Annotated in this window: 54 protein-coding genes and 1 tRNA gene (2 of these 55 cut by a window edge); 19 read left to right on the top strand and 36 right to left on the bottom strand. The window is 60.7% G+C overall.

Annotated features, from left to right (window positions below; translation table 11 throughout):
• The 3 genes from glcF to VWY34_RS19000 all read right to left on the bottom strand — a co-directional run.
• Window positions 1-1,051: the 5' portion of a glycolate oxidase subunit GlcF gene (gene glcF / locus VWY34_RS19010; RefSeq protein WP_416543250.1), read on the bottom strand. It extends 284 nt beyond the left edge of the window; only the first 1,051 of its 1,335 coding nucleotides appear in the window; its start codon is at window positions 1,049-1,051; its stop codon lies beyond the left edge, outside the window.
• Window positions 1,052-1,054: 3 nt separating this feature from the next.
• Window positions 1,055-2,155: an FAD-binding protein gene (locus VWY34_RS19005; RefSeq protein ID WP_416543249.1), complete on the bottom strand. Its 1,101-nt coding sequence runs from the start codon at window positions 2,153-2,155 to the stop codon at window positions 1,055-1,057.
• Window positions 2,156-2,241: 86 nt separating this feature from the next.
• On the bottom strand, window positions 2,242-3,690 hold the full coding sequence (locus VWY34_RS19000; protein WP_340546754.1) for an FAD-linked oxidase C-terminal domain-containing protein: 1,449 nt from the start codon (window positions 3,688-3,690) through the stop codon (window positions 2,242-2,244).
• A gap of 91 nt (window positions 3,691-3,781) precedes the next feature.
• On the opposite strand from VWY34_RS19000, the gene VWY34_RS18995 reads away from it, so the two are divergent.
• A complete protein-coding gene (locus VWY34_RS18995; RefSeq protein WP_416541176.1) occupies window positions 3,782-4,534 on the top strand; it encodes a DUF599 domain-containing protein in 753 nt (250 codons plus the stop codon).
• A gap of 36 nt (window positions 4,535-4,570) precedes the next feature.
• Window positions 4,571-4,939 carry a hypothetical protein gene (locus VWY34_RS18990; protein WP_416545230.1) on the top strand — a complete coding sequence of 123 codons (369 nt, stop codon included), beginning with the start codon at window positions 4,571-4,573 and terminating at the stop codon, window positions 4,937-4,939.
• Between the two features lie 46 nt (window positions 4,940-4,985).
• Here VWY34_RS18990 and rlmH read toward each other — a convergent pair whose 3' ends face one another.
• From rlmH to VWY34_RS18975, 3 genes are all read right to left on the bottom strand, one after another.
• The gene (gene rlmH, locus VWY34_RS18985) at window positions 4,986-5,456 is read right to left on the bottom strand and encodes a 23S rRNA (pseudouridine(1915)-N(3))-methyltransferase RlmH (protein WP_416545228.1); all 471 of its coding nucleotides are present in this window, start codon (window positions 5,454-5,456) and stop codon (window positions 4,986-4,988) included.
• A gap of 84 nt (window positions 5,457-5,540) precedes the next feature.
• The gene (rsfS, locus tag VWY34_RS18980) at window positions 5,541-5,909 is read right to left on the bottom strand and encodes a ribosome silencing factor (protein WP_340546750.1); all 369 of its coding nucleotides are present in this window, start codon (window positions 5,907-5,909) and stop codon (window positions 5,541-5,543) included.
• A gap of 214 nt (window positions 5,910-6,123) precedes the next feature.
• Window positions 6,124-7,524, bottom strand: a complete 1,401-nt coding sequence (locus tag VWY34_RS18975; protein WP_340546749.1) for a mechanosensitive ion channel family protein — start codon at window positions 7,522-7,524, stop codon at window positions 6,124-6,126.
• Between the two features lie 236 nt (window positions 7,525-7,760).
• Here VWY34_RS18975 and VWY34_RS18970 point away from each other — a divergent pair, with 236 nt between their 5' ends.
• The 3 genes from VWY34_RS18970 to leuD are packed head-to-tail and all read left to right on the top strand — an operon-like array spanning window position 7,761 to window position 9,936.
• Complete coding sequence (locus tag VWY34_RS18970; RefSeq protein WP_241770621.1) at window positions 7,761-7,859, top strand: isopropylmalate isomerase; 99 nt, start codon at window positions 7,761-7,763, stop codon at window positions 7,857-7,859.
• Between the two features lie 55 nt (window positions 7,860-7,914).
• Window positions 7,915-9,318 (top strand): 3-isopropylmalate dehydratase large subunit, encoded by a 1,404-nt coding sequence (gene leuC / locus VWY34_RS18965; RefSeq protein WP_416534593.1) that lies wholly within the window; start codon window positions 7,915-7,917, stop codon window positions 9,316-9,318.
• 12 nt (window positions 9,319-9,330) lie between these two features.
• On the top strand, window positions 9,331-9,936 hold the full coding sequence (leuD, locus tag VWY34_RS18960) for a 3-isopropylmalate dehydratase small subunit (protein WP_340546747.1): 606 nt from the start codon (window positions 9,331-9,333) through the stop codon (window positions 9,934-9,936).
• Between the two features lie 98 nt (window positions 9,937-10,034).
• Here the strand turns inward: leuD and VWY34_RS18955 are convergent, their stop codons facing one another.
• A complete protein-coding gene (locus VWY34_RS18955) occupies window positions 10,035-11,009 on the bottom strand; it encodes a DUF2332 domain-containing protein (protein ID WP_416545226.1) in 975 nt (324 codons plus the stop codon).
• A 381-nt stretch (window positions 11,010-11,390) separates the two neighbouring features.
• On the opposite strand from VWY34_RS18955, the gene VWY34_RS18950 reads away from it, so the two are divergent.
• From VWY34_RS18950 to VWY34_RS18930, 5 genes are all read left to right on the top strand, one after another.
• Window positions 11,391-12,224: a hypothetical protein gene (locus tag VWY34_RS18950; RefSeq protein ID WP_340546745.1), complete on the top strand. Its 834-nt coding sequence runs from the start codon at window positions 11,391-11,393 to the stop codon at window positions 12,222-12,224.
• Window positions 12,221-13,288 carry an endonuclease/exonuclease/phosphatase family protein gene (locus tag VWY34_RS18945; RefSeq protein ID WP_416545224.1) on the top strand — a complete coding sequence of 356 codons (1,068 nt, stop codon included), beginning with the start codon at window positions 12,221-12,223 and terminating at the stop codon, window positions 13,286-13,288. The genes VWY34_RS18950 and VWY34_RS18945 overlap by 4 nt, the downstream gene beginning before the upstream one ends.
• A 138-nt stretch (window positions 13,289-13,426) precedes the next feature.
• On the top strand, window positions 13,427-14,530 hold the full coding sequence (leuB, locus tag VWY34_RS18940; protein ID WP_416545222.1) for a 3-isopropylmalate dehydrogenase: 1,104 nt from the start codon (window positions 13,427-13,429) through the stop codon (window positions 14,528-14,530).
• A 212-nt stretch (window positions 14,531-14,742) separates the two neighbouring features.
• Window positions 14,743-15,699, top strand: coding sequence for a DMT family transporter (locus tag VWY34_RS18935; RefSeq protein ID WP_416538229.1), 957 nt, complete (start codon window positions 14,743-14,745; stop codon window positions 15,697-15,699).
• A gap of 43 nt (window positions 15,700-15,742) precedes the next feature.
• Window positions 15,743-15,819 (top strand) — tRNA-Pro (locus VWY34_RS18930).
• A 55-nt stretch (window positions 15,820-15,874) separates the two neighbouring features.
• Here the strand turns inward: VWY34_RS18930 and VWY34_RS18925 are convergent.
• The 4 genes from VWY34_RS18925 to hisS all read right to left on the bottom strand — a co-directional run bounded on the left by VWY34_RS18925 (window position 15,875) and on the right by hisS (window position 20,140).
• A complete protein-coding gene (locus tag VWY34_RS18925) occupies window positions 15,875-16,537 on the bottom strand; it encodes a hypothetical protein (protein WP_416534599.1) in 663 nt (220 codons plus the stop codon).
• Window positions 16,538-16,871: 334 nt separating this feature from the next.
• Window positions 16,872-17,564 (bottom strand): ATP phosphoribosyltransferase, encoded by a 693-nt coding sequence (hisG, locus tag VWY34_RS18920; RefSeq protein WP_340546740.1) that lies wholly within the window; start codon window positions 17,562-17,564, stop codon window positions 16,872-16,874.
• The gene (locus tag VWY34_RS18915) at window positions 17,561-18,649 is read right to left on the bottom strand and encodes an ATP phosphoribosyltransferase regulatory subunit (protein WP_416545220.1); all 1,089 of its coding nucleotides are present in this window, start codon (window positions 18,647-18,649) and stop codon (window positions 17,561-17,563) included. Before VWY34_RS18915 ends, hisG begins: the two co-directional genes overlap by 4 nt.
• 3 nt (window positions 18,650-18,652) lie before the next feature.
• Window positions 18,653-20,140, bottom strand: a complete 1,488-nt coding sequence (hisS, locus tag VWY34_RS18910; RefSeq protein WP_416545218.1) for a histidine--tRNA ligase — start codon at window positions 20,138-20,140, stop codon at window positions 18,653-18,655.
• Window positions 20,141-20,355: 215 nt separating this feature from the next.
• Between hisS and VWY34_RS18905 the strand changes: the two genes are divergently transcribed.
• Window positions 20,356-20,550 (top strand): SlyX family protein, encoded by a 195-nt coding sequence (locus VWY34_RS18905; protein WP_340546737.1) that lies wholly within the window; start codon window positions 20,356-20,358, stop codon window positions 20,548-20,550.
• A gap of 38 nt (window positions 20,551-20,588) precedes the next feature.
• Here VWY34_RS18905 and VWY34_RS18900 read toward each other — a convergent pair whose 3' ends face one another.
• Window positions 20,589-22,769: a heavy metal translocating P-type ATPase gene (locus tag VWY34_RS18900; RefSeq protein WP_416545216.1), complete on the bottom strand. Its 2,181-nt coding sequence runs from the start codon at window positions 22,767-22,769 to the stop codon at window positions 20,589-20,591.
• 213 nt (window positions 22,770-22,982) lie between these two features.
• Here VWY34_RS18900 and VWY34_RS18895 point away from each other — a divergent pair, with 213 nt between their 5' ends.
• Window positions 22,983-24,083 (top strand): CaiB/BaiF CoA transferase family protein, encoded by a 1,101-nt coding sequence (locus VWY34_RS18895; RefSeq protein ID WP_416545214.1) that lies wholly within the window; start codon window positions 22,983-22,985, stop codon window positions 24,081-24,083.
• A gap of 2 nt (window positions 24,084-24,085) precedes the next feature.
• Here VWY34_RS18895 and VWY34_RS18890 read toward each other — a convergent pair whose 3' ends face one another.
• Both VWY34_RS18890 and hemE read right to left on the bottom strand, forming a co-directional pair.
• The gene (locus tag VWY34_RS18890) at window positions 24,086-24,223 is read right to left on the bottom strand and encodes a hypothetical protein (protein ID WP_340546850.1); all 138 of its coding nucleotides are present in this window, start codon (window positions 24,221-24,223) and stop codon (window positions 24,086-24,088) included.
• Window positions 24,224-24,352: 129 nt separating this feature from the next.
• Window positions 24,353-25,387: a uroporphyrinogen decarboxylase gene (gene hemE / locus VWY34_RS18885; RefSeq protein ID WP_416545335.1), complete on the bottom strand. Its 1,035-nt coding sequence runs from the start codon at window positions 25,385-25,387 to the stop codon at window positions 24,353-24,355.
• A gap of 110 nt (window positions 25,388-25,497) precedes the next feature.
• On the opposite strand from hemE, the gene hemC reads away from it, so the two are divergent.
• Window positions 25,498-26,472: a hydroxymethylbilane synthase gene (gene hemC, locus VWY34_RS18880; RefSeq protein WP_340546733.1), complete on the top strand. Its 975-nt coding sequence runs from the start codon at window positions 25,498-25,500 to the stop codon at window positions 26,470-26,472.
• 64 nt (window positions 26,473-26,536) lie between these two features.
• Here hemC and VWY34_RS18875 read toward each other — a convergent pair whose 3' ends face one another.
• The 5 genes from VWY34_RS18875 to clpS form a co-directional block, all read right to left on the bottom strand.
• Window positions 26,537-27,376, bottom strand: coding sequence for a GH25 family lysozyme (locus VWY34_RS18875; RefSeq protein ID WP_416545212.1), 840 nt, complete (start codon window positions 27,374-27,376; stop codon window positions 26,537-26,539).
• Between the two features lie 116 nt (window positions 27,377-27,492).
• Window positions 27,493-28,386 carry an oxygen-dependent coproporphyrinogen oxidase gene (hemF, locus tag VWY34_RS18870; RefSeq protein WP_416541121.1) on the bottom strand — a complete coding sequence of 298 codons (894 nt, stop codon included), beginning with the start codon at window positions 28,384-28,386 and terminating at the stop codon, window positions 27,493-27,495.
• Window positions 28,387-28,419: 33 nt separating this feature from the next.
• Window positions 28,420-29,223, bottom strand: coding sequence for an SDR family NAD(P)-dependent oxidoreductase (locus VWY34_RS18865; protein ID WP_340546730.1), 804 nt, complete (start codon window positions 29,221-29,223; stop codon window positions 28,420-28,422).
• Between the two features lie 106 nt (window positions 29,224-29,329).
• Entirely contained in the window at window positions 29,330-30,322 is a 993-nt protein-coding gene (locus VWY34_RS18860; RefSeq protein ID WP_416545210.1) for a class I SAM-dependent methyltransferase, read from the bottom strand.
• Window positions 30,323-30,336: 14 nt separating this feature from the next.
• Window positions 30,337-30,678 (bottom strand): ATP-dependent Clp protease adapter ClpS, encoded by a 342-nt coding sequence (gene clpS, locus VWY34_RS18855; RefSeq protein WP_416545208.1) that lies wholly within the window; start codon window positions 30,676-30,678, stop codon window positions 30,337-30,339.
• A gap of 88 nt (window positions 30,679-30,766) precedes the next feature.
• On the opposite strand from clpS, the gene VWY34_RS18850 reads away from it, so the two are divergent.
• The 3 genes from VWY34_RS18850 to VWY34_RS18840 all read left to right on the top strand — a co-directional run bounded on the left by VWY34_RS18850 (window position 30,767) and on the right by VWY34_RS18840 (window position 33,760).
• On the top strand, window positions 30,767-31,480 hold the full coding sequence (locus VWY34_RS18850; RefSeq protein ID WP_416534605.1) for an HAD family hydrolase: 714 nt from the start codon (window positions 30,767-30,769) through the stop codon (window positions 31,478-31,480).
• 50 nt (window positions 31,481-31,530) lie between these two features.
• The gene (locus VWY34_RS18845) at window positions 31,531-31,857 is read left to right on the top strand and encodes a hypothetical protein (protein WP_416534606.1); all 327 of its coding nucleotides are present in this window, start codon (window positions 31,531-31,533) and stop codon (window positions 31,855-31,857) included.
• A 322-nt stretch (window positions 31,858-32,179) separates the two neighbouring features.
• Window positions 32,180-33,760: a D-alanyl-D-alanine carboxypeptidase family protein gene (locus VWY34_RS18840; RefSeq protein ID WP_416545206.1), complete on the top strand. Its 1,581-nt coding sequence runs from the start codon at window positions 32,180-32,182 to the stop codon at window positions 33,758-33,760.
• Between the two features lie 81 nt (window positions 33,761-33,841).
• On the opposite strand, the gene ccoS is transcribed toward VWY34_RS18840, so the two are convergent.
• The 9 genes from ccoS to ccoN all read right to left on the bottom strand — a co-directional run bounded on the left by ccoS (window position 33,842) and on the right by ccoN (window position 43,075).
• Window positions 33,842-34,000 (bottom strand): cbb3-type cytochrome oxidase assembly protein CcoS, encoded by a 159-nt coding sequence (gene ccoS, locus VWY34_RS18835; protein ID WP_024095921.1) that lies wholly within the window; start codon window positions 33,998-34,000, stop codon window positions 33,842-33,844.
• Window positions 34,001-34,043: 43 nt separating this feature from the next.
• Window positions 34,044-36,224 (bottom strand): heavy metal translocating P-type ATPase, encoded by a 2,181-nt coding sequence (locus tag VWY34_RS18830; RefSeq protein WP_416545204.1) that lies wholly within the window; start codon window positions 36,222-36,224, stop codon window positions 34,044-34,046.
• Window positions 36,225-36,230: 6 nt separating this feature from the next.
• Complete coding sequence (locus VWY34_RS18825; RefSeq protein WP_340546723.1) at window positions 36,231-36,701, bottom strand: FixH family protein; 471 nt, start codon at window positions 36,699-36,701, stop codon at window positions 36,231-36,233.
• Window positions 36,698-38,137, bottom strand: a complete 1,440-nt coding sequence (ccoG, locus tag VWY34_RS18820; RefSeq protein ID WP_340546722.1) for a cytochrome c oxidase accessory protein CcoG — start codon at window positions 38,135-38,137, stop codon at window positions 36,698-36,700. Before ccoG ends, VWY34_RS18825 begins: the two co-directional genes overlap by 4 nt.
• 555 nt (window positions 38,138-38,692) lie before the next feature.
• The gene (locus VWY34_RS18815) at window positions 38,693-39,493 is read right to left on the bottom strand and encodes a transglutaminase-like domain-containing protein (protein WP_416545202.1); all 801 of its coding nucleotides are present in this window, start codon (window positions 39,491-39,493) and stop codon (window positions 38,693-38,695) included.
• A 153-nt stretch (window positions 39,494-39,646) separates the two neighbouring features.
• Entirely contained in the window at window positions 39,647-40,516 is an 870-nt protein-coding gene (ccoP, locus tag VWY34_RS18810; RefSeq protein ID WP_416545200.1) for a cytochrome-c oxidase, cbb3-type subunit III, read from the bottom strand.
• Window positions 40,513-40,710, bottom strand: a complete 198-nt coding sequence (locus VWY34_RS18805) for a cbb3-type cytochrome c oxidase subunit 3 (protein ID WP_340546719.1) — start codon at window positions 40,708-40,710, stop codon at window positions 40,513-40,515. The genes ccoP and VWY34_RS18805 overlap by 4 nt, the downstream gene beginning before the upstream one ends.
• Before the next feature lie 12 nt (window positions 40,711-40,722).
• Window positions 40,723-41,451 (bottom strand): cytochrome-c oxidase, cbb3-type subunit II, encoded by a 729-nt coding sequence (gene ccoO, locus VWY34_RS18800; RefSeq protein WP_340546718.1) that lies wholly within the window; start codon window positions 41,449-41,451, stop codon window positions 40,723-40,725.
• A gap of 13 nt (window positions 41,452-41,464) precedes the next feature.
• Window positions 41,465-43,075: a cytochrome-c oxidase, cbb3-type subunit I gene (gene ccoN, locus VWY34_RS18795; RefSeq protein WP_340546717.1), complete on the bottom strand. Its 1,611-nt coding sequence runs from the start codon at window positions 43,073-43,075 to the stop codon at window positions 41,465-41,467.
• Between the two features lie 207 nt (window positions 43,076-43,282).
• On the opposite strand from ccoN, the gene VWY34_RS18790 reads away from it, so the two are divergent.
• Window positions 43,283-44,122 carry a universal stress protein gene (locus VWY34_RS18790; RefSeq protein ID WP_340546716.1) on the top strand — a complete coding sequence of 280 codons (840 nt, stop codon included), beginning with the start codon at window positions 43,283-43,285 and terminating at the stop codon, window positions 44,120-44,122.
• A gap of 63 nt (window positions 44,123-44,185) precedes the next feature.
• On the opposite strand, the gene fnrL is transcribed toward VWY34_RS18790, so the two are convergent.
• From fnrL to VWY34_RS18760, 6 genes are all read right to left on the bottom strand, one after another.
• Window positions 44,186-44,926 carry a transcriptional regulator FnrL gene (fnrL, locus tag VWY34_RS18785; RefSeq protein ID WP_340546715.1) on the bottom strand — a complete coding sequence of 247 codons (741 nt, stop codon included), beginning with the start codon at window positions 44,924-44,926 and terminating at the stop codon, window positions 44,186-44,188.
• Window positions 44,927-45,219: 293 nt separating this feature from the next.
• Window positions 45,220-46,830, bottom strand: coding sequence for an ABC transporter ATP-binding protein (locus VWY34_RS18780; protein ID WP_416545333.1), 1,611 nt, complete (start codon window positions 46,828-46,830; stop codon window positions 45,220-45,222).
• 88 nt (window positions 46,831-46,918) lie between these two features.
• Window positions 46,919-48,025 carry an ABC transporter permease gene (locus VWY34_RS18775; RefSeq protein WP_340546714.1) on the bottom strand — a complete coding sequence of 369 codons (1,107 nt, stop codon included), beginning with the start codon at window positions 48,023-48,025 and terminating at the stop codon, window positions 46,919-46,921.
• A 3-nt stretch (window positions 48,026-48,028) separates the two neighbouring features.
• A complete protein-coding gene (locus VWY34_RS18770; RefSeq protein ID WP_340546713.1) occupies window positions 48,029-49,114 on the bottom strand; it encodes a microcin C ABC transporter permease YejB in 1,086 nt (361 codons plus the stop codon).
• 9 nt (window positions 49,115-49,123) lie between these two features.
• Window positions 49,124-51,046 carry an extracellular solute-binding protein gene (locus tag VWY34_RS18765; protein ID WP_416545198.1) on the bottom strand — a complete coding sequence of 641 codons (1,923 nt, stop codon included), beginning with the start codon at window positions 51,044-51,046 and terminating at the stop codon, window positions 49,124-49,126.
• Between the two features lie 232 nt (window positions 51,047-51,278).
• Window positions 51,279-51,782 (bottom strand): c-type cytochrome, encoded by a 504-nt coding sequence (locus VWY34_RS18760; RefSeq protein ID WP_340546711.1) that lies wholly within the window; start codon window positions 51,780-51,782, stop codon window positions 51,279-51,281.
• 118 nt (window positions 51,783-51,900) lie between these two features.
• Between VWY34_RS18760 and VWY34_RS18755 the strand changes: the two genes are divergently transcribed.
• Window positions 51,901-52,734 carry a prephenate dehydratase gene (locus tag VWY34_RS18755; protein ID WP_340546710.1) on the top strand — a complete coding sequence of 278 codons (834 nt, stop codon included), beginning with the start codon at window positions 51,901-51,903 and terminating at the stop codon, window positions 52,732-52,734.
• A 102-nt stretch (window positions 52,735-52,836) separates the two neighbouring features.
• On the opposite strand, the gene VWY34_RS18750 is transcribed toward VWY34_RS18755, so the two are convergent.
• Both VWY34_RS18750 and nudC read right to left on the bottom strand, forming a co-directional pair.
• Window positions 52,837-53,304, bottom strand: a complete 468-nt coding sequence (locus tag VWY34_RS18750) for an SRPBCC family protein (RefSeq protein ID WP_340546709.1) — start codon at window positions 53,302-53,304, stop codon at window positions 52,837-52,839.
• Between the two features lie 69 nt (window positions 53,305-53,373).
• A complete protein-coding gene (gene nudC / locus VWY34_RS18745; RefSeq protein WP_416545196.1) occupies window positions 53,374-54,369 on the bottom strand; it encodes an NAD(+) diphosphatase in 996 nt (331 codons plus the stop codon).
• A 314-nt stretch (window positions 54,370-54,683) separates the two neighbouring features.
• On the opposite strand from nudC, the gene VWY34_RS18740 reads away from it, so the two are divergent.
• A protein-coding gene (locus tag VWY34_RS18740; RefSeq protein ID WP_416549003.1) for a 5'-nucleotidase C-terminal domain-containing protein crosses the window boundary here: on the top strand, window positions 54,684-56,524 show its 5' portion. 28 nt of this gene lie beyond the right edge of the window; the window shows 1,841 of its 1,869 coding nt (coding positions 1-1,841); the start codon lies at window positions 54,684-54,686; its stop codon lies off the right edge, out of view.

The following is a 56,524-nucleotide window of genomic DNA, read 5'->3' as shown; positions in this document are numbered from 1 at the left end:
GATCCGCAGGTTCAACAATAGAGAAACCTGCCCGTTTCAGAAGGGTCTTGGGGTGGGTTTTGATCTGCTGGCCATGTTGCAGTGAACAGGCCGCGTGATAGGCCACGGTCAGCTGCTTGTCCTCACCTTCTGGCAGTTCCAGCTGCATCAGCAGTTCCGATATGTCCATGGCAATGGCCGACACCCGCGCCGCATCTGCCGCCAGAGGATCATTTCGGAACATATGCCCGTAGTCCTTCACCGTCGTGCCGCAACCGGAGGTGTTGATCACAATCGCATCGAGGCCCTTCCAGTCCATCTCTGTGCACCAGGCGCGGATGTTCTTGGCAGCGGTGGCATGGCTTTCGTCTTCGCGACCCATGTGATGTGTCAGCGCCCCGCAGCACCCCGCCCCTTCGGCGACGACAACCTCGCAGCCGAGACGGCGTAACAGGCGTATCGTGGCATCATTGATATCGGTGTTGAGCGCCTTCTGCGCGCACCCGGTCATCAGGGCCACGCGTTTCTTGCGCGGTCCAATTGGTGCAAATCGCTGCGGATCATCGTTGCGGCTGACCGGCGGAATGCGCTTCGGCGCCATGTCCAGCATCGCCCGCAATCGCGCGTCGGGCACCAATGCACGAAACGGCCGTGCCAGCTTCGCCCCGACGAGCGCCAGCCGGAAGCGGCCGGGATAGGGCAGGATCCGCGCCAGCAGCCAGCGCAGGGCACGATCGCTCCAGGGCCGGTCATAGTGTTTTTCGATATAGGCACGGGCGTGATCGACGAGATGCATGTAATGCACACCCGACGGGCAGGTCGACATGCAGGCGAGGCAGGACAGGCAGCGGTCGATGTGCTTCACCGTCTTGGCGTCGGGCTTGCGCTCGTTCTCCAGCATGTCCTTGATCAGATAGATCCGTCCGCGCGGGCTGTCCAACTCATCGCCGAGAACCTGATAGGTCGGGCAGGTCGCCGTGCAAAAGCCGCAGTGCACACAGGTCCGCAGAATCTCATTGGCCCGCTGGGTGCCGGGATCGCGCAGTTGCTCTTCGGTAAACGTGGTTTGCATGATCTACCCCATCAGTCCCGGATTAAGAATGCCGCGCGGATCGAACTGCTGGCGCAGCCCCGCAGATATCGCACCAAGCGTGGCAGGTTGCGGATGAAATTGTCCCAGCTGCTGCCGGGTTTGAGCAGACGCCCGCACCAGCGTTGCATGGCCCGGCACGCCGATCCGCGCCCGCAGGTCAGTCCCCTCGGGCACCAGCGCCCAGATCAGCCCGCCGCCCCAGTCAAACTGCAAAGCCTCCGCCCGCAGCGCGGGCGCCAGCGCCACCGCGTCGGAGGGTTTCACCGAAATACGCCAGACATCGCCCGGTTTGTCGTGGAAAGCTGCCACATCGCGAACCCCCTCCCACAATGCGGTGCTCTCACCAAGAGAGATCTCCGGGGCGCCAAATCCAGCCAACTCCTTCGCCAGGGCTTCGGCACGGTAGGCAACGGAGGCCTCAAACCCCTCAAGCCGGATATAGGCCCTTCGCGCATCCGGATCATAGGCGGCCCCGGTCACATCATAAGGAGAGCCCAGCGCAACCGACATGGCCGCCACTGCTGTTGCCAGATCGACGACGTCAACCGCCACGGTTCCGCAGGCTTCAGCCTTGGGCAAGACTTTCAACGACAGCTCACTCAACACACCCAGGGTACCATGGGCACCGGCCATCAGCTTGACCAGATCATAGCCGGTGACATTCTTCATGACCCGGCCACCGTTGCTCAGCACGTCACCGCGGCCGTCCACAAACCGCACCCCCAACAGGAAATCGCGCGCCGCACCACATTGGATGCGGCGGGGACCGGAGATATTGGCGGCAAACACACCACCCATAGTGGGCGCGCCATCGGTTCCAAGCAGTCCGCGATGGTCCATCGGCTCAAAGGCGAGGCGCTGGTTTTCACCTGCCAGGATCTGCTTCACCTCCCCAACCGGTGTGCCCGCCTGCACAACAAGCGTCAACGCTCCCGGCTCGTAAAGGGTGACACCGCTCAACCCCGCGACCGACAGCGGCGCGCCGTTGTCGGCGATACCGCGGGTGCCGCCGCCTCGGATACTCAAAGGCCCCTTGGCCCCCGCAATAATCTCGGCCAGTTCGGCCTCACTCTGAGGTGTCATGATTTCACCTTTTCAAAAATACTCTGGGGGTGTGGGGGCAAGGCCCCCGCAACAGGCCCGCATCGGGGCCTATCGACTACCATCTGTTACTGAGCCGCGATTGCGGGCGCGCGTCTGCTTTGCGTTGTGGACAGCGGGAACACTTTCGCCGGGTTGAGCAGCCATTTCGGATCGAACACATCTTTCACCCGCAGCTGCGCCTCGATATCGGCGGGCCGGTATTGATGCAGCATCAGATCGCGCTTTTCGATCCCCACGCCATGCTCTCCGGTGAGGCATCCGCCCACCTCCACACAGAGCTTCAGGATTTCGGCGCCAAAGGCTTCGCAGGTCTCCAGATCGCCGGGCTTGTTGGCATCGAACAGGATCAGCGGGTGCATATTGCCATCGCCCGCATGGAACACATTGGCGACGTCCAGTCCGAACTCCCGGCTCATTTCCCCAATGCGGCGCAGGACAAGCGGCAGCGCGGTGACAGGGATCGTGCCATCCAGACACATATAGTCGTTGATCTGCCCCATCGCCCCGAAGGCCGATTTTCGGCCCAGCCAAATCCGAGCGGCCTCGTCGCTGTCACGCGCCTCGCGCAGCTCCACCGGATTGTGCGAACGGGCTATCTCGGTGATCAGGCTCAGCTGGAGGTCAATTTCCGCATCGCTGCCTTCGACCTCGATGATCAACAGCGCCTCGCACATCGGGTAACCCGCCTTGGCAAAGGCCTCGCAGGCCTCGATGCAGGGCCGGTCCATGAATTCGATCGCAACCGGCAGAACCCCTGCCCTGATGATATCGCTGACGCAGGCCCCCGCCACCTCGTTGCTGTCATAACCGATCAGCACCGGGCGCGCGCCTTCGGGTTTGCGCAGGATCCGCAGGGTCGCCTCGGTCACCACGCCCAGCTGCCCTTCACTGCCGCAGATCACCCCCAGCAGATCCAGCCCGCCCGCATCCAGATGGGCGCCGCCGATCTCGACCACCGTGCCATCCATCATCACCATGGTGACACCCATGAGGTTGTTGGTGGTCACACCGTATTTGAGACAATGCGCGCCACCGGAGTTCATCGCGATATTGCCGGCGATGGCGCAGGCCAGCTGCGAGGACGGATCAGGAGCATAGAAGAAATCCTGTTCCTCCACCGCGCCCGAAACACTCAGGTTGGTGCGGCCGGTTTGCACCCGGATAATGCGGTTGTCGTAATCCGTTTCCAGCACCGCGTTCATCCGCGCGACGCCCAGAAGGACACAATCGGCCGTTGGCAGCGCCCCGCCGGCCAGCGACGTCCCGGCCCCGCGCGGGACCACCGGCACGCCTGCCTCGTGGCAGATCCGCAGCACATCCGAGACCTCTTGCGTGCTCCGCGGCAGCACCACCAGCATCGGCGGGCATTTGTAGGCGGTCAGCGCATCACATTCGTAGGCCCGCGTCTCTGCGGGATCTTCGACCAGCGCATCCGCAGGCAACACAGCAGAAAGACGCGAAACAAGTTCAGCCTTGCGCGACAGGACGGTCTGATCCGGGGCTGGCATCTCCATGGGGCTCTCCTGTGGATTGCTAAATTTGGTAAACTAATATTACCAATTATCCGATCTGGCAAGCCCCGAGTTCCGGAGGTAGGGTCGAGCCATGACACTGCTTGACCGTATCGCCCTGTTTTCGCCCCTAGATCTGGCGGCCTGCCTGTTGTTGATGCTCTGCTGGATCGGCATCGGCTGGCGCATTGAACACGCCACTTCGGAGCATCCCTCGGTCTCTGGCCTGATGGCCGAGTTCCGCCATGCCTGGATGATTCAGATGGTGCAGCGTGATCCCCGCATCTTCGACGCCCAGCTGATCGCAAATCTGCGACAAGGCAGCGCGTTCTTTGCCTCTGCCTCGATGATCGCCATCGGCGGAGGGCTGGCACTGATCGGCAATACCGATCAACTGGCCGGTGTGGCGCAGGATCTCAGTCTGGAGAGCGCGCCTGCCTTTGTCTGGGATGTCAAAATCCTGTTGGTGCTGTTGCTGTTGTCCAATGCGTTCCTGAAATATGTCTGGGCGCATCGGCTGTTCGGCTATTGTTTTGTGCTGATGGCCGCTGTGCCCAATACCGACGCCGACCCCCGTGCCTATCCCCGCGCGCGTCAGGCAGCAGACCTGAGCATCACGGCCGCGCGCAGTTTCAACCGCGCCATGCGGTCCACCTATTTCGCGCTCGCCGCCGTCGCATGGCTGATCGGACCATGGGCGCTGGTTGCGGCGACAATCGTGACCTTTGCGGTGCTTTATCGGCGGGAGTTTGCCTCGCAGTCCCGCCAGATTCTGCAGCGGGTCCCAGCAAACGCGACCCCACCCTTAAACGAACCCTCAGGATCCGCTGCCAACACAGAGTTGTGACATTACCGCGGCAGGCTTCGGACCTATACTCGCGCCATGACAAAACTCTTCGCCTTGCTCGTGGCGGTAAGCCTGCCTGCGGCGGCGCTGGCCGATGATCCGCAAATAACTGATGCTGTCGCGCAGCAGACAGCTGGCAGCTGGCGCATCAGCGTCACCCTGCGCCACCCCGATACCGGCTGGGGTCACTATGCCGACGGCTGGCGGGTGCTCGATATAGACGGGAATGTGCTTGGCCTGAGGGAACTGGCGCATCCGCATGTCAACGAACAGCCATTCACCAGATCACTGGCCGGTGTGGCGATACCAGACGGGCTGGACAGCGTCCTCATTCAGGCGCGCTGCAATGTCGACGGCTGGGCTGAGACAACATATACGCTCCGCCTGACCTGCACCTCATGCTGAACACCGCGCGGTGGCCGGTGCCTGCGCACCAGACGGGATGCGCCTGCTAAACCCGGTGATAGGGGCTGCCCGCCAGTATGGTTGCGGCACGATAGACCTGTTCTGCCAGCAGCACCCGCACCAGCATATGCGGCCAGACCATCTTGCCCAATGAAATTGAAAAATCGGCTTCGGCGCGCAGGCTCGGATCAATGCCGTCCGCCCCGCCGATCACAAAAGCAACATCCTGACGGCCGGTATCGCGCCAATCAGACAGACGTTTGGAGAAATCCGGCGAGCTGAGCAGCTTGCCACGCTCGTCCAACACGCAGATGACAGCCCCCTTGGGGATTGCCTTGCGCAGCAGTTCCGCCTCAGCGGCCATGGCTGCGTTTTTCTTGTCCTCAACTTCGACGATCCGGCAGGGACCCAGACCCAGCGCACGACCGGTACGGTCAAAACGCTCGATATAATCGTCGATCAGCTGCTTTTCCGGGCTGGCCCTGAGGCGCCCGACCACACAGAAATGGAGTCGCATGAGGAACTTTCGATACGGGTCCGCGCCAGACGCAAAGGACGAGCTGCGCGGACCGATCTCTTGGAACCGGATCCCGTCGCTGGATCAGTTCTCGCTCTGGGCTGGTGACGTGCCTGCGGGCAACCACATTTTTTCGAGCTGATAGAATTCGCGCACTTCCGGGCGGAACAGATGGACGATGATATCGCCGGTATCGATCAGCACCCAGTCGCCGGTGTCCTTGCCTTCGACCTTGCAGACCATGCCATAGTCTTGCTTCAGGCGGTCGGCCAGCTTTTCAGCCATCGACGCCACCTGACGGGTCGAGCGACCCGAGGCGATGACCATATGGTCGCCAATAGCCGTTTTGCCGCGCAGGTCGATCTGCACAACATCTTCGGCCTTGTCGTCATTCAGCGAGGAAAGAACACGCGCCAGCAGCTCGTCGCTGGTTGGCTGTGATGTGGTAGCCATTACGGCCACTCCGCGACCAGCATCTGGGGCCGCCTGAGGTTCGGGTGACAGGACATTGTCCTCCTTGTAGCGCGCCGCCGGTCCCCCGGCGCTGGGGTTGAGTTAATGTAGCAAGCTACAAGCGGTTTTTCAATGAAGCTTGATGGTCGGCGGCTATGCGTCTTGTGCAGGCGTGAAAGCAGCGCGAAACGCATAGTCGGGCGGCCGGGTGATGTCAGTCCTGAATTGGCCGCGCGGCGGCTTCTGGGCCTGCCCCCGAACCATCCACTGTGCCGCCGCCCCGCCGTGCCTCCGTATCCTGCATTGCGACCGGCAGTGCGTCGTTCAGGACGCGCACTTCCCGTTGTGGGAAAGGTATGGAGATTCCGGCGCCTTTAAAGGCGTCCCAGAGCGCCAGATAGACATTGCCGCGAATATTCGTCAGACCGCCGGTCGGATCGCTGATCCAGAAACGCAGGACGTAATCCACGCTGCTGTCGCCAAAGCCGACGATGTGGCAGACGGGGGCACGCTTGCCACCGCTGAGCACCCGACCCACCGTTTTTGTGGCCTCGATGGCGACGCGGCGCACCTCATGCGGGTCATCATTGTAACCGGTGCCAAAATTCAGATCGAGCCGTACGAATCGGTCCGAATGGGACCAGTTGACCACCTGGCTGGTGATAAAATCCTCGTTCGGGATCAGATATTCACGCCCGTCGCGGGTCACCACGGATACGTAACGGGCGCCAAGCGCATTGATCCAGCCAAAGGTCTCGCCCAGCGAAATCACATCACCCGGTTTGATCGACCGGTCCATCAGGATGATGATTCCCGAGACCAGGTTCGACACCACTTTTTGCAGGCCGAACCCGATACCGACACCGATCGCGCCAGACAGGACTGCAAGCCCGGTAAGATCGAATCCGATGGCGCGAATGCTGAACAGCAAAGCCAAACCATAGAGCACAACCTGCACAGCCTTGCCCATCAGGACCTGCATCGACGGCGAGATATCCTCGTTCCGGCGCAAGCCACCGGCTGCGGCCTGCGTCCCGAGCCGCGCCATCGTCAGCAGCACCGCCCCCAGAACACAGGCTTTCAGGACCGCAAGCAACGACAGGTGCATGGACCCGATATCCAGCGCGACCCCATCGAGGAACTGCGCCACGTCATCGACAAGGTTGAGCGCGACCAGCGTGGCGTAGATCCACAGCGACCATGTCACCAGACGGCGCAATGTCCGGTTATGCACGAATCGGGCCAGAAACCCGATCATCAGCCAGGCCACCCCCAGCGTTGCCGCAACACCGATCAGGTAACTTCGCGAAGGCCAGGTCATCTGCTGCATGACGACATAGGTGCCCCAGCAAAGAATAACGAAGTAAATCAGGGTGATGCGCCGCAGTACCTGCACCAGAACCCGCAAGCGCCACTTGGGCCAGCCGCTTCTGGATCTGGCCCAGCGGTCCCAGCCCGGCTGCGTCACGAGCCTCAGAACATAGGCGACGATGAAGAGACATATGATGATGGCGATCTGATACTGCCGCCAGCCGGGCGTCAGCCCCAACTCCACGACATGCAGGATCTGATCCCAAAGCGTGACCACCGTTGCTGGCAGTTCCAGTTCTTCCATGACGCGCCTCCTGCTTCTCAGGATGCCGATAGAGACCTGCCAAAAGCAAGGGGTCGCGGCCAGGCCTGTCAAAGATTTGGTTGTTTTTGCAACGCGGTAGGTCCGCCCACCCGGCGACAGTAGCTTCATTGACCGCCATTGGCACGACGCGCGCCGGGCGAATGGCGCGGTCATGACGGGCTGACCGCTCAGAACGAATCTTGATTGCCGTGGCGTAGCGCGGTATCCCAGCGCTCATGACGCTCGTTTTGGCCCATCATATCGAACTGCAAGACCGCGCGCGCCTGCGCGAACGGTTCTTTGGCGCCGCCCGCACGGTTCTGGCGCGGCTATAAGGCTGCCGCCAAGCCCTTTTGCCAGCTACATTCCAAAAACTACGGGAGAGGACTCATGTCCCCCAAGACGCTCTACGATAAAATCTGGGATGCGCATGTCGCGCATGAAGCAGAGGATGGCACCTGCCTGCTCTATATCGACCGCCACCTGGTTCACGAAGTGACCAGCCCGCAGGCGTTCGAAGGCCTGCGCATGGCGGGTCGCAAGGTGCACGCGCCCGAGAAGACCATCGCGGTGCCGGACCACAACGTGCCGACCACGCTCGACCGCGCCAAAGGCATCGAGAACGAGGAAAGCCGCATCCAGGTCGAGGCGCTCGACAAGAACGCCCGCGAATTCGGCGTGCATTACTACCCGGTGGATGACATTCGCCAGGGCATCGTGCATATCGTTGGCCCGGAACAGGGTTGGACCCTGCCCGGCATGACCGTGGTCTGCGGCGACAGCCACACCGCCACCCACGGTGCCTTCGGCGCGTTGGCACATGGCATCGGCACCTCCGAGGTGGAGCATGTGCTGGCCACCCAGACGCTGATCCAGAAAAAGTCCAAGAACATGAAGGTGGAGATCACCGGCAAGCTGAAGCCGGGTGTGACTGCCAAGGACATCACCCTGGCGGTGATCGGCGAGACCGGCACCGCCGGCGGCACCGGCTATGTCATCGAATACTGCGGTGAAGCGATCCGCGACCTGTCGATGGAAGGCCGCATGACCGTCTGCAACATGGCAATCGAAGGCGGCGCTCGCGCAGGCCTCATCGCACCGGACGAGACCACCTTTGACTATGTCAAAGGTCGCCCGCACGCCCCGAAGGGCGCCCAGTGGGAAGCGGCGCTGAACTGGTGGAAGACGCTTTACACCGACGAGGGCGCTCATTTCGACAAGGTCGTCACCCTGAAGGGCGAAGATATCGAGCCGGTTGTGACCTGGGGCACCAGCCCTGAGGACGTGCTGCCGATCACCGGCGTGGTGCCGAACCCCGAGGATTTCGAGGGCGGCAAGGTTGAAGCCGCGCGCCGCTCGATCGAATACATGGGGCTGACCCCCGGCCAGAAGCTCACTGACATCGAAATCGACACCGTGTTCATCGGCTCCTGCACCAACGGCCGCATCGAAGATCTGCGCGCTGTTGCCGAGGTGGTGAAGGGCAAGAAGATCAAGGAAGGCATGCGTGCGATGATCGTACCGGGGTCCGGTCTGGTCCGCGCTCAGGCCGAGGAGGAAGGCCTGGCCGAGATCTTTGCCGAGGCCGGGTTTGAATGGCGCCTTGCGGGTTGTTCCATGTGTCTGGCGATGAACCCCGATCAGCTGTCCGAGGGCGAGCGTTGCGCCGCCACTTCGAACCGCAACTTCGAGGGGCGCCAGGGCTACAAGGGCCGCACCCATCTGGTGTCGCCTGCCATGGCTGCCGCTGCCGCGCTGACCGGCAAGCTGACCGATATTCGCGAGCTGATGTAAGGAATACGCCCAATGGATAAGTTTCAAAAACTCACCGGCGTCGCCGCACCGATGCCGCTCGTCAATATCGACACCGACATGATCATCCCGAAGGTGTTTCTGAAGTCCATTCAGCGCACCGGGTTTGGCAAGAATCTGTTCGATGAGATGCGCTACAATCGCGATGGGTCTGAGATTGCGGATTTCGTGCTGAACAAGCCGCAGTATCGCAACGCCGAGATTCTGGTTGCAGGCGACAACTTTGGATGTGGTTCCTCGCGCGAACATGCGCCCTGGGCGATCAAGGATTTCGGTATCAAATGCGTGATCTCGACCTCCTTTGCGGACATCTTCTACAACAACTGCTTCAAAAACGGGATCCTGCCCATCGTATTGCCGCAGGAGCAGGTTGATCTGCTGATGAAGGACGCGGAGAAGGGTGAGAATGCCCGTATGACCGTGGATCTGGAAGCACAGGAAATCACCACCTCCGACGGCGAAGTCGTCGCATTTGAAGTCGACGGTCACCGCAAGCACTGTCTGCTGAACGGGCTGGATGATATCGGCCTGACCTTGGAAAAATCCGCGTCCATCGCCAGCTTTGAAGACAAGGCCGCGCAGGAGCGCCCCTGGGTCTGACCCGACGGTTCAAACCGACTATGCACAGAAAAGCCGCCCCGCATGGGCGGCTTTTTCCATGAGGCGGATCGCGGGCGAAAATCGGCAGACTCGAGGTTTCAACGATTTTCTGGCAGCCACTCGATCACCTGGCCATGCGGGCCGGTCCAGGCCAGCGGATGGCCATTCTGCGTCAGCAGAAACATATTGTCCCGCACCGGTCCCGCCCGGTCCGCAAACTGCGGGAAGACCCGCGTACCCTCGTTGCTGATCCAGATCGCCCCGCTGTTCAACATCATTTCCGCGAAGGCGTCGCGCTGGCCCTGATCGGCAACATAAGTCACCACCGCTGTATGAAAGACGACAACCGTCGCCTCGGAAGGTGCCTTGGCAATTAGAGCAGGCAGATCCTGGGTCAGATCCCCGGCGACAATCGACGGAGGAGCCTTCCTGGCAACGACGATAGCGGCGCGCAGCCTGTCGAGGCGCGACTGATGTTCGGGCCATATCAGGTATTCGAGCCAGCGGACATCCGCCTCGCAATTGACATCAAGCGGGTTCAGATCCAGCCCCGCGCGCCAGATGATTTCGGGATGCGCCCGCGGCAAAGGTGTACCGGGTGACGCATTGCAGATCATCACAGGGGCACGAACCCCGATTTGCTGCGACGGCGGCAGCTGATAACGTTCCCAATCATAGCCATAGTAGTCCGGCAACAGACAAAGCCCTGCGGATGCTCCGACCTCAATCAGGGCAATCGGTCCCGTGATCTGGGCCAATACGGGCAACAGGACCGCACCGCGTCCCGGCTCGTTCGTCTGGGTTGTCCGGCACAGCATCACGGCTGCGATATCATCCCCCTGCTCGTGGATTGCCCTATCCAGCCGGTCATCGCATGGGATATCGCCTGTAACCGAACGCAGTGCCGCGAACAGCAGATTCGGTTGCTGGCGATCCGCAGGGAGCGCTGACAGGAACGCCAGACAGCGCGGAGAGCGGGCCACCTGCAATGCAAGCCGTTCGTAAATCAGCGACCGACCTGCCGCCTCCACCTGCGCGAATCTGGTGTAACGTGCGGCAATCTCGCTGGTCATGGCTCCCCCGGTCAGATCGGTGCGGCGGTTGTCAGTGCGCTGACTGGACTGAGCTGCGTCCCCTCGTCCCGTGAAACGATTCTGCTAGCCCTTTACGGCTGACATTCCACAATATCTTGTGAAGAAGTCGATAAGCCATTGTTTTCATTGCAACTCAAGATATGCAACTGATGCAAACCGGCACCAGTCTGCAACCCAAAGTACACGGAAGGATCCCAAATCACGTCATCAAACTTGAGCAAATTCCCGCTGACAGGCAGAAATAAGGCAGAAATGAGGCAGCGCTCGGCAACAACGTTTCACCAAGAAACGACTCCGAGCATCAAGTTGGAACAACGGCACGGCAATGCACCGGCCAGTCCAGTTTGAAGGGATCGAAGCGTGATTGCACGGATTACAGGCGCGGCCATCCGCGGCATCTTTGTTGCATTGCTGATCGCAATGCCATCGCTGTTGTTGCCGGATACGGCAACCAGATCACCGGAGGTGATTGCCCTTCTTGCGATCCTCGCAGCGGCGCTGACTTTTGCCGAATATTTCTCAAGCTACCCCAGTTTCGTCGAGTTTCGCGAAGCCCCGCCGCTGAACCGAATGCGGTTTATCGCCTTGGCGCTGATTGTCATTCTGGTCAGTCTGCTGGCGCGCCACCCGATCGAGGCAACAGCCCTGACGTCGCTGGTGCATGGGCTGGCGTCCTGGTTAGGAACTACGCTGGATTTTGCCTTTTCCCCCGTCCAGCTTATCGGGTTGATGATGCCAGCGCATGTGGAGCCTGAACTGGTGACCCGGGTGATGGCAGCGGCAGCGCTGACCTATATCGTTGCACTGCTTGCGATCACTGGTTTTGCTTTGGCGATCCGGCTTTATGACTGGCCGCTCGGTAATGGGCCCTTCAACGTCTGGACAAATCTGCCGCTCTTCGACCCGACAACCGGCGGCGATGTGGTCGAACGACTGCAACGGGATGCGCGCATCAATATTGTTGGCGGGGTGCTTTTTCCCTTTGCGCTTCCGGCCGTTGTGAAACTGGCCTCGGGCCTGGTCGATCCCGGTCTTTTGTCCGCCCCGCAGACGCTGGTCTGGGTCGTCGCCGCCTGGGCGTTTGTGCCTGCCTCCATGGTGATGCGCGGTCTTGCCATGCTGCGCGTCTCCGACCTGATCGCACAGAAGCGCCGCGCCGCTTACGCCAGTTCCGAGGCGTTGCAGACCGCATGAGAGCGCTGGCCACCCTGCTGCTGGCCGCCCTCTTTCCGCTGATTTGTCATGCCCAGCCCCAGGTCAAGCCACTGATCCGTATCGCCAGTTTCAACACCGAGCTGTCGCGCAAGGGGCCGGGTTTATTGCTGCGCGATCTACGCCGCGGCGAAGATCCACAAATCACCGCCATTCTGGACAGCCTAAGTGCGGCAGAGGCTGATATCCTGCTGTTGCAGGGCATTGATTGGGATCACGATGGTCACGCCATCGCCGAGCTGCGCGATCAGCTGGACAAACGCCTGCCCCGCTATGATCACATCTATGCCCCACGTCCCAATAGCGGGTTGCACACCGGGCTGGACATGGACGGAGACGGGGAGCCTTCGACCGCCCGGGATGCGCAGGGCTATGGCCGGTTCACCGGACAGGGCGGGCTTGCGTTGCTGTCGCGGTTTCCGATCCTGCATGCCAAGGCGCGCGATCTCTCCGATCTGCTGTGGTGGGATCTTCCCGGAGCCATCCTTCCTGCCCACCCCGATGGTCGTCCGTTTCCCAGCCCACAGGCGCTAGCGATCCAGCGCCTGCCAAGCACCGGCCATTGGATCGTCCCGATCCTGTTGCCCGATGGTTCTGAACTGTCTGTCCTGACCTTTCAGGCGACACCGCCGCTGTTTGACGGCCCTGAGGGTCGTAACGCGTTGCGCAACCGGGATGAGATCCGGCTCTGGCAGGTATTGCTGGATGGCCGGCTTGGCCCCGTTCCCGCCGAACCCTGGGTTATCGCTGGCGGTGCGAACCTTGATCCCGACCGGGGGGCTGGCTATCGGCAGGCCATTGCAGATCTGCTCCGCGACCCAAGGCTACAGGACCCGCGCCCGGTGGATCAGACCGGAGGCGCGGAAACCGTAAACTGGGGCAGATCCCGCCGTATGCGCGTAGACTACATCCTCCCGTCACAGTCTGCGCAGGTCGTCGCCTCGGGACTGATATGGGCCGAAGACATCGCGGATCGCTATAGCGGTTCTGAGCGCCCTGCCAGCCGTCACGCTCTGGTCTGGACAGATTTGCAAATCCAGAACTAAGGTCACGGCAACAAGATGGCGCAGGAACCGCCCTCTCAGCCATAAAAACAAAGCGATGGCGCGCTATATGCGCCCGGAACATTGACCCACGGGCGATGTGCCGTTACCCCCGGCTGCAAGCTTTCAAGGAGTATCCCTATGTCCAACCCATCGATTCTGATTCTGCCCGGCGACGGGATCGGCCCCGAAGTCATGGCCGAGGTCCGCAAGGTCATTACCTGGTATGGCGAAAAGCGCGATCTACAGTTCGATGTGAGCGAGGATCTGGTCGGTGGTGCCGCCTATGACGTGCACGGCAAACCGCTGGCGGATGAGACCATGGCAAAGGCGCAAGAGGTCGACGCTGTCCTGCTGGGCGCCGTGGGTGGCCCGAAATACGACGATCTCGACTTCTCTGTGAAGCCGGAGCGTGGGCTGCTGCGCCTGCGCAAGGAGATGGATCTCTACTCCAACCTGCGCCCGGCGCAGTGCTTTGACGCGCTGGCGGATTTCTCCTCTCTGAAGAAGGATATCGTCGCGGGTCTCGATATCATGATCGTGCGCGAACTGACCTCCGGCGTCTATTTCGGCGAGCCGCGCGGCATCTTCGAAGAGGGCAACGAGCGCGTCGGCATCAATACCCAGCGCTATACGGAGTCGGAGATCGAGCGCGCCGCCCGCTCTGCGTTCGAACTGGCGATGCGCCGGAACAAGAAACTCTGCTCGATGGAAAAAGCCAACGTGATGGAATCCGGCATCCTGTGGCGCGAGGTGGTGACCCGCGTTGCTGCGGACTATCCCGAGGTCGAGCTGTCCCACATGTATGCCGATAATGGCGCCATGCAGCTGGTGCGCGCACCCAAGCAGTTTGACGTGATCCTGACCGATAACCTGTTCGGTGACATCCTGTCCGACTGTGCTGCTATGCTGACCGGCAGCCTGGGCATGTTGCCCTCTGCGTCCCTTGGCGCACCGATGGCCAATGGCCGTCCAAAAGCGCTTTATGAGCCGGTTCATGGCTCCGCCCCGGATATCGCGGGCCAGGGCAAGGCCAACCCGATCGCCTGTATCCTCAGCTTTGCCATGACGCTGCGCTACAGCTTTGATCAGGGCGCCGAGGCTGATCGTCTTGAAGCGGCGGTCGAAAAAGTTCTCGCTGATGGCCACCGCACCGCCGACCTGCTGGGCGAAGAAGGCGTATCGCCGATCAGCACCTCGGACATGGGCGATGCGATCATCGGCGCCCTCGACGCGAGCCTGTAAGGTTTCGATCCATTGATCAGCGCGAGGGCCATATCGGGCCCTCGCAGCACCGTAGCCAGCCCTCGCCGGACCTTCATATCCGCGGTGCAGGAGGCCGGCGAACCAAGAGCGTGCGGCTCCATGCGCGCGAACGGGTTTTAGTATTTTCCTGATAATGTTAGCGCTATAGTGCAAAAGCTCCCCCGCCCTGTTGCGCTTAGTCGGATTGTCCCATGAACATAAAAGCCGCCCTGCTTGCTCTTTTGGCCTATGCGATATTTTCAACCCACGACGTGGTGGTAAAGGTGCTTGGCGCAGATGTGTCGCCGATTCAGCTGGTGTTCTTCAGCAGTCTTCTGTCATTTCCGCTGCTGGTACTGATGCTGGTCAAGGATGCAACCCAAGGCCACCTGCGACCGGTCCACCCCTGGTGGATGACGGCACGGTCGGCGACGATGGCGGTGATTCCGGCCAGCGCCTTTTATGCGTTTTCAGAGCTGCCGCTCGCCGAGACCTATGCCCTGCTATTTGCCACGCCGCTTCTGATTACACTGCTGTCGATCCCGATTCTGGGCGAACGTGTCGGCTTGCCACGGCTGGCGGCCGTTGTGGTCGGGTTCATCGGCGTAATGGTGGTTTTGCGCCCCGGTGCGACCAGCTTTGGCCTCGGTCATGCGGCGGCGCTCTTCGCCGCACTCTGTGCGGCCTTCCAATCGGTTGTACTGCGTAAAATCAGCGCCGACGAACGCCGGGTGGTATTGATGATCTACCCGATGCTGATGACCTTTGCGGTTATGGGCCTGGCTCTGCCGCTGGTCTACGTCCCCATGGATGGCGTGACCTTCAGCGGGATCGCGGTCGTCGCTCTGTTCGGGTTTTGCGCGACCCTGCTGACGGTCAGCGCCTATACCATTGGCGAGGCGGCGATTGTCGCCCCCATGCAATATTCACAGATCATCTGGGCAACGATATTCAGCGTGGTTCTGTTCAATGAAAAGGTCGACCTGATGACACTGGTCGGTGCCGCGATAATTATTGCCAGCGGCATTTTCATCGTGTTGCGCGAAGCGTTTGGCGGGCGTTCGCATAACACCCCGGTCCTGCGCACCCGGACCCGTGGATACACGGCTGGCGGCACCAATGTGTCGCTCATGCTGAAACGGCAAAGCCCGGAGAAACCGGCGGAATAGGGCTTGCATATCCAGCCGCTGCCGTGTAATTCCGCGCCACGGTCGGAGCGTAGCTCAGCCTGGTAGAGCACTGTCTTCGGGAGGCAGGGGCCGGAGGTTCGAATCCTCTCGCTCCGACCAAATATAAAGGCGCCCTGGGGCGCCTTTTATGTTTTTCGGGCTTGGTCTGAACAGGTCAGCCGCCGTTTGTCGCAAAACACATAAAGAGGCCGGCTCCTCCGGTCATCGCAAGCGCCTCCATCGAGCAGCCGCGCGAGTCATGCGCCGCATTCCAAGATGTATTGCCGCCACCATGCCGGTCATGATGCCCAACCGTTGCACTGCCCTCGCCGGAGCTGGTCCAGTTGCTGCAAGTTTTGTCGCCTTCCATCCACGGGAAATAGGCCGTGCCGTCAGCCATGGTCCCTGTCAGCAGGTCATGAACATTTGGCTTGTCACCACGCCCGTTCACCAGATTGCCGTTTTCATCCAGCCCTGTGGATTTGACGATATTCGGATTGAGGTGCAGCTCATCAAGGTTGGCGGCAATCTGCACCCCTTTGGCGTTATGCCAGGGGCCGCTTCCGATCCGGTCACGTGCAGAGATACCACGCTTGCCCTCTTCCTGGGTACTGAGATAGGCGCGCCAAGTTTTGCCAGTGACGCCTGCCGCCTCGGCGAGATTGGTGCAATGGGCGTCGGCACCCTCAAGCCCACCCAGATCGCCGCCTTTTCCCGAACCGACGCTGGTCACGAAGAAGCTCATGCTTGTGTCCTGGGCGAGTGCCGCCGGGCTGGCAGCTAATAGCAGCGGAATAGCGGTGAGTGCCGCTTTGGCAGCGGCTTTGGTTGATATCATATCGGTCTCTCCCTGTTGATCGGACCAAGAGAGGCGAGATGCACAATACTGAGATCACGCAAACAGGCCCTCGCCCCCCGTGCCCAAGGTATTCAGGTAGAGGCCGACAGAAGATTTTCAAATGAGCGGTTGGCGGCGCCGCTCGCGGGAGATGCACATCTGCGTGATCCAATGGCGCGCAAGCCGTCGCGCCGCCGGTAAACGATCCTAACCGAACCCCCACCACAAAAGAACAGAGAGGCCGCCACGGGGTGCGCGGGCGGCCTCTCGAAGGCATGTGCAGACATGTGGCTCTAACCCGCCCGATAGGCCCGCCGACGTTGGCGTGCCGCAATCAACCGTGCAGACGTTTCAGAAGCTCGCTCAGAGACGCTTTTTCACCAGCGCTGTATTTCGCCACGCGGCTGCGCCAAAGTGTTGCCTGCGACCGCAGGATCAGCCCGTCGGACATCAGCTTCAGATGGTTTGCCCGCAGGGTCTCCCCCGTTGATGTGATATCTGCGACCATTTCGGCGGTCTCGTTCTTGACGGTCCCTTCGGTCGCGCCCTGGCTATCAACCAGCTGATAGTCCGCGACACCGGCATCCATCAGGAATTCCCGTACCAGGCGATGGTATTTCGTGGCGATCCGCAACCGATGGCCGTGTTTGGCCCGAAACGCCGCTGCGACCGCGTCCAGATCGTCGATGGTCTCAACATCCACCCAGATCTGCGGCACAGCAAGGATCAGGTCAGCGTGACCAAAGCCGAGGCCTGCAATCTCTTCAACCTGCTGTTCCCAGAGCGGTAGTTTTTCCTGCACCAGATCAGTACCGGTGACGCCCAGGTGAATCCGCCCCGCTGCGAGTTCGCGCGGCATCTCACCGGCAGACAGCAGCACCAGATCGATGCCGTCGATCCCATCAACCGCACCGGCATATTCACGATCTGACCCGGTACGCGACAGGATGATGCCGCGTTTGGCAAACCATTCGAAGGTCTTTTCCATCAGCCGTCCCTTGGACGGCACACCAAGCTTCAGGCTCATGATTGTGCCCCTTCCAAGAGCAGCATCAGATCAGGACGAACGACGCCGCCGACGGCGGGGATCTCTGCTCCCTGCCCCAGCTGCCGTGTCAGCGCGTCATAGCGACCGCCGCTGGCAATCACCGGCAGATCGGGTCGCGCGTCGGCGTAAAACCCGAACACGAAACCATCGTAATACTCCATTGATGTCCGCCCGTAGGAGGCTTCGAAGTCAAGGCTGTCCACATCGATGCCTCGGGCTTTCATCGCGGCTGTCCGGGCGTCCAGCCGGTCAAGCGCCGGGTTGATCGCTGGCAGATCCACGGCGATATCGCGCAGCTGTTCCGAGGCATAGGGGATAGTCTCCCGCACCGCCATCAGCGCCTCAAGCGCGGCCAGCTCGTTCTCTGCAATCGGCGGGGCGGCTGCATCCGCACGCAATGCATCGACGCGCGCATCCACCTCCGCCGAGCGGCGTTTGCCAATCGCAGGCACTTGCCCGGTCAGAACGCCTTCGGTCGACAACAGCTTGCGACGGCTTTCGGCGACAGGCACGCGGCCAGCAAACTGGTCAAGCATCGCCCGGAACCGGCGCGGCCGCCAGATGTGGCGCATGAGCGCAGCCTTGCGCAGCCTGGTGGTGTTGAGCCCCTCCACCGCAGCCATCAGGATACCGATATCTCCGGTAGCCGCACGCACCGGCAAATCACGAAGCTGGAGCGCAATCAGCGCAAAAACTTCAGCATCAGAACCGGCGGCATCGTTGCGTTCGAAGACCTCATAGCCAACCTGAAGATATTCATTGGCGCGATCCTCGTCATGTTCCTGACGGCGGAACACATCGCCCGCATAGGTGTAACGCGCCGGTTCGGCGCCATGGCTCATGTGCATCTGCACCACCGGCACGGTGAAATCGGGGCGCAGCATCTGTTCCCCGCGCAGCGCATCGGAGGTCACATAGGCACGGGCGCGAATGTCCTCGCCATATAGGTCCAGCAGCGTTTCGGCAGGCTGTAGAAACGGCGGCTCGACCACCCTTGCCCCGGCGGCCTCGAAACTCATGCGCAGCCGCGCGGCCAGCGACAGAGCGCTCAGACGATCACCCATCGTTCAGCCCTGCCCTGCAAGGATTTCGCGCACCTTGGCGACCAGATCACCGCGTGGCACCTCAAACTGGCTCGGACGCTCTTTCCACTCTTCGAGGGTGGCGTTCTCGGCAATCTGCGCGCCGAGGATCAAATCCTTGATCTGCACCACACCGCGATCTTTTTCCTCACCGCCTTCGATCACCGCTATGGGCGAGTTCCGCTTGTCCGCGTATTTCAGCTGATTGCCGAAGTTCTTGGGATTGCCAAGATAGACCTCAGCCCGGATGCCTGCATTGCGCAGCTCGGCCACCATGGTCTGGTAATCCGCCATACGCGCCTTATCCATCACCGTCACCACAACGGGGCCGGTGGTCTTTGCCTCGATCCGGCCTTTCTCGCGCAGCGCGGCCAAGAGCCGGTCAACACCGATGGAGACGCCGGTCGCCGGGACTTCCTGACCCGTGAAGCGCTTCACCAGATCGTCGTAACGCCCACCGCCCGAAACCGAGCCGAACTGCCGTTTACGGCCCTTCTCATCCAGAATCTCGAAGGTGAGTTCGGCCTCGTAAACCGGGCCGGTATAATAGCCGAGGCCCCGCACGACCGAAGGGTCGATATCGATGCGGTCGGCGCCATACCCACCAGCGGCCAGCAGATCGCCGATCTGCTCCAGCTCGGCGACCCCCTCCGCGCCAATCGCACTACCCCCAATGGCGGCGCGCAGGTTGGCAAGGGTCTTGGCGGCGTCAGCGCCCTTGGAGCTCAGGAACGCCAGCACCGGCGCCGCTTGGTCATCCGACAGGCCAACCCCGTCAATGAAGGCGCCGGAGGCATCAAGACGCCCCTTGGTCAGCAGCTCGCGGACACCAGCCTCGCCCACCTTGTCGAATTTGTCGATGGTGCGCAGCACGTCGTCACGTTTGGCATCGCCCGCCTCAAGGCCCATCGCCTCAAGCACGCCATTCAACACCTTGCGGTTATTCACCCGCACCAGATAGTCACCGCGCGGAATGCCGACGGTTTCCAGCGTGTCGGACAACATCGCGCAGATCTCGGCATCGGCGGCCATGGAGGCGGTTCCAACGGTATCCGCGTCGCACTGGTAGAACTGGCGATAGCGGCCCGGACCCGGTTTCTCGTTGCGCCAGACCGGCCCCATCGCATAGCGGCGGTAAGGCGTCGGCAGATCATTGCGGTGCTGGGCATAGACCCGTGCCAGCGGAGCGGTCAGGTCGTAGCGCAGCGCCATCCAGTCGCCGTTGCCGCTTTCGTCATATTCCTGCCAGGCAAAGACACCCTCATTCGGGCGGTCAACATCGGGCAGAAACTTGCCCAGTGCCTCGACTGTTTCCACCGCCGAAGACTCCAGCGCATCAAACCCGTAATGATGATAGACACCCGCAATGGCCCGCAACATCTCGCTGCGCTGGCTCACCTCTTCGCCGAAATAGTCACGGAAGCCCTTCGGCGTGATCGCCTTGGGGCGGGGCTGTTTCTTGACTTTGGCCATCTTGGCCTCCTCGGGGTGTCAAATGGGTCAGATACTCGCCCGGCGGTCTAGCCCAAGGGCGGCCCAACAGCAAGGCGGCAGAGCGCGCAGGCCCTATGGCCGTGCCGTTGTTGCCTGATCTCCATGCAACCCAAAGCGGCGGCGTTGGCACAACCGAGCATGGACCCTGCACGCAACTGCCCCTATGACAGCGGCAGACCCGAAGGGAGAAACCGATGCAACATCTCGAAGAACAGATCGCCCACCTGACGCGCACCGTCGATGAGCTGAGCGATGTGGTCAACCGGCAGCAATCCGAGATTGACCGGCTGACCCATCGTGTCGCCATGCTGTTTCAGCGGGAAGCTTCACGCGAGCAGGACGGTGGCGGCGGGGTTGTCATTGGCGACGAACGTCCTCCGCATTATTAATCTCTCCCTCAGTCGGCGCCTGTCGCCCACGCCTGTGCTTAGCGCTCCTTCGACGTTGGCGAGGGTCTGAAAGACAGCAGCCGCAGCGCATTAAGCGTCACCAGGACCGTGGCGCCAGTGTCGGCCAGAATCGCGATCCACAGGCCCGTGATCCCCAGAACCGATGTCGCGAGAAACACGCCTTTCAGCCCCAGTGCCACGGCAACGTTCTGGCGAATATTCGTCAAAGTGGCGCGCGACAGGCGGATAATGCCGATCACATCGCTGACCCGGTTGCGCAAGATCGCGGCATCTGCGGTCTCAAGGGCCACATCGGTGCCAGACCCCATTGCGACACCAACCTGCGCTGTCGCAAGCGCGGGCGCATCATTGATGCCATCGCCGACCATCATGACCTGACCACGCTGTGTCAGCTCTTGCAGGGCCGCTACCTTGTCCTGCGGCATCAGCTCTGCACGGTGATCAATCCCCAGCTGGCCGGCGATGGCGGCTGCCGTGCGGGCATTGTCCCCTGTCAGCATCGTTGCGGTGATCCCCATCTGTCGGAGCGCGCGCATCGCTTCCACCGCATCTTCGCGCGGCTCGTCCCTGAGCGCGATCAATCCATATAGAACCTCGTCGCTGAACAGGGCGACAACGGTTTTCCCCTCGGCTTCAAGCTCGGCAGCCTGCACCATGGAAGCCTGCGCCATCACACCTGTTTCTGCGGCAAAGCGCGGCGATCCGACGGTGATGACAACCGACCCGAGCTTGGCAGAGGCCCCCTTCCCCGGCACCGCGTGGGCTTCCTGCACCGACGGAATATCTACCCCGGCTTCGACAGCCCGAGCATAGATCGCCTCGGCCAGAGGGTGGCTCGACTCCCGCTCGACCGCTGCGGCGAGTTGCAGAACGCTGCCCTCACTGCCCTGAACCACAACGATATCGGTGACCTGAGGTCGCCCACAGGTCAGCGTGCCTGTCTTGTCGAATGCAACATCGGTGGTGCGGGCGGCGGCCTCGATCACTGCGCCCCCTTTCAGAAGCAGCCCATGGCGCGCACCGGACGACAGCGCCGAAGCGATGGCAGCGGGTACGCTGATCACCAGGGCACAGGGACACCCGATCAACAACAGGGCAAGGGCGCGGTAGATCCATGTGTCCCAATCCATCGCGAAGACCAGCGGCGGCACCAATGCGACCAGCAGCGCGATACCCACGATGATCGGCATATAGATCCGGCTGAAGCGGTCGATGAAACGCTCTGTCGGCGCACGAGCGCTTTCTGCCTCTTCCACCAGCCGGATAATCCGCGAAATGGTGTTGTTGGCTGCGGAGCGGGTCACCCGCACCCGCAGCACCGCCTGGGTGTTGATTGATCCGGCAAAGACTTCGGATCCCGGTTCCTTGAGGCTGGGCACGCTCTCGCCCGTCACCGGACTTTCGTCGACGCCCGAGATACCGTTGATCACTTCGCCATCCGCAGGCACGCGGTCACCTGGGCGCACCACGACAATCTGCCCCTCCCGCAGGCGATCTGCGGCGATCTCCTCCAGGGTGTCACCACCTTCAAGCAGCGCCGTCTTTGGCACCAAATCCGCAAGCGCCCGGATACCATCCCGCGCCTTGTTGGCAGCCAGGCCTTCGAGTATCTCACCCACGGCAAAGAGAAACACCACCAGTGCTGCCTCTTCGGCAGCACCGATAAACAGGGCGCCAATCGCTGCGATCGACATCAGCATTTCAATGGTAAAGGGCATCCCCGCCCGCAGCATCGCAAAGGCACGCCGCGCCACAGGAGCCACTCCGATCAGGGTCGCCAGCATGAACGCCCAGAGACCAACCGTAGGCGATGCCAGCAGCTTAATGCTCCAGGCCAGCGCCAGCAGCAGCCCCGTCACCAGCAGTAATTGCCCCTTGGCACTGTGATACCAAGGCGGGGCCACTGCATCGGCGGCATCGGCGTGCTGTACGCCGCAACAGCAGGGCGCAGAGGTGCCAGCTGGTGCAGTGCTGCTTGCCGTGACACCAAACCCCAGCCCGCGCACCGCCTTCTCGACAGCCATCACCGAGCCTTGGCGTGGATCAAGCTCCAGGCGCAGCCGCTCCGACATCATGGCGACCTCGACGCCGCTGACACCCGGCAGTCGCTCAACCGCGCCACGCACCTTGGTCGCGCAGGACCCACAGTCCATTCCGGTTACCCGCCACTCCAGCTGCTCAATCGCATCCCTAGCCATTCCAATGTCACCTTTTTTGTCATCACATCGTGTCGGCTGCTTATGTAATTGCTACAGCAGCTGGAGCTTCAAGCGCTTTCTTCAGAAAAATCTGATCCGAAAACAGCAGTATTCGGGATGTGCCGCAACGGTCTTCTTGGGGCCGGGCAGAAAGCCGCTAGGCTGACAGCAAGGTCGCGACATCATCCGACATTACCCGACAGGAGGCCCGCCATGCTGAAAGGAATTCGTGTAATCGAGATCGAAGGGCTGGGCCCTGCGCCCTTCGCCGCGATGATGCTGGCGGATCTTGGCGCGGATGTCATATGCGTTCACCGCAAAGGCGAGGGCGCGGGTTTGATGCCTGCACATCCGATCATTGATCGCGGCAAACGCTCCATCACGCTGGATCTGAAATCGCCGGCTGACGTCGAAACGCTGCTGCATCTCGTCGAGAATGCCGATGCGCTGGTCGAGGGCTTTCGACCCGGTGTTATGGAGCGGCTGGGGCTGGGGCCGATCACATGTCACGCCCGCAACCCCGACCTCATTTATGGGCGTATGACCGGATGGGGGCAGGATAGCGCCTTGGCCGAAACCGCCGGTCACGACCTGAACTATATCGCGCTGTCCGGGGCGCTTTGGTATGATGCAACGCCCGGCACCCCTCCCCAGCCACCGGCGACTTTGGTGGGCGATATCGGCGGTGGCGCGCTTTATCTGGTCGCGGGTATTCTGGCAGCGCTGGTAAGGCGCGAAACCCGTCACGGCGACACGCCAGCCGGATGCGTCGTCGATGCCGCGATCTACGATGGCTCGGCCCATATGATGAACCTGTTGATGACGTTGCAGCAGGCCGGACAGTTCAGCAGCCAGCGTGGGAGAAGCCTGCTGGATGGGCCGCATTGGAGCCGCTGTTATGTCTGCGCCGATGGCGGGTACATCAGCGTGCAATGTCTGGAACCACAGTTTTACGCCGAGTTTCTGTCGCGCCTCGATCTGAGCGAGGATGCCCAATTCGCCCGGCAGCACGACAAAAGCCTCTGGCCGGTGCTGGGCGCAAGGCTGGCCGGTATCTTTGCCGCGCAGCCGCGCGACCACTGGGACAGGCTATTCAAGGGCAGCGACGCCTGCGTGGCACCGGTATTGTCACCCATCGAGGCAGAGGCACATCCGATGAACCAGCGCAGGACCTGGGTAACAGCTGAGAATGGCCTCCAGGCCGCTGCGGCGCCACGGTTCTCTGGTCAGGACAGCTGGGAGGTCCCACCGGCCCCGGCACGTGGCCAGCACAATTCCGAGATACTGGCGGAGCTGAGGCAACGGCAGCGCTAGGATCAGCTGTCTTTCTTGGCCTTCTCCGCCGCTGCTTTCATCCGCGCCAGGAGTTCGGCTTTGGTTTCGCGCGCACCATAGGGGTTCTTGGCGCTGCCCTTGGCATTATGCTCCTGATGACGCGGGCTGTTTTTGCCCATTCTGGGGGCTCCAGATTTCTTGTAATCCATCGACTTGCCCTTTCGGCGTGAGTGGAAAACGCGCTGATGCCGCAATTGGCCTCAGCGCGCAAGACGAACATGATCGCCGGACAGCTCTGTTCGGCCCGGTCAGCTGCCGCGCACCGCGTCGATCATCCGTTGCACATTGTCCGGATCGGCATCCGGGGTGATCCCGTGGCCGAGGTTAAAGATATGCGGCCCCTTGCCGAAAGCTTTGACGATACGGTGGGTGTCATCAATCAGCTCCTGCCCCCCCGTCACCATATGGCGCGAGGCAAGATTGCCCTGAACACAGCCGTCAACCTGCACATTGGCCGCCGCCCATTCGGGGTCAACGGAGTTATCAAGCGCCACACAATCGACACCCGTCGCCCTGGCAAAACCGACATATTTTTCCCCCGCCTCACGCGGGAAACCGATCACAGGAATTTCGGGATGGCGCTGTTTCAGCGCGGCAGTGATCTGGCGGCAGGGAGCCAATGCGTATTTCTCAAACGCCTCGCCACTCAGCGATCCTGCCCAGCTGTCAAAGATCTTGACCACTTCGGCACCGGCTTTGATCTGCATCGAGAGATATTCGATCGTCGCCTCAGTGATACGGTTCAGCAGCGCTTCAAACAGCGGATTTTTTTCCTGACGCAGCAGATGCGCAGGCCCCTGATCCGGCGTGCCGCGTCCCGCGATCATATAGGTCGCGACGGTCCAGGGCGCTCCGGCAAAGCCGATCAGCGTGGTTTCGCGGGGCAAGGCAGCCGAGAGCAGCCGCACGGTTTCATAAATCGGGTTCAGCGTCTCATGGATGTCGCTGACCGGTCCCAACTTGGCAAAATCGCTCTCCGTTGTGACCGTCGACAGGCGCGGCCCCTCGCCGGTCACGAACCAAAGATCAGCCCCGAGTGCCTGCGGCACCAAGAGGATATCGGCAAACAGAATCGCTGCATCGAAACCGTAGCGACGGATCGGCTGCAGCGTCACCTCAGTCGCCAGTTCCGGATTATAGCAGAGCGACAGAAAGTCGCCGGCCTCAGCCCTGGTGGCGCGGTACTCGGGCAAATAGCGGCCCGCCTGGCGCATCATCCAGATCGGCGGCACATCCTGTGTCTCGCCCGCCAATGCGCGCAGCAGCTTCTTCTGTTCGGCCATGATCACCCTCATATCTGTGTTGCATCTGAGGTCTAGCCTTGGCGGCAAATTGTCAAGGGCAGCAGGACCGGTGCTTGTCATGGCATTATGTCGCTATTAAGGGTCGATATATGACACAGATCGATCTGCCCTCCCCCGCTTCGCCCCTGAAAATCGGCACCCGCGGTTCGCCTTTGGCGCTGGCCCAGGCCCATGAAACCCGCGCCCGGCTCATGGCCGCCTTCGATCTGCCACAGGACGCATTCGACATTGTCGTGATCAAGACCAGCGGTGACAATCAGGCGCTGATCGCGGCAGATAAACCGCTGAAGACATTGGGTGGCAAGGGGCTGTTCACGAAGGAGATCGAAGAGGACCTGCTGTCCGGTGCCATCGACATTGCAGTGCATTCCATGAAGGACATGCCCGTAGCGCAGCCTGCGGGGTTGCTGCTGGACACCTATCTGCCGCGTGAAGACGTGCGTGATGCTTTCATCTGCGCCAATGTCTCATCCATCGCGGAGCTGCGCGAAGGCGCCGTTGTCGGCACCTCCTCACTGCGGCGGCGCGCACAGCTTCTGCATCGGCGTCCCGATCTCAAGGTTGTGGAATTTCGTGGCAATGTGCAGACACGGCTGACCAAACTGCGCGATGGTGTGGCCGAATGCACCTTTCTGGCGATGGCCGGGCTCAACCGTCTTGGCGCCGATCAGGTTCCTGCAACCGCCATCCCCCCAGAAGACATGCTACCCGCCGTCGCCCAGGGTGCCATTGGCATTGAGCGCCGACAGGGCGATAGCCGTATCGGTGATATGCTGGCGGCTCTGCATGACCGCGAGACCGGGCTGCGCCTGACCGCCGAGCGCGCATTTCTTGCCGCGCTGGATGGCTCTTGCGAGACCCCGATCGCTGGTCTTGCGACGTTGGAGGGCAACAGCCTGAGGCTGCGCGGCGAAGTCCTGCGCCCTGACGGATCGGAAGCGATCAATGACGATCAGACCTGTGCGCTCGAAGACGGTGCGGAGCTGGGCCGCGAGATGGCCGCGAAACTTCTGGCGCAGGCCGGAGCGGGCTTTTTCGACTGGAAGCACCAGGATCGGCAGTAGAATGCGAGGCGCTGCCTCGCGCTCCGGGATATTTTGAGCCAGAAGATGGCCCGGCCGGTGCAGCTCAGATCTGCCCCGACCAGCGCAGCCAACGCTCTGGCCCGCCGCCAAAGACGTTGAGGTCGACGTTGCCAGTGATCCCGGGCACGCGTCCGGTGCCGGTATATTGCCAGAACCGCCAGAGCGCACCGGGATAGGTGACATGCGGGTGATCCGCGACCGAGCGCAACCAGAACTCAGTATCCCGCAGGCGGCCGATGCTGGTCTCACGGTAGAAATCCACCGTCGTGTAGAGCACAGGCCGCTGGCCATAATGCGCTTCCAGAAGGTCCAGAAACCGCTTTGCCTCCGCCCGCACCCTGGCGCCGGAGGGACGTTTGGTGCAGGTGCGAGAATGCGGCGTCCACTCCATGTCCAGCACATGCGGCAGGGCCGCGCTGTCGCGGGGGACATGACGGATGAACCAGCGCGCCTGTTCCGCGGCCGGGCGGCAGAAGTAGAAGTAATGATAGGCGCCGCGTTTGACGCCCGCCTGTCGTGCGGCACGCCAGTGATCGCGGAATTTCGGATCGGTGAGATCACCGCCTTCTGTTGCCTTCAGATAGGCAAAGCTGATGCCTGCAGCCCGAACCCGGCGCCAGTCGATGTCCCCCTGCCAGCGTGAGACGTCGATGCCATGGATGGGGTACGACCATGGCGTGCGCCCGTCCCAAGGGTGCGGATCGCTGTCGGCGAATTTAGGGTGGGTGATCAGCCGCGCCCGCGCCGCGGCAAGGCTGGCGGTGGTTTCTCCGGGCTGCACCGGCTGGCCTATTGGCGGTGTCGGTGGCGCAACCGGTGTTGTTCGGCCGCTACAAGCGGCAAGGACCATCATCCCTGCAAGCACCCACCAAAATCTGCTCATCCCGACCTGCCCGATCTCTGCGATTTTCGCTTTGGTTCAGTAAAGCCCGCCAGCCCGTTCAGAGCAATGATCAAGACAGCGCGCCCGCGCCATCAGCAGGAGATCGCGCGCCCTGATCAGACCCATTTCGCCATCGGCGGCAGGCTCATCAGGACCGCATTGGCGTCATGGCCGGTTTCCAGGCCGAATTTGGTGCCGCGGTCATAGACCAGATTATACTCGGCATAGAGGCCGCGATGGACCAGCTGGACGTCTTTCTCCGCTGCGCCAAATGCCATCGGCCTGCGTTTTTCGACCAACGGCAGATAGGCAGGAAGGAAGGCGCGGCCAATATCCTGCGTCAGGGCGAAATCCGCCTCCCAGTCGCCGCTGTTGCGGTCATCCATGAAGATGCCGCCAACCCCGCGCGCCCTCTGCCGGTGAGGGATGTAGAAATACTCATCCGCCCAGACCTTGAGCTGGGGATACAGCCCGGCGCCATGGGCCGCCAGGTGCTGTTCCTGCATGCGGTGGAAATGGGCGGTGTCCTCATCGTATTCGATACATGGATTCAGGTCAGACCCCCCGCCAAACCACCAGGCATGCGGGGTCCAGAACATCCGCGTGTTCATATGGACCGCGGGGGCATGGGGGTTCTGCATATGTGCCACAAGAGAGATGCCAGAGGCCCAGAAGCGCGGATCGTCCTTCATCCCCGGAATGCCCTTGCGCGCCGCCATGGCATTCTGCGCGCGCTCACCCAATGTGCCGTAGACCTCAGAGATATTCACGCCGACCTTTTCAAAGACGCGACCGCCGCGCATCACGCTCATCAGGCCACCACCGGCATCACTGCCATCCTCGGCAGAGCGCGTGGTTTCGCTGACCTCGAAACGGCCGGCAGGCTGATCACTGAAAGGGCCGCTGGCATGGCTGTCTTCCAGCGCCTCGAAGGCGGCCACAATCGTATCACGCAAGGATCTGAACCAAGCTGCCGCTCGGGCTTTTTCGTCGATCATTTCAATGCTCATCTGGTCGCCTATATGCGCAAAGGTGAAAGCCGCTTAATGGACCGGCACCGCGACAGTGTCCAGCAGCGTGCGGCCACCGTCCAGGGTAACGATCTGGCCGGTCATAAAAGCCGCCGCGTCAGAGGCCAGGAACTGCGCCGCCTCGGTAAGTTCACTGGGAGAGGCAATACGCCCCAAGGGGGTATGGCGTTCGATATCCTGCCGATAGGCGCGATTATCCTTGAGCGTCGCCTGCATCGACGCGCTCATTACAGAGCCGAACGCAATGGAGTTGACCCGGATCCTATGAGGGGCCAGCGAAACCGACAGCGACCGGGTCAACTGATCAAGCGCAGCCGAAGCCACACAATAGGCCAGCAGTTCCGGGTGCGAGCGGCGCGCGGCGATGGATGACAGGTTGATGATGGCGCCATTGGGCCCGCCATTGTCGCGTTGCTCACCCTGTTTGATCATCCGCCGTGCGACCTGTTGCGACAGGCGCATGGTCGGCAACAGCGTCTCGTTGAGCAGCAGCTCCATCGACTTGTCTTCCGGGTCGAGCGGATCGGTCGGCACCACCTGCCGTGCGCCATTGACCAGGATGTCGATATCGTCGAAGGCATCAATGGTTGCCGACAAAAGATTGGCAATGGTCAGCCGTTCCCGAAGGTCCCCGGCAAAGTACCGGATATTGCTTTCATCCGCTTGCGTGCCAAGCTCGCTCAGCAGCGCCGCCTCATCGGTATCGGCAAACATGACATTGGCACCGGCTGCTGCGAATTGCTTGCCAATGGCAAGACCGATGCCGCTGGCCGAACCGGTGACGATGGCCGTTTTGCCGGAAATGGAAAAAGACATGAATGATCTCCGTCAGGATCCGGGGGGCGCCACGGCACCACCCCGTTTTTCAGCAACCTAGACTGCCGACAGAAACAAAGGAACCACCCTTTGTGTTTGGTCGTTGTCAGCGACGGTGACGACGCGGTCGGCTGGCCCGCAGAACCTTGAACCGATTGTCCCCGGCGACCTCATCGACTGTTACGAACTGCTCGGCAAGCGTCGCCTCATAGGGCAGATGCCGGTTTGCAACAATCCAGAGCGACCCTGACGGTGCCAGCATACCGGACGCCGCAGTGATAAACGCCTGTCCGAGCGACGGTTCTGCCGTGCGCCCGGTGTGGAACGGCGGATTGGAGATGACGCAATCAACCCGTTCTGGCGCAGACCAGCTGCGGGCATCGGCCCAGTGGAAGTGGGCGCGGGGATCGCTGACGTTCTTTCGCGCACAGCTGAGGGCATTATGATCGGCCTCAATCAGATGCAGCGCCGTCACGCCCTCGCGTTGCAGGATCGCAGCGGCGAGATAGCCCCACCCGGCCCCAAGATCGACCACATTGCGGCCCAGCTTCTCCGGCAGTGCGGCGACCAGCAGAGCCGAAGCCGGATCAATGCCATCGGCGGAGAACACACCGGGAGCCGTCTGAAAACCACCCTCGACCTGGGCAGCTGCGCCCTGCCAGTCCGCCAGATCGGAGTGCGTCGCGTCGAACCAGAACGCCTTGCCGTGTGCCTTTGATATCGGGGCCGACACTTCGGTGCGGGCACGCAGCGCCTTCAGCACCGAATCGATCCCATCGGTCTTGCCACCATCGACAAGCACGGGGCCGTCGCAGACCTCGGCGGCCTTGGCCAGCAGCGCGCGCGCCAGAGCCTTCGCCCGTGGCAAGAGAACAACCGCTGCCGCGAATCGCTCGTCCGCAGGCAGTTCGGGCACGCAATCGTAGCCTTGGCCCGCCAGCGCAATATGATCGGGCGCAAAGGGTTGTACGATCAGCAGCCGCTCTTTTGGCAGCGCCGACAGGTCAAGGTCGGACAGCGGGTGAAACACAACGATGCGGCCGGAGTCGGGCACGGAAAATCCGCCCGTCTCGACGGCCAGGGACAGGCGAACAGACATCTAAAAGCCTCTTTTTATTCTTCTTTTTCCATCGTGCATTGCAACGGATGCTGATGGCGGTGGGCAAAATCCATCACTTGCCCCACTTTTGTCTCGGCGATCTCATGGCTGAAAACGCCGACCACCGCGACGCCTTTCTTGTGAACGGTGAGCATCACTTCGAAGGCCTCGGCATGGGTCATGCTGAAGAACCGTTCCAGCACCATGACCACGAACTCCATCGGAGTGTAATCGTCATTCAGCAACAGCACCTTGTAGCGCGGCGGACGCTGCGTTTTGGGTCGGGTCTTGGTCAGGACACCGAGATCGGTATCGTCATCTGAATGATCCGACATCATAACTGGCGTATGCAGCATTGGCACAGACTTCCGATCGTGGATGGATTTTGATGTCCCGCTTATATAGCCTTTCTGATGGATAGGAAAAGAGATTGAGAGTGTCGGATTGACTCGAAAATTGACAACAATTGGCTTCGATGCCGATGATACCCTTTGGCATAATGAACGATTTTTCCGCATCACCCAGGACCGCTTTGCCGAATTGCTGATGGATCACGTTCCCGATGATCTCGATTCGCAGGCTTTGGGGGAGCGGCTGCTGGCAGCGGAAAAACAGAACCTCGGGCGTTATGGATATGGCGTTAAGGGGTTCACCCTGTCGATGATTGAAACCGCCATTGACGTGACAGAGGCCCAAGTGCCTGCCTGCGTCATACAGGAGCTGATCACCGCCGGGCAGATGATGCTATCCTACCCTATCGAGTTGCTGGAGAACGCGCGGACAGCGGTTGAAGCTCTGGCCGACAGCCACCGGGTGGTGCTGGTCACAAAAGGCGACCTGCTGGATCAGGAGCGCAAGCTGGCGCAATCCGGGCTGGGTGATCTGTTCGACGGGGTCGAAATCGTCTCGGAGAAGACGCCGCAGATCTATGCCGATATTTTCCTGCGCCACGGCGATGGCGCGGAGCGGGCGATGATGGTTGGCAATTCCATGCGTTCGGACGTGGTCCCGGCAATCGAGGCAGGCGGCTGGGGCACATATGTGCCGCATGGATTGATCTGGGAGGTCGAGTTTGCTCCGGCGCCGACCCATAGCCCTCGATACACCGAAATCGCGGATCTGGGCGCACTGCCCGCGCTGGTGGCTGAGATCGGCTGATCCGCGCTATCGCGACTCTCGCCTTCACCACTCAACAAACGGACACACCAATGCCCCACGCCGAAATCAAATACAGCAGCGATCTGGATCTCGACATCCCCGCGATCCTGGCAGAAATCGAACAGGTCATCCTATCCCACGACGATGGGGCCGGTGATTGCAAGGGACGCGGCTATCCGACCGACGCCTATCATCACAGCCATGTTGTGGTGAAGGTCTCCGTTCTGGTTAAACCCCATCGCGATGCCGCATTTTCCAACAGGCTGCTTGCGGCGTTGAAAACCGCAATCACAGCACGAATCTCCACCCCCTGCGCCTTCTCTCTGGAGCTGGCCTACACGGGGCCTTTCTACACGACAGGACCGCATCACCCCTGACAGACTCGCTGATTCAGCCCGTCATGCCCTGCTGGAATCGCTCAATGGGCGGCGTGTCGGCCGTGCCTTGTTGCAGCAGGGCACCAGACGCAGGCGTGCAACCGCCAATAGCACGCGCCGCAGCAATTTTTTTCGCTAACACTTCCTTAACCAACCGCCGATCTAGTGGTCATCATTGCAGCGCACCACTAGATGTCGAAGAGCAAACTCTGAACTCGATTTTTCCTTAAAAACCGGGCTGTTTATTCCAAAGTGACCCTGTGCTACGCTTTTTTAATACAGGCAAAAACGTCAGTCGGAAAACCGGCGACAAGAGGCAAAAATGGCAGATATCGTGCAGGTCAGGCGGACTCCGCTGATCCGCGCTTTGCGGGTGTATTCCCGTTTGGGGCGTTGGGTCTTGGGACTGGTTATTTTCCTATCGATGGTCGCAACTGCGCCGCCCAGTGCGATGGCAGCCCCCTATGCCGCGATGGTCATCGACGCCCGGACGGGCGAAGTCCTGCACTCCCGAAATGCAGACACCCGGCTGCACCCGGCCTCTCTGACCAAGATGATGACGCTCTATATTGCGTTTGAAGCCATTCGCAACGGCGAGATTAGCCTCGATACAGAGGTGAAGATCAGCCGTAACGCCGCATCCGAGCAACCGTCGAAACTGGGTTTGAAGGCCGGACAGCGCATCGCCTTTCGCTACCTAATTCGGGCCGCTGCCGTAAAATCCGCCAATGATGCCGCCACTGCCATTGGCGAGACACTCGCCGGATCGGAAGCCGCCTTCGCCCGCCGCATGACCCGCACGGCCAAGGCGCTTGGGATGTCTCGCACCACCTTCAAGAACGCCCATGGCCTCACCCAGAACGGGCATCTGTCCACCGCGCGTGACATGACCACGCTCGGGCGGCATCTGCTCTATGATTATCCCGAGTATTACAATCTGTTCTCGCGCCGTTCGGCGGATGCCGGTGTGCGCAACGTGCCCAACACCAACCGTCGTCTTCTTGCGGCCTATCGCGGTGCCGACGGGATCAAGACCGGCTACACCCGGGCCGCAGGTTTCAATCTCGTCGCCTCCGCAGAACGTGGCAACGAAAGGATCATTGCCACTGTTTTTGGCGGCAAATCATCAACCTCTCGTAATGCCAAAGTCGCTGAACTCCTCGATCTTGGGTTTCGCCGCGCGCCAAGCAGCGCCAAATTGCGGCGGCCGGCGCGCCCGCCCTATCAGGGCAATCGTGGTCTTGGCACCCAGCTGGCCAGCGCTGACGAACCGGCTGCCGACGGGGCGGCGGGCAAGACCATTCGCGTCTCGGGTCTGGTGAAAACCAGCCTGCGCCCCAAACGCCGTCCAGGCGCCGCTGAACCTGAGGCCGCAACGGTGCTGGCTGAGGCTCAGACCGAGGCTGAGACTGAGACGACCACCAGCGAAATCCCAGCAGCAGAGGCACCGCCGAAGCTGGATCGCGATGTTCTACAGGCCAGCATCACGGCGGCCATCGCCGAGGCAGAAATCGTAGCGGCCGTAGCCGAACAAACGGCTGCTCCGATTGCCAGACCACGCCCCTTTGTAGGTCTGCGCCCCATGGCCCGTCCGGCACGGCTGGCCACGAACCAGACCGCAGCCGAGCCGGAACCCGTGGTTGTCACCCGGCTCTCGACCTCGGGCGGGCGCTACTGGGGTATCAACGTGGGCCGCTACGGCAGCCGCTATCAGGCCGAAAAAGTGCTGCTGCGCACGGCACTTGCCGAAATGGCAACCCTCGATGGCAGCCTGCGCAAAGTTGTTAAGACACCTCGTGGCTTTGATGCCAATTTTCTTGGCATGACCAAGGAGAGTGCGGCCCTCGCCTGCCGCCGCCTCTCTGCCCGCAACATCACCTGCGAAACGGTCGGCCCCTCCTGAAGCGGGCCACAAAGCCAATAGGAAAAGGCGCCAGAAGGCGCCTTTTCTTTTGCAGGTCCGTGCCATCACGCGAGCGTTCAATCACGGCTTGGGGTGATCATCCCATTCGTCGCTGAGAATCCTGCGCGCATCACCTTCTGGATCGTCATATTGGTTCGAGCGCACAGTATAGAGAAAACCGACAAGTCCCACGCCCCCCAGGAAAAGGGAGATCGGTATCAGATAGGTAAGTACGCTCATCTTGGCTCTCTTGAATTGGGCTGCCGGTCGCCTGCGGTCATCATCAGCGCAGGCGCAACGCGTTCAGGGATACTGTAATCGACGATGTCGACATCGCCAAGGCAGCCACAAGAGGGGTCGCAAGCCCTGCCACAGCCAAGGGAACCGCGATCACGTTGTAGAGTGTCGCAATGCGAAAGTTCTCGCGAATGCGTCGGGTTGCCTTCTGCGCGACATTGCAGGCCTCGGCTATGGGGGCCAGATCCTGTCCCAGCAGAACGATATCCGACGCAACCCGCGCTGCATCCAGCGCCGAAGCGGGCGAAATGGACACATGTGCTGTCGCCAACGCAGCAGTGTCATTCAAACCATCACCGACCATCAGCACCCGGTGGCCCGCGCTGGACAAGGCCGAGACCTGATCGCATTTATCCTGCGGCAAGGCGGAGGCCATCCAGTTCTGGATCCCGAGGTGGCCTGCAAGTTCGCTCACCGCTCCTTCAGTGTCACCCGAAATCAGCCAGACGTCCTTCCCCGCCGCCTGCAACGCTTCTACCGCCGCAGCGGCGCCGGGACGCAGACTATCCGAAAACGTCAAAGCCTGTGGCGCACCATCACCGCGATCAAGATAGGCGGCGGTCTTCTGCCCCGGCGCCGCGCCAACCCATGCCGCGCGCCCCAGACGCACCCGCTGCCCCCCGTGCTGCCCCTCGGTGCCAAATCCCGGCACCTCTTCCTGCCTTGTCAGCAACGCAGGCTCAATCCCGGCCTGTTCCGCAGCACGGCAGATTGCAACCGACAGCGGATGATCAGACCCCTGTGCCAGCGCATAGGTCAACCGCTGATCTGGCAGAGACAGCTGGTCGAAGTCATCACATTGAGGGTTGCCATTGGTCAGCGTGCCGGTCTTATCGAACACTACGATATCGACCTCAGCGAGACGTTCCAGCGCAGTTGCGTGTTTGATCAACATGCCTTTCTTGAACAGCCGCCCCGAGGCCGCAGTTGTCACCGCAGGGACCGCCAGCCCCAGCGCGCAGGGACAGGTGATGATAAGCACTGCAGCGGCAATATTCAGCGCCACTCGCATGTCGAAGGTAAAGAGATACCAGCCAAGGAAGGCCAGCGCGGACAGGATATGAACCCCGGGCGCATATAGCTTCGCCGCGCGATCCGCCAGCGACGTATAGCGTGACCGCCCGGACTCTGCGATGGCGACCAGATCGGCAAGCTGATGCAGGGAGCTCTCGGCCCCGACGGCGGTCGCGCGCACAACCAAGGGTCCGGTCAGATTGACCTCACCCGCCGAAACAAGGCTCCCAACTTCGGCAAAAACCGGCAGCGTTTCACCGGTGAGCAAAGAGCGATCCAGTTCCGACTGCCCGTCCAGGACGACACCATCCACAGGCATCCGACCGCCCGGGCGTACCAGAATACGATCGTCAATGGCCAGATCGGCAACGGCAACCTCCGCCGGTTGCCCGGCCTCATCCAGCCGCAGGGCGCGCGGGACCTCCAGTGCCGCCAGTTCCTCGGCAGCAGAACGCGCCACGGCGCGGGTACGATGGTCCAGATAGCGACCGGCCAGCAGGAAGAACGTCAATGTCAGCGCCGCGTCGAAATAGGCGTGTTCACCAGAGAGCGAGGTCTCCCACAGAGAGGTCACCAGCGCCAGGACGATTGCCAGAACAATCGGCACATCCATATTGAGCCGCCCCACCCGCAAAGCCTGCCAGGCGTTGCGAAAAAAAGGCTGCCCGGCGAAGATGATCGCCGGGAAGGTGATCGCCGCAGAGATCCAGTGGAACATGTCACGGGTTGCATCGCTTGCCCCTGACCAGACCGAGACTGACAGCAGCATCACATTCATCGACGCGAAGAAGGCCACCGCCAGACGCATCAGCAGCTCACGTCCCGCCTGATCGGTCTCGGTCGCGCCCAACGCCGACAGGTCAAGCTCGTGCGCCTCGAACCCAAGCTGTTCCAATACTGGCACCAGATCAAGCGCACGCACCTCGGGATCGGCCTCAATCAGCGCGCGTTTCAGAGTGAGATTGACCCGAGCGCTCCGCACGCCCGGCACCGCATTCAGACCCCGCTCCACCGTGGAGATGCAGGCCTGACAATGAATACTGGGCAGCGACAGGGCCAGACGTGCCTCGGTCGGCGCCTGCTCAACCGCGCCGTTTGGCGCTGCGACGCAGCCGGGGCATGCGGCCAGTTGGGGGCCAAAGGCGGTGCTCATGGCCAGTTACCGCGCCACATGCAGGATGACCCGCTGCGTGAATTCGGTGCCATCCTCGGCCCGGGCCACCATTCGGATGTTCCAATTGCCCGCGCTCAGCTGCGCAGCTGCGACATAGGCCGTACCGTCAAAGCGAAAATCAGGTGTCTGATCATCCTTCACATGGGTGGCACGGCCGAGTGTCGCTGCCAAATGTGCCACCTCAACCGGTGCGCCATTGGCATCGGTGATCTCCAGTTTCACCTGATCCCCGGCGGCCGAGGCATAGACTGACCAGCCCAGAGCCTGCTGCGCATCGCGACGGGCATCGAAGCTCTGGCTTGCGACATAGCTGTTCTTGACCTCCAGCCCGGGAAACGTCCGCACCGCATTGACCGCCAGCGCGATATTGACAGCGATAATCACGGTGAAGGCGCCGCCGAAGATCATAAGCGCGTGCCAGCCGGTGAACTGTCGTGTCGGTTTGCCCTCGGTCATTGGCTGCTCCCGTTCCCGTTAAAGCTGGTATCCTTATACGCACGTTCGCCATTGTCGATATCTGCAACCCAGATCCGCACCGGCGTGCTGCGCGCTGCGGCGGCATCGGCGGATTTCGGTGCCACGATATAAACGCGCTGAAGCAGGCTGGTATCGGCAGGCACCGTGACGATCGAGCCATCAATGCCTTCCAGCGTGAGCTGCATGCCTGGCGCTCCCTTGATCGAAAGTTCAAACGGGCGTGGCTCTCCAGTCTTGTTCCGCAACCGCACATCATAAGTGTTTCGGATCGAGCCGTCCGAGAGCGTCACAAAGGTCGGGTTGCGCACCGGGGCCACCGTCAACTCGATGTCCGAACGGATGAACAGGGCAAACAGGAGCGCCAGACCAACGCCCCCCCAGAGTGCCGTATACATCAGCGTGCGCGGGCGCAGGATATGCTTCCAGATGTTCTTGGGCGGATGACCAGCGCGCTCATTCGCCTCGTCACTGAGCGCCATATAATCGATCAGCCCGCGCGGCTTACCGATCCGTTCCATCACATCATCGCAGGCGTCTATGCAAAGCGCACAGGTGATACATTCCATCTGCTGACCATCGCGGATGTCGATCCCCATCGGGCAGACGTTGACGCAGGCCATACAGTCGATGCAATCGCCGTGGACCAGCCCCGGCTCATCGGTCTTGCGCGGTTTGCCGCGCGGCTCTCCCCGCCATTCGCGGTAGCCGACGGTCAGCGTATCCTCGTCCATCATCGCCGCCTGAATGCGTGGCCAGGGGCAGGCGTAGATACAGATCTGCTCACGCGCAAAACCACCGAACAGGAAAGTGGTCCCGGTCAGGATGGCAATAGTGGTATAAGCGACCGGGTGCGCATTCCCGGTGACAAGATCATGCAGCAGCGTCGGTGCATCTGCAAAATAGAAGACCCAGGCCCCCCCGGTTGCGAGACCAATCAACAGCCAGAGCACCCACTTGGTGATCCGCAGACGCGCCTTGCGAAAATCCAGCTTCTGTTGGCGGTGCAGGCGAAGGCGCGCGTTCCGATCCCCCTCGACCCAGCGCTCGACCAGGATGAACAGATCCGTCCAGACCGTCTGCGGGCAGGCATAGCCGCACCAGACACGCCCCAGCGCCGAGGTGAACAGAAACAACCCCAGCCCTGCCATGATCAGCAAGCCCGCAACGAAATAGAACTCATGCGGCCAGATTTCGATCCAGAAGAAGTAAAACCGCCGATTGGCCAGATCCAGCAACACCGCCTGATCGGGCAGCGCCGGACCACGGTCCCAGCGGATCCAAGGCGTCAGGTAGTAGATCCCCAGCGTTACCGCCATGATATACCACTTCAGGTTACGAAACGCGCCGGACACGCGGCGGGGGAAAATCGGCTCTCTGGCGGCATATAGGCTGGGGGCGGGATCGGAATCGCTCACGGACTCACTCCAAATCTTGCATTGTTGCAGCGGTTGTCCCAGATGCGCCCCGGACGAACCTTGACGTGGATCAAACGCGTATGCGGAACACATCTTTGCCGTCGCGACGACATCGTCAACCGGGCGCGGCATTCCGTCCGAAACCACGGCGCGCCCAATAAATCCATAAAGTAGAGGCCTTTGCGCTCCTCTCCCCGCGGTCGGCCGCGTCGCCACGTCGCAGATGTGACACCAGGGCGCAGCCGCGAAATGTCACCGGTCCCGCGCTCCGGGAACAAGCCTAGCGTGATTGTGGCCAGCGGGATAGAACCCAATCGGCTGAGCAACCGGCACCGCATATGGAGATGAACGCTTGGGATAGCGAGAGCGTCGGCTTTTCAGGAAACGCGCGAACAGATCGAAAAGCCGACGCTGGGTCCGTTTCCCTGCAAGACAGGTGGCGGACTGGACGGCCACCGGCGCTGGAAAGGGCACATCGGTGGCACTGTCTGATGAGGCAAGACTATCCGGCATCCCGTCCATTGTATTTGACCGGGATCAAAGACCGGCCAAAATCTACTCTCCCTCTGTTGAATACGGGCCGGTGTCCGCGGCAAGAAGCGGACTGGAGAACTGCGGCTCCAATGTACTGCTCCCACCTGGCAGTACCGGCACCTGCCCGCGACGGATCCCGGCGACCCGATGGTTCATCCAATGACGAATGGCATTCCGATAGAGCCAACCGCGTATGCCGCGCAGGTCCTGCCGGTGGCGGGCGTAGAAGGCATCCGGGCTATCGAACACACCAAGATCTGCATTGATCCCGGTTTTCTGAATATAGGTGTCGCGCCCTTGCCATGCGACCATCGGCGCTTGCAGGCAATCGGTGCCAGCGCCATAGCCACATAGCGTGTCGCGCCCCGGAAATGCCGCCTGCAAAGCCCCGAGCACGCCCTGATCCAGGATGAAACCCTCCAGGTTGATCCATTGGCCGTCCAACTGAACCTCAACCCAGGAATGCAGGATATTGCGCGGAGCCATCCAATACACCAGTTCGGGTACAACACCGCGCTGGAGGCTCTTATCAATGGTGAAGCCATGCAGACGACACGGAATGCCAAGCGCCCGCAGCAGCGCCATCAGCAAGGTTGCCTTGGTATTGCATTGGCCGTAGCCGTCCGCCAGAACCTGCGATGCTGTCCGCGTATCAGCGATGTTATAGCCAAACAGAATATCATTGCGGACGTAGGTATAGGCGGCGCCGATCCGGTCAGCGGGTGCGAGCTGCTGCCAGCCACGCTCTGAAATCAAAGCAGAAATTGCTGGCGCGGTGATATCCAGCATAGAGGTTGCGGTAAGGAAGCGGGTATCTGACATGGGGTCACCTATCTGGTTGCCCCACCCTGCTAAACTCTACAGCAACTGTAGCTTCAAGCAAAAAATCCGCCACCACTCACCTTATCAAAACACAGATGGGGCCGCCCGAAGGCAGCCCCAGAGATTATATCTAGCGACACGAAACAGGCAGAGCTATTCGCCGCCACCCAACTGGTGCACATAAGCCGAAACCGCGCGGATCTGCGCCTCGGTCAGACGCGTGTTCCAATTTGGCATGACCCCGTAACGTGAATTGTGGACGGTCTCTGTCAGGGTTGCGTAATCCCCGCCATAGAGCCAGATGGCATCGGCCAGGTTCGGAGCGCCCTGCGAACGGTCACCGGTACCGTCCTCCATGTGGCAGGAGGCGCAATTGTCGGCAAAGACCACCGCGCCCGCCTCCACCTTCGTCGCATCCTGAGGATCGCCCGAAAGCGACATCACGAAGTTCACGACCTGATCAATCTGTTCCTTCTCCAGCAACTCATCGCGACCAAAGGCCGGCATCTCCGAATAACGCGCCTCGTCGCTTTCTTCGTTGCGGATCCCATGGGCGATCGTCGCGTGGATATCCTCGATCGATCCGCCCCAAAGCCAATCGTCATCCAACAGGTTCGGATACCCTTTGGCCCCGGCGGCACCGGCACCGTGACACTGGGCGCACCAGGTCTTGAACACCGCAGAACCAGCCGAGACCGCGTAGCCGTTCAGCTCGGGATCGGTGGAAATCGACGCAAGCTCAATCTCCTCAAGGCGGCTGTTGATCGGGGCATTCGCCTCGTTCACCGCGGCGATTTCTTCTGCCACCAGCGCCCGCGAGTTCCAGCCCAACACACCGGCAGTCGCAGACTGGATGCCCGGCCAGGCCGGATAGGCGATGGTATAGCCAATGCCCCAGATAATGGTCGCGTAAAAGGTCCAGAGCCACCAACGTGGCATCGGGTTGTCGAACTCCTCGATCCCGTCCCAGCTGTGGCCGGTGGTATTCGGATCGTCCTCGAACTTCTTCACTTTCTTGCTCATGACCGCGCCTCCTTGGCTTTACCCATTTCTGGGGCGGGTTTGTCTTCATGCCGGAAGGGGATGTTGGCGGTGTCCTTGTAGACCTTGCTGCTGCCGGGGCGGAACGCCCAGATCACAACAGCCAGGAAGAACACGAACAGAAAGAGCAACATCCAGCTGTCCGCAAATTCCCGAAGCAGAGTGTAGATATCCATGCCTGCCTCCAATCAGCGGTTGGCTGCGGGGGTGAAGGTTGAGAAATCAACCAAAGTCCCCAGCATTTGCAGATAAGCGATCAGCGCGTCGGCCTCGGAGATCCCCGGCTGACCGTCGAAATTGCGGACGCTGACCTTCTCGCCATAGCGCTCCAGAAGCCCGTCATAATCGGCGTCGGGATTGCTCTGGGCGCGGAAGTCGGCCTCTGCATTTTCCAGCATCTCGTCGGAATAGGGCACACCGACAAAAGCGTTCGCCGCCATCACATCGCCGATGTATTCGCCGTCAATCCGGTTGTTCTCAAGGAAGCCATATTTGGGCATCACCGATTCCGGGACAACCGACTGCGGGTCGCGCAGGTGATCCACGTGCCATTCGTCAGAATAGCGGCCACCCACACGGGCCAGATCCGGGCCGGTCCGTTTGGACCCCCACTGGAAGGGATGGTCATACATCGACTCCGCTGCCAGCGAATAAGGACCGTAACGTTCCACTTCGTCCCGCATGGGGCGGATCATCTGGCTGTGGCAGACATAGCAGCCTTCGCGGATATAGATGTCACGCCCGGCCAGCTCCAGCGGGGTGTAGGGGCGCATGCCTTCCACCTCTTCGATGGTGTTTTCCAACCAGAACAGCGGTGCGATCTGGACCAGCCCACCGATGGTGACAACCAGAAAGCTGCACACCAGAAGGAGGGTCGCATTGGTCTCGAGGATTTTATGTTTGTCGAGAATTGCCATTGTCCGGCCCTCCTTATTCAGCCGGAACCGCAACGGTCAGGCTTGCCTCTTTGGCCGGCGCCCGTCGTACGGTCATCCAGAGATTGTAGCACATGATCAGAGCACCAGCGAGGAACAGGACCCCGCCGAGGGCGCGCACCACATACATCGGGAACTTTGCAGCCACGGTGTCGGCAAAGGAGTTCACAAGGAACCCGTTGGCATCCACTTCACGCCACATCAGGCCTTCCATAATGCCGGTCACCCACATCGACGCCGCGTAGAGAATGATGCCGATTGTCGCCAGCCAGAAGTGCCAGGACACCAGGCTGAGCGAATAGAGGCGCTCACGTTTCCACAGGACCGGCACCAAAAAGTAGAGGGCACCAAAGGTGATCATGCCGTTCCAGCCAAGCGCACCGGAGTGAACGTGACCAATGGTCCAGTCGGTGTAATGTGACAGCGAGTTCACCGCGCGGATCGACATCATCGGACCTTCAAAGGTGGACATGCCATAAAAGCCGATCGAGATCACCATCATACGGATCACCGGGTCGGTGCGCAGCTTGTCCCAGGCACCCGACAGTGTCATCAGGCCGTTGATCATGCCGCCCCAGCTGGGCATCCACAGCACGATGGAGAACACCATGCCAAGGGTCGACGCCCAATCCGGCAGCGCGGTGTAATGCAGATGGTGGGGACCCGCCCAGATATAAAGGAAGATCAACGCCCAGAAGTGGATGATCGACAGCTTGTATGAAAACACCGGTCGTTCCGCCTGCTTGGGCACGAAATAATACATCATGCCAAGGAAGCCCGCAGTCAGGAAAAATCCGACGGCATTGTGGCCATACCACCACTGCACCATCGCATCCTGCACACCGGACCAAAGGATCACGGATTTGGATCCCCAGATGCTGACCGGAATGGTCATGTTGTTGACCAGATGCAGCATCGCCACGGTGACGATAAAGGCGAGGTAGAACCAGTTGGCCACATAGATATGCGGCTCCTTGCGCTTGATAACGGTGCCCAGGAACACCGCGAGATAGGCAACCCAGACGATGGTCAGCCACAGGTCAACGTGCCACTCCGGCTCGGCATATTCCTTCGACTGGGTCGAGCCGAAGAGATATCCGGTCGCCGCCAGCACGATGAAGAGCTGATAGCCCCAGAACACAAACCACGCCAGATTGCCCCCCCAGAGACGGGCGGCGGAGGTACGCTGCACCACATAAAAAGATGTCGCAATCAGCGCGTTACCGCCAAAGGCGAAAATCACCGCCGAGGTATGCAATGGACGGAGCCGCCCAAAGTTCGCCAGCCCCTGCGCCCATTCGAAGTTCAGGACCGGAAAGGCCAACTGGAAGGCGATGAACACCCCGACCAGAAACCCGACCACACCCCAGAACGCGGTTGCGACCACACCGGCGCGTACAACACTGTCAAAGTACTCGCCCTGTAACGATCCCGTTGCAGTCACAGGCTCATCGGTGTGTTGTAGGGTGTATAGAAACAGCCCACCAGCCACGATCATGATGATGATCGCATGAACCTGATAGGCCAAATCCCGCGCGTAATTGGTCGCGATCATCGCAAAGAGCGTGACCAAACCAAGCGCGATCAGCTTGATATAATTAGACATCTTGCGTCCCTTTTCCTTGCCCGACACGATTCTCTGGGTCGCGTCAGACAGATTTTTTCTGAGCCTTAAATGCAAAACTGCGCCGGACAACGCCTTGATCTGTATCAAGACGGTTTGCCGCAGAATGTGAGAAGCACCTTCACAATGGCGCAACACGCGGCACAACCACAAGTTTGTTGCGGTCGCTCATACTCATGTGAGGTTAATATGTCCTACAAAACACTACTGACTGTGCTGACCACACCCGCAAACACCGGAGCCCAGCTGGAGCAATCCATCTCGCTGACCCGCCTGAGCGACGGCCATCTGGATGCCCTGTGCCTGGGGGTGGATCGCACCCAGACCGGGTACTACTACGCCGGTGCCAACGCGATGGTACTGCAGGAGACCCTTGCCCGCGCCAAAGAGGAGGTCGCCGAGATCGAAACCGCCGCCACCGAGCGGCTGACGCGATCCGCCGTGACTTTCAACGTCGAGACCGGTGTCGCGCAAATGGCCGATATCGGCCGTCATGTTGCACGAATGGCGCGGTTCTCTGATCTTGTCGTTTTGGGCCAGCCCTATGGCAAGGATCGCCCCGCCGAAGCGGAGGCCATCGTCGAGGCCGCCCTATTCGAAGGCCGCGCGCCGGTACTGGTGGTTCCCGATGACTGCCCACTACCCGACCAACCCAAAACCGTTCTGGTTGCCTGGAACGAAAGCATCGAAGCGATGACCGCCATTCGCAAGGCGCTGCCGATGCTTCAGGCAGCGGATGTGGTGCGTGTGGTGGTGATTGATCCGCCGCAGCACGGCCCAGAACGTTCCGATCCAGGTGGAATGCTCTGCCAGATGCTGTCACGCCACGGGGTCAAATGTGAGATCGACGTACTGAGCAAAACAATGACCCGGGTCTCCGATGTGCTGAACCGCCACGCCGTGGATACGGCTGCCGATCTGATCGTAATGGGCGCCTACGGCCATTCCCGGTTCCGCGAGGCAATCCTGGGCGGTGCGACCCGCAACATGCTTGAGAAGGCCAAAGTCCCGGTTCTGATGGCGCATTAGCTGCGGTCCAAAAAAGAAGGGGCCGCGGTTGCTGGCCCCTTGCTCATGCGCTCTATCGGAAAGTCAGATCAGACAGCCCCCGTCGCTGTCGTCGCCGGCTTCTTCCATCAGGCGGCCCATGTCAGGCACGGTCACATGCCGTTTGCCTTCCAGTTCAATGACACCATCCCTGCGCAGGGCTGAGACCTGTCGGCTGACTGTCTCCAGCGTCAGCCCCAGATAGTCAGCCATTGCTTCCCGGGTCAGCGGCAGATCGAATACCCGCCGGTTGCTGTCCTTGTGGCGCTGTAGGGACGCATCGCGCCGGGCCAGAATGGACAGAAGGCTGGCGATTTTTTCGCGCGCTGTCTTGCGTCCCAGAACCAGCATCCATTCCCGCGCCGCGTCCAGTTCGTCCAGCGTCATCTCAAGCAACCGATGCGCCACATGCGGCGTCTGGGACATCATGTCCTCAAACGGTTTCTTGCGAAAACAGCACATGACCACCGTGGATGTCGCCACGACATTATAGGCAGCCGTATCGCGCCCCGGTCGCCCGACAAAATCGCTGGGCAAGAGCAGGCCGACCATCTGGGTGCGGCCATCTTCCATCGTCTGCGTCAGGGTCGCAATGCCGGACACAACCGACCCTACGAAATCCATCCGGTCGCCGGACCAGGTGATCGGCTGACCGGCCTCATATGTGCGGTAGTATTTGATCGAATCCAGGACTTCCAATTCATCCGCATCACAGCGCGCACAAACAGCGCGGTGACGAATGGGGCAATCGCCGCAGTTCACATTGTGAATGGTAGGAGCGTTCATGATTGATCCGATTTGATCTGCGCCAAGGCCAAAGCCAACCTGCAACCACCAACTTAAACATGTGCCGCGCAAATCACAATTGGCGACGCCGCGTTTGTTGGCATGATGTGCCAACCCACCGGACGGCTGCCCCACCACATAACCCGTGCAGGGCAGTCTTGTTAGCTATCTCAGCAGGTTAGGCGCCGGCGACAGCCTCAGCCGTTTCAGCAAGCCGGATCTGCCAAACTGTCGCGCCCCCCATACCATCGGAACCAAAGCTCAGGATCCGGCCTATCCGCCGAAACAAGCCCTCATCCAGCCGCAGCGAGCAACTGCCGCGTATAAGGATCCGACGGGTTGGCAAAGAGTTCCGCAGCCGATCCCGCCTCCACCACATCGCCCTGCTTCATCACGATCATCTTGTGCGACATCGCGCGCACGACGTTCAGGTCATGGGAGATGAACAGATAGGCCAGCCCGTAGCGCTTTTGCAGGTCGCGCAGCAGGTTGACGATCTGAACCTGTACCGTCATGTCCAGCGCCGATGTGGGTTCGTCCAGAACGACCAGTTTCGGCCGCAGCACCATGGCTCGCGCAATGGCGATCCGCTGCCGCTGGCCGCCGGAAAACTCATGCGGATAACGATCCATAAAGGCAGGATCGAGACCAACCTCCGTCATGACCTCAGCCACCAGATCCCGAGGATCCCGATCCTGATCGACATTGTGGATTGCCAGACCTTCGGCAATGATCTGCGCGCAGGTCATACGCGGGCTGAGCGAGCCAAAAGGATCCTGAAACACGATCTGCATATCGGCACGCAGCCGCCGCAGATCCCTCGTAGACCATTGGCGCAGATCCTGTCCCTGGAACTCCACACGCCCGTCCGACGCAATCAGCCGCATGATGGCAAGAGCCAGCGTTGTCTTGCCGCTGCCGCTTTCGCCGACGATGCCCAGCGTTTCGCCCGCCCGCACCGAAAGCGATGTCGGGTTCACAGCCTTCACATGGCCGACGGTACGTTTCAGCAAGCCTTTCTGGATCGGGAACCAGACCTTCAGATCCTCGGTCCGAACCAACTCTTCAGCATCCTGAGGCACCGGCTCCGGCTGGCCTGTGGGTTCGGCATCCAGCAGTTTGCGGGTATAGGGATGCTGCGGATTGGCGAAAATCTCAGCTGTCGGTCCGGTCTCGACAATTACTCCGGCCTGCATGACACAGACACGATCCGCGATCCGGCGCACAATGCTCAGGTCGTGGGTAATGAACAGCAGCCCCATGCCCTCGCTGGCCTTCAGGTCCGCGAGCAGTTCAAGGATCTGGGCTTGGATCGTGACATCCAGTGCGGTGGTGGGTTCATCCGCGATCAGGATATCGGGCTGGTTGGCCAGGGCCATCGCGATCATCACCCGCTGGCGCTGACCACCCGACAATTGATGCGGATAGGCATCGAGACGGGTTTCAGCGTCGCGGATACCAACCCGGTTCAGCAGGTCCAAAATCCGGTTCCGCGCCGCAGCGCCCGCCAGCCCCTGATGCAGTGCCAGCGACTCGGCCAGCTGTTTCTCGATCGTGTGCAGCGGGTTGAGCGAGGTCATCGGCTCCTGAAAGATGAAGCTGATATCGTTGCCGCGCACCTGCCGAAGGCGGCGGTCACTGGCGCCGACCATTTCCTGTCCGTCGTAGGTGACAGACCCGCTGACAGTGGCGCTGTCCCCCAGCAATGACACGGTGGACAGCGCAGTCACCGACTTCCCGGACCCGCTCTCCCCCACCAGCGCGACTGTTTCGCCGCGACCAACAGAGAAGGACACACCGCGCACGGCCTCGGTCACCTTTCCATCCTGGCGGAAAGACACGCACAGGTTCTCGACGTTTAATAGCGGCGCAGTTTGATCGCGTGTTGTCATCGGATTGCCCATGGGTTGGAGCATTTGCGGGTCGCACCATCGCACGGCGGCGAACAGGAGGCCGCGACGCCTCTATTCTGCGGATTAGAGCCTGAACCGGTCATGAGAAGGTCTTTCTCGGGTCAAAGGCATCGCGCACCCCTTCAAAGATGAAGACCAGCAGCGACAGCATGATGGCAAAGGTGAAAAACGCGGTGAAAGCAAGCCAGGGCGCCTCCAGGTTCTGTTTTGCCTGCAAGGTCAGCTCGCCCAGCGAGGGCGCCGAGGACGGCAGGCCAAAGCCGAGGAAGTCCAGCCCTGCAAGCGTGCCAATTGTGCCCGTCACGATGAAAGGCAGAAACGTCAGCGTCGCCACCATCGCATTGGGCAGCATATGGCGGAACATGATGGTCATATTCCCGACCCCGAGCGCCTTGGCAGCGCGGACGTATTCCAGATTTCGCGCGCGCAGGAACTCGGCCCGCACCACGCTCACAAGGGCGGTCCAGCTGAACAGGATCATCAACACCACCAACAGCCAGAAGCTGCGCCCAAGGATCGCAAACATGATGATGATGACATAGAGCTGCGGGATGGATCCCCAGATCTCGATCACGCGCTGAAAGATCAGGTCCAGCCATCCGCCAAAGAACCCCTGAACCGCACCCGCAGCAATACCGACCAATGTTGCTGCACCGGTGACCATCAGGGTAAACAGGATCGACAGACGGAAACCATGAATGACCCGCGCCAGCACATCCCGTTTGGTGTCATCGGTGCCCAGCAGGTTCTCTCCATTCGGTGGCAGCGGTGCCGCACCGGGCCGGTCGACCGTGGTGTTAAACGAATAGGGAATCAGCGGCCAGATGGCCCATCCTTCGACAAACCCGTCGGCTGAAAATGTACCGGCCTCGATCTCTTCCAGAATAGTTTCGGGGTCGTCAAAGCAGTCTTCGATTCCGCCGGAGGCAATCAGACACCGAACCTCAGGGTCGCGATACGCCGCCTCGGTCTGGAAATCGCCACCAAAGACTGTCTCCGGGTAGAAATTGAACACCGGGGTAAAATATGAACCACGGTAGTTGACCAGCATCGGTTTGTCGTTGGCGATGAACTCGGCAAAGAGCGAAATGCCAAACAGGACCGAGAAGATCCACAGCGACCAGAAAGCCCGGCGATTGCGGCAGAAATTGTTCCAGCGGCGCTGGTTGAGCGGAGACAAAGCCATCTGTCAGCCCTCTCTCTTTTCAAAGTCGATACGCGGATCGACGATCACATACATGAGGTCGGAGATAATGCCGACAACAAGGCTCATCAAACCAAAGATGAACAGCGTGCCAAAGATCACCGGATAGTCGCGCGCCACGGCCGCCTCGAACCCCAGCCGCCCCAGACCATCGAGCGAGAAGATCGTTTCGATGATCAGGCTGCCGGAGAAGAACACACCGATGAAGACTGCCGGAAAACCCGCGATCACGATCAGCATCGCATTGCGGAAGACATGGCCGTAGAGCACGCGCCGCTCGCTCAGCCCCTTGGCCCGTGCCGTCATGACATATTGCTTCTTGATCTCATCCAGAAAGGAGTTCTTCGTCAGCAGCGTCAGCGTGGCGAAGGCGGATATGGTCGAGGCGACTACCGGCAGCGTGATGTGCCAGAAATAATCCGCCACCTTGCCAAACAGGCTGAGACTCTCCCAATTGTCGGAGGTCAGCCCCCGCAGTGGAAAGATCTGCCAGTAAGAGCCGCCGGCAAACAGCACCAGCAGCAGAATCGCAAACAGAAAGCCGGGGATCGCATAGGCTGCGATGATCAGACCGCTGGTCCAGGTGTCAAACCGGCTGCCATCGCGCAACGCCTTGCGGATGCCCAGCGGGATCGAAATCAGATAGGCGATCAGCGTCGACCAGAGCCCCAGGGAGATCGACACCGGCATTTTCTCCAGCACCAGATCCATCACATCAATCTTGCGAAAGTAGCTCTCCCCGAAGTCAAAGCGCATGTAGTTGCCGACCATCAGGAGGAACCGCTCCAACGGCGGCTTGTCCAGGCCATACTGCCGTTCCAGCTCTGCGATCAGCTCCGGCGGCAGCCCCTGTCGGCCAGCGTAGTTGTCATTGGCGGCAACGGCCTCACTGCCCGCATCCCCGCCGCCCCCGGCGAAGCCTTCAAAGACGTCACCGCCGCCTTCCAGCTGCGCGATCATCTGCTCAACCGGCCCCCCCGGCACAAATTGCACCAGAGCAAAATTGATGACGAGGATCCCGAACAGGGTCGGGATCACCAGAAGAAAACGTCTAAGGATATAGGCTGCCATGTCAGGCGCTTACCTCAACGCGCCGGAGGATTTCAATGCCGCTTCTTTCTCGGCGTTGACCCACCAGACATCACTCAGCCCCAGATCGAACAGCGGCAGCGTCTCTGGCTGCTCATAGAAATTCCAATAGGCCACCCAGTTCACATCCAGATACCAGGTCGGCACCATGAACCGCTTGGCGCGCAGGACGCGATCTAGGGCACGCACGTTGGCATATAGTTCTTCCTGTTCTTCTGCCTTCACGATCGCGCCGATCAGCGTATCAACTGCTGGGTCCGCCATTCCAGCCGGGTTGAACACCGAAAACTCGTGCGCGTCAGACCCAAACTGCTGATAGAGCCCGGTCGAAGGTTGCAGATATTTCGGGTAGGCGTAGGTGATCATGTCGAAGTCTTTTTCACGACGGCGGCTGGTATATTGCGCAAAATCGACCCGGTTGGAAATCGCGTCGATCCCTATCTGGCGTAGATTGGCGATATAGGGCTGCACGATCCGTTCAATCGTCGGCGAATCGATCAGGAACTCCAGCTTCAGCAGCTCTCCTTCGGCGTTGCGACGCAGACCGTCGTTGCCAACAGTCCATCCCGCCTCATCCAGCAGCTTCATGGCCCGACGCAGGTTACGCCGATCCGCCGGACGATCCGGGTTGGAGCTATGAGCCATCACCGGTTCGCTGGTCAGCAGCGCTGGATCAATGAGATCGCCCAGATCCTTCAGCACCTCCAGTTCGCGCCCCTCGGGCAGGCCCTTGGCTTCCAGCGCTGTGTCTTGCCAGAAGGAATGGCGCTGCGCGAACAGCCCATATTGCAGGCTGTCATTGGTCCATTCGAAATTATAGCCAAGCTGAACCGCCTCACGCACGCGCGGATCTTGGAATTTGGGGCGCAGGAGGTTCATCACAAACCCACTGGCGGCCGGGACATTGCCATCGGGGAATTCCCCCTTCACCACATCCCCCTCCTTGACCGCATCGAACTCATACGACGTTGCCCAGCTCTTGGAGCTGTTTTCTGGCCGCATGGTGTAAATGCCTGCCTTGAACCCTTCCATCGCGGCAACGCTGTCGCCAAAGTACTCGATGCGGATGCGGTCATAGTTGTGACGCCCGACGTTCACGTTGACGTCGTTACCCCAATAGTCGGGGTTGCGTTTGTAGATGATGCGCTGGTTCACATCGACCGTTTCCACCACATAGGGACCTGATCCGATGCCAGGATCCAGACGCGGCTCATCCAGGCGGCGGTTCTCCGGGTCTGCCTCGAACCATGCCTTGGAGAACACCGAGGTGCCGCCGACCTGCGTGATCATCGCCCGGCGCGGGAAATCCGGCGAAAAGTAGAATTTCACCCGATGCGGGCCAAGAACCTCGGCCTTGGGGATGCGTTTCTTCACCGCCTCCGCATAGGACTGCAATCCCTGCTCCAGCAGCAGGTTGTGGGAAAACACCACATCCTCAGCCGTGACAGGGGTTCCGTCCGAAAACCGCGCTTCGGGGCGCATGTTGAAAATCACCCAATCCTGGCTTTCGGGATACTCAAGGCTTTCGGCCAGCAGCCCATAGTAGGATCCCGGCTCGTCATAGGATCCAATCATCAGCGATTCAAAATGGTCCGCCGACATCGCGCCGCCCCGACCCTTGCGGGTATAGGGGTTCATGCTGTCAAAGGTGCCCACCGCCGACAGAGACAGTTCGCCCCCTTTGGGCGCCTTTGGATTGACGTAGTCGAAATGTTCAAAGCCTTCGGGATATTTCAACTCTCCAAATTCGGTGAACCCGTGGCTTTTGATTACCTTGTCTTCGGCATGTCCCAGGGTGGCGGCCAGTGCCAGCATCGCAAATGCGGCAAACCCTGTCATCACGGCCCGGAAAAGCGGTTGCGGATCAATCGCTCGGGCCAAAACGGCACGACGCGGTGTGGTGGGCGTCTTCATCTGCCAATACCTCCATTGTCCGGCCTTCGCTGCCAGGATCATTCTCTGTCCCAAAGCTAAGCGGGCCGGCCCCCTACATTCAAGTTCAGATTGGCTGAATTTCCCGTGTGTCAACTGATGTCAGGGCATGAACCCGCCTGCCTAGACATCAAATCCGCGCCAGCACACCCCGAAAGCAAAAAGACCGCACCAACTGGCGCGGTCTTTTGATCATGGGCAAAGGCAACTGAAATCAGTTGTCGAGGCTGTCCAGATAGGCAATCAGGTTCACCCGATCGCTTTGTTTTTTCAGGCCACTGAAGCTCATGGTGGTGCCCGGCGCATATTGCGACGGCTTGGTCAGGAAGGCATCGAGCTCTTCAGCTGTCCATTCGCCGCCCATCCCCGCCAGCGACGCGGAATAGCCAAAGCCATCTGCGGCAGCAATCGGGCGACCAACGACACCGTAGAGGTAAGGACCGGTGCTATTGGCACCAGCTTCGAGTTTGTGGCAGGCGGAGCATTTCTTGAAGACATTGGCACCTTTGCCAACATCTGCTGCGGCCATCAGTTCGCCGAAGTCGACGACTTCAACTACTTCTTCCGCACCTGCCTCTTCCACTTCGATCACATAGGAAGCCTCGCCATGAGCTTCGGTGTGATAGAGCCCCTCTGCGGCCCATTTGCCTAGCAGGAGCACGAGGAAAGCGCCGCAAAAGCCTGCGGTCGCTTTGGTAAGGGTCATCGTGTCAAACATGATCGCGAGTCCATTTCAGCTGTCTGGGAGGGTGTCTAAGGCTTCCCCTCTCAAGTGGCAAGGTATAGACAGCGCGACGAAACGCCCGTTTTTGAAGTTTTGCACGGATGTCGCAGTTATGACCCATAGAATTGCCATTCAGGGGGAGCTTGGCTCCTACAGCCACGAAGCCTGCCGCAAGGAGCGCCCCGACATGGACGTGCTGCCTTGTCGCAACTTCGAGGATGCCATTGACGCTGTCCGCAACGGCGAAGCCGAATTGGCGATGCTGCCGGTGGAGAACTCCACCTACGGGCGCGTTGCGGATATCCACCGCCTGCTGCCCCACAGCGGTTTGCACATCATTGATGAGGCCTTTGTGCGGGTGCATATCAATCTTCTTGGCGTTCCTGGTGCGCGGCTTGAGGATATCAAGGACGCTCATTCGCATCTGGTGCTGCTCCCGCAATGCGCGCGTTTCCTCAGCGAAAACAACATTCGCGGCCGCGTCAGCCCGGACAACGCCCGCGCCGCGCGCGATGTCGCTGAACAAGGCGACAAGAGCCATGCGGCGCTGGCCAGCGAATTGGCCGGAGAGATCTACGGCCTTGAGGTGCTGGCACGCCATATCGAGGATCATGGCAATAATACCACGCGCTTCCTGACCATGTCGCGTGAGCCGAATCTGGAGCGCCGTGGCAACCACGGCATGATCACCAGCTTTGTCTTTCAGGTCCGCAACATCCCGGCAGCCCTCTACAAGGCGATGGGCGGATTCGCGACCAACGGTATCAACATGACCAAGCTGGAGAGCTACATGGTCGACGGGTCCTTCACCGCGACCCAGTTCTATGCAGATATCGACGGTCATCCCGACGATCCAAATGTGCAGCTCGCCATGGACGAGCTGGCCTATTTCACCACCAACATTGAAATACTGGGTGTCTACCCGGCCAATGACGACCGGTTCTGACCGGTGTCGTCGCGGCTAACGCGACGATGGCGGCCTCAGCTACCGGCCCCGGATCGGTCATCCCGAATCCAACCCAGCAGCCGGTTGGCCCGCGGGCCATGCTCAGGCTGAACGATTGACGCGCTCTTCCGTCTGCTTGGCGAACTCGGACACCCGCTTCTTGAAACCACGCTTGAGTTTGGTTTTGGCCAGTTTCAGCGACTGAACCATCAAACGCCCTGACAGTGTCTTCGGTGTCAGCGTCAGGGTCACGGAAAGCCGGGTGCGCTGGGGCGACAGGGCCAGCAGCTCAATATCCATCGTGCCATCCATCCCGCTACCCGTGCCGCTCAGAATCATCTGAGTTACCGGCTCGTAGGTGCTGAGCGACAGATGCAGATTGCGCTTCTTTCCGCGGAACTGAAATTCGATGTCCCAGGCCAGCCCGTTCTCCGGATGCTGTGCATCTCCCAGGCGCTGCACATCGACACCCCGACGCAACGCCATCCGCTCCATGCTCTCGAAATCAGAAATCGACCGAAAGACTTCGGCGATAGGTGCGTCGATGTCTTCTTTGCTGGAGAAATCCATGGGCATCCTGTCGTTACGGCGGATCTGCAAGATCCAATAGCAGTCTTGAGCTGAATTCTACTATTCGTCTCAATCCAGTGTATCTGCAAGCCAGTTCTGCAAAAGGAAATGTGCAATTGCGCCGTTGCGCGGTCTGCGAATTTCAGGATGGCCCCCTTCAAAAACCGTCATCATCTCCTGCCGCGAAACCCAGCGCGCCGCTTCGATCTCTTTCGGGTCGATGGTGATCTCACGCCCCAGAGCCTCGCCCGCGCAGCCGAACATCAACGACATAGGAAACGGCCAGGGCTGGCTGGACAGGTAGCTGACGGCGCCGACCTTCACCCCTGTTTCCTCTTCCGTCTCGCGTCTCACGGCTGCTTCCAGCGTTTCTCCCGGCTCCACGAAACCGGCCAGCAGCGAATACATCCCCTCCGGCCACCCCGGCGAGCGACCAACCAGAACGGCATCACCATGGGTGATCAGCATGATGACCACCGGGTCGGTACGCGGAAAATGGGCCGCACCGCAACTGGGACAAAGCCGCTGCCAGCCAGCCTGCGCCATATTGCTTTTCGCGCCACAACAGGCGCAGAACCCATGGCTGTGATGCCAGCCGAACACCGCCCGTGCCATCGCTGCCAGTTCGGCGTCCTCGCGGCTGAGTTGTGCCATGATGCGGCGCAGCTCCACAAACCCCGTGTCAGTGGGCAAATCCGGGTGCCGCTGTTCACTGTTGTCGACAAAGCTGCGCAGCGCGCTCTCGTCATGATTGTCTGGCTGCCATCCACTGATATCAAGCGAGAACCGTGCCAAACCAGCAGCACAGCATCCCAGGAAGACCGCCTGCCCCACACCAGTCGTCGCCAGGGGATGATCCGACCCGATCCAAGCCAGAGCATCCGGCACAGCGCCGCTCTCCACTCCCGCCTCGGGTAGCGTACATAGCGGTTTCCCTCTCCAAATCAAAAGGATACGGCAATTTTCGCTCTGCCAGCGTGTTGTCAGGGCCGCCGGATCATCCCGGAGCTGTGCGGCCCGGTCCAGACCGCTGCCACCAAATGTCACTTGTTCCGCCTGTCGCATCGCGCTGCCCCGCTGCTACGTCTGCGCACGGATGTGTCGCAGCACCTGAATCTGGCAGAGAAATACATCTATGAGATGATAATCTGTTTCCTCTGCGCCACAGTGATCTAGAAATATCCTGACCCCTCGCAACAGGTGAAAACCGTAATTCCGCAGCATCTCAAGTGGAAAGCAACGCGATTGATTAGAATTTTCGGCAACAAGCGACTTTCGGGCGTCACATTTGATTGCTTCAAACAGGCAAACAGGCTTGTTAATAAATTGGCAATCAATGCCACCCCGGGGTTCGCCGTGAGACCGCTAAGAAACGCAATATGACAGGATCGGATCAAACCGAAGACGAAAAGGTCGGATTCCTGCGCATTCTGGCGACCACGGATCTGCATGCTAATCTTTTGAGTCACGACTATTATTCTGATCGCCCCGACCCAAGCCTGGGGCTCTCTCGTGTTGCCACACTGATCGCTGAGGCGCGCGAGGAAGCCGCTGCCAAAGGCGCCGCGACACTGCTTGTCGACGATGGCGACAGCATCTTCGGCACCCCGATAGCAGAGCGCCCGATGCAGCTCAGCGAGACCCGCCCGGCCCCGGTTGCCCGCGCGTTCGACCTACTCGGCTACGATGCGATCGGGCTCGGCAACCATGATTTCGATTTCGGCCTGGATCAGCTCAGGCAGGCCTTGCTGCAGATCTCCTGCCCCGTCATCTGCTCAAATATGCAGCTGGTGGATCCGCAGGCTTCCTTGCCTTTTTGCCAGTCCGCAGTGCTCGAACGCGTTTTCCCCGGTTCGGAGGATCTGCCGCTTCGGATCGGCGTGCTCTCGGTTCTGCCGACGCAAACCCTGAAATGGGCCGCGCATCAGCTGCAGGGTCGCGTCACCATCGACGACATGGTGCAATGTGCCGCCCGGCAGGCCGACGCGTTGCGCGCCAGGGGCTGCGATATCGTCATCGCGCTGGCCCATACAGGTATCGGAGAGCAAACTACCGGATACGGCATTGAGAACGCACTCCACCCGCTTGCAGATCTTGGCGTTCTGGACGCCATCATCGGAGGGCACACTCATCTGACCCTGCCGGATCCGCGCCATCCCGTATCCGCGCCTGTGGTGATGCCGGGTGCCCATGGCTCACACCTCGGCGTGATCGACCTGCACGTCCAGCTGCAATCGGGCCGCTGGACCGTGACCAAAACCACCTGCAGATTGCGCCCTATCGCCCGGCGCAAGACCATCGCCGGCGCGGGTGGCATGCTCGTTCCCCTGGTGGCCGAAGACCCCGTCATGGTCGACGCCCTCGCAGAAGACCACGCAGAGACACGCAGGCGGATGGCCCAGCCTGTCGGCAGCACCAGCAGACCGCTGCACTCTTATTTCACCTTCCTTGGTCGCGATCAGGCCCTCGCGCTGGTGGCCTGGGCCCAGGCCGCTGCGGTGCGCCCCGCCCTGCGAGATACCGTTGCCGGAAACCTGCCACTGCTCTCAGCGACCGCTCCCGGCAAATTCGGCGCCCGGTCAGGTCCGTCCAACTACACAGATGTACCGGCCGGCCAGATGTACATGCGCCATGTCGTCGACATCCAGCCCTTCCCGAACGAGCTGCGCACGGTGGTTCTGAATGGTGCCCAGCTGCGCGATTGGCTGGAAATGTCGGCGGGTCTCTTCAATCAGATCGCGCCGGGCACCTCTGGAGACCCGCTGTTGGACACGGACCGGGCCGGTCACAACTTTGATGTCATCTTTGGGCTGCAATACGACATCGATGTCTCCGTACCTGCCAGATTTGCCAGCGATGGTGAGCTGATTGACCCCAGCAATCACCGAATCCGCAATCTGCGCTGGAAAGGGGCTCCAATACCAGAGAACCAACATTTCGCCGTAGCAGTAAGCAGTTACCGCATTGGCGGCGGCGGCAACTTCACGATGGCCCAGGCCGCGACCCGCCTGCCGACGCCCCCCCTGCGGGTCAGGGACGTGATTTGCGATTATGTCGCCGGGCGCCTGATGCGCGATCCATTGGAACAAGCGCCGCCCCCCTGGCGGCTGTCCAATCACCCCTCGACCGAGGTCGAGATCTTTACCGGACCCGGCGCCCGCACATATCTCACCGATCTCGACCCGGCCCGCCACAATTTGTACGGCACAACCACCGACGG

Source organism: Phaeobacter sp. JH20_02 (genome assembly GCF_048056915.1).
GTDB lineage: Bacteria > Pseudomonadota > Alphaproteobacteria > Rhodobacterales > Rhodobacteraceae > Phaeobacter > Phaeobacter bryozoorum.
This window is presented reverse-complemented; position numbering and strand designations above follow the sequence as displayed.

Bases quoted from the DNA above. Each gene is read 5' to 3' on its own strand.
- VWY34_RS19005 (WP_416543249.1), bottom strand. From the start codon at position 2,155: ATGACACCTCAGAGTGAGGCCGAACTGGCCGAGATTATTGCGGGGGCC.
- VWY34_RS19000 (WP_340546754.1), bottom strand. From the start codon at position 3,690: ATGGAGATGCCAGCCCCGGATCAGACCGTCCTGTCGCGCAAGGCTGAA.
- VWY34_RS18995 (WP_416541176.1), top strand. From the start codon at position 3,782: ATGACACTGCTTGACCGTATCGCCCTGTTTTCGCCCCTAGATCTGGCG.
- VWY34_RS18990 (WP_416545230.1), top strand. From the start codon at position 4,571: ATGACAAAACTCTTCGCCTTGCTCGTGGCGGTAAGCCTGCCTGCGGCG.
- rlmH (WP_416545228.1), bottom strand. From the start codon at position 5,456: ATGCGACTCCATTTCTGTGTGGTCGGGCGCCTCAGGGCCAGCCCGGAA.
- rsfS (WP_340546750.1), bottom strand. From the start codon at position 5,909: ATGGCTACCACATCACAGCCAACCAGCGACGAGCTGCTGGCGCGTGTT.
- VWY34_RS18975 (WP_340546749.1), bottom strand. From the start codon at position 7,524: ATGGAAGAACTGGAACTGCCAGCAACGGTGGTCACGCTTTGGGATCAG.
- VWY34_RS18970 (WP_241770621.1), top strand. From the start codon at position 7,761: ATGACGCTCGTTTTGGCCCATCATATCGAACTGCAAGACCGCGCGCGC.
- leuC (WP_416534593.1), top strand. From the start codon at position 7,915: ATGTCCCCCAAGACGCTCTACGATAAAATCTGGGATGCGCATGTCGCG.
- leuD (WP_340546747.1), top strand. From the start codon at position 9,331: ATGGATAAGTTTCAAAAACTCACCGGCGTCGCCGCACCGATGCCGCTC.
- VWY34_RS18955 (WP_416545226.1), bottom strand. From the start codon at position 11,009: ATGACCAGCGAGATTGCCGCACGTTACACCAGATTCGCGCAGGTGGAG.
- VWY34_RS18945 (WP_416545224.1), top strand. From the start codon at position 12,221: ATGAGAGCGCTGGCCACCCTGCTGCTGGCCGCCCTCTTTCCGCTGATT.
- leuB (WP_416545222.1), top strand. From the start codon at position 13,427: ATGTCCAACCCATCGATTCTGATTCTGCCCGGCGACGGGATCGGCCCC.
- VWY34_RS18935 (WP_416538229.1), top strand. From the start codon at position 14,743: ATGAACATAAAAGCCGCCCTGCTTGCTCTTTTGGCCTATGCGATATTT.
- VWY34_RS18925 (WP_416534599.1), bottom strand. From the start codon at position 16,537: ATGATATCAACCAAAGCCGCTGCCAAAGCGGCACTCACCGCTATTCCG.
- hisG (WP_340546740.1), bottom strand. From the start codon at position 17,564: ATGAGCCTGAAGCTTGGTGTGCCGTCCAAGGGACGGCTGATGGAAAAG.
- VWY34_RS18915 (WP_416545220.1), bottom strand. From the start codon at position 18,649: ATGGGTGATCGTCTGAGCGCTCTGTCGCTGGCCGCGCGGCTGCGCATG.
- hisS (WP_416545218.1), bottom strand. From the start codon at position 20,140: ATGGCCAAAGTCAAGAAACAGCCCCGCCCCAAGGCGATCACGCCGAAG.
- VWY34_RS18905 (WP_340546737.1), top strand. From the start codon at position 20,356: ATGCAACATCTCGAAGAACAGATCGCCCACCTGACGCGCACCGTCGAT.
- VWY34_RS18900 (WP_416545216.1), bottom strand. From the start codon at position 22,769: ATGGCTAGGGATGCGATTGAGCAGCTGGAGTGGCGGGTAACCGGAATG.
- VWY34_RS18895 (WP_416545214.1), top strand. From the start codon at position 22,983: ATGCTGAAAGGAATTCGTGTAATCGAGATCGAAGGGCTGGGCCCTGCG.
- VWY34_RS18890 (WP_340546850.1), bottom strand. From the start codon at position 24,223: ATGGGCAAAAACAGCCCGCGTCATCAGGAGCATAATGCCAAGGGCAGC.
- hemE (WP_416545335.1), bottom strand. From the start codon at position 25,387: ATGGCCGAACAGAAGAAGCTGCTGCGCGCATTGGCGGGCGAGACACAG.
- hemC (WP_340546733.1), top strand. From the start codon at position 25,498: ATGACACAGATCGATCTGCCCTCCCCCGCTTCGCCCCTGAAAATCGGC.
- VWY34_RS18875 (WP_416545212.1), bottom strand. From the start codon at position 27,376: ATGAGCAGATTTTGGTGGGTGCTTGCAGGGATGATGGTCCTTGCCGCT.
- hemF (WP_416541121.1), bottom strand. From the start codon at position 28,386: ATGAGCATTGAAATGATCGACGAAAAAGCCCGAGCGGCAGCTTGGTTC.
- VWY34_RS18865 (WP_340546730.1), bottom strand. From the start codon at position 29,223: ATGTCTTTTTCCATTTCCGGCAAAACGGCCATCGTCACCGGTTCGGCC.
- VWY34_RS18860 (WP_416545210.1), bottom strand. From the start codon at position 30,322: ATGTCTGTTCGCCTGTCCCTGGCCGTCGAGACGGGCGGATTTTCCGTG.
- clpS (WP_416545208.1), bottom strand. From the start codon at position 30,678: ATGCTGCATACGCCAGTTATGATGTCGGATCATTCAGATGACGATACC.
- VWY34_RS18845 (WP_416534606.1), top strand. From the start codon at position 31,531: ATGCCCCACGCCGAAATCAAATACAGCAGCGATCTGGATCTCGACATC.
- VWY34_RS18840 (WP_416545206.1), top strand. From the start codon at position 32,180: ATGGCAGATATCGTGCAGGTCAGGCGGACTCCGCTGATCCGCGCTTTG.
- ccoS (WP_024095921.1), bottom strand. From the start codon at position 34,000: ATGAGCGTACTTACCTATCTGATACCGATCTCCCTTTTCCTGGGGGGC.
- VWY34_RS18830 (WP_416545204.1), bottom strand. From the start codon at position 36,224: ATGAGCACCGCCTTTGGCCCCCAACTGGCCGCATGCCCCGGCTGCGTC.
- VWY34_RS18825 (WP_340546723.1), bottom strand. From the start codon at position 36,701: ATGACCGAGGGCAAACCGACACGACAGTTCACCGGCTGGCACGCGCTT.
- VWY34_RS18815 (WP_416545202.1), bottom strand. From the start codon at position 39,493: ATGTCAGATACCCGCTTCCTTACCGCAACCTCTATGCTGGATATCACC.
- ccoP (WP_416545200.1), bottom strand. From the start codon at position 40,516: ATGAGCAAGAAAGTGAAGAAGTTCGAGGACGATCCGAATACCACCGGC.
- VWY34_RS18805 (WP_340546719.1), bottom strand. From the start codon at position 40,710: ATGGATATCTACACTCTGCTTCGGGAATTTGCGGACAGCTGGATGTTG.
- ccoO (WP_340546718.1), bottom strand. From the start codon at position 41,451: ATGGCAATTCTCGACAAACATAAAATCCTCGAGACCAATGCGACCCTC.
- ccoN (WP_340546717.1), bottom strand. From the start codon at position 43,075: ATGTCTAATTATATCAAGCTGATCGCGCTTGGTTTGGTCACGCTCTTT.
- VWY34_RS18790 (WP_340546716.1), top strand. From the start codon at position 43,283: ATGTCCTACAAAACACTACTGACTGTGCTGACCACACCCGCAAACACC.
- fnrL (WP_340546715.1), bottom strand. From the start codon at position 44,926: ATGAACGCTCCTACCATTCACAATGTGAACTGCGGCGATTGCCCCATT.
- VWY34_RS18780 (WP_416545333.1), bottom strand. From the start codon at position 46,830: ATGGGCAATCCGATGACAACACGCGATCAAACTGCGCCGCTATTAAAC.
- VWY34_RS18775 (WP_340546714.1), bottom strand. From the start codon at position 48,025: ATGGCTTTGTCTCCGCTCAACCAGCGCCGCTGGAACAATTTCTGCCGC.
- VWY34_RS18770 (WP_340546713.1), bottom strand. From the start codon at position 49,114: ATGGCAGCCTATATCCTTAGACGTTTTCTTCTGGTGATCCCGACCCTG.
- VWY34_RS18765 (WP_416545198.1), bottom strand. From the start codon at position 51,046: ATGAAGACGCCCACCACACCGCGTCGTGCCGTTTTGGCCCGAGCGATT.
- VWY34_RS18760 (WP_340546711.1), bottom strand. From the start codon at position 51,782: ATGTTTGACACGATGACCCTTACCAAAGCGACCGCAGGCTTTTGCGGC.
- VWY34_RS18755 (WP_340546710.1), top strand. From the start codon at position 51,901: ATGACCCATAGAATTGCCATTCAGGGGGAGCTTGGCTCCTACAGCCAC.
- VWY34_RS18750 (WP_340546709.1), bottom strand. From the start codon at position 53,304: ATGGATTTCTCCAGCAAAGAAGACATCGACGCACCTATCGCCGAAGTC.
- nudC (WP_416545196.1), bottom strand. From the start codon at position 54,369: ATGCGACAGGCGGAACAAGTGACATTTGGTGGCAGCGGTCTGGACCGG.